This window comes from Vibrio sp. QJM3NY_21 (assembly GCF_057785975.1).
Window position 1 is genome coordinate 173,014 of record NZ_CM173513.1, and the last position, 57,671, is coordinate 230,684.

Here is a 57,671-nt window from a genome sequence, read left to right on the forward strand (position 1 = left end):
TGGCTTTTTAGCGAATCAACAAAGCCCTGTTTTCATCGATCGCCTACAAGAACTCGATTACGATTTAGGTATCTTTACTGCTGCACAGCTAAGAAAGCCTGAGTTTAACCAAACAGTATTCACCAATGTTGAAAATCTTCGTATTGGTTCGAAAGGTAACCGTCCTTCGGCACTTGATGCTAATTTGACGAAAGATTGGCTAAATTGGTATGAAAATCGTGATCATTCGAAGCCTGCATTTTCATTCCTGTTCTATGATGCACCGCATGGTTATGACTTCCCTAAAGGCTTCGAACCTCGTTATGAACCAATGTTACAAGTGGTTAACTACTTGAAGCTCAATAATGAGACCGATCCCCAACCATTCTTTAATCGTTATAAGACAAGTGTGCGCTACGTAGACTCTGTGGCAGAACAAGTGCTGAACAAGCTTAAAGAAACGGGCGACCTTGAGAATACGCTTGTAATTATCACAGGTGACCATGGCCAAGAAATGAATGATAACAAGATGAATTTCTGGGGGCACAATAGCAACTTTACCGATGCTCAAGTGAAAGTGCCTTTTGCGATATTTGGCCCGGGCATTAATAAACTAGACACGAAGTGGTCTTCACAAAGCCTGACTAGTCACCAAGATGTTGTGCCAACAGTTATGAAGCATTACCTCGGTGTAACCAATGACGTCAAAGATTACTCAGTAGGAGAGGATCTGCTGGGTGAGCACGTTGATAGAGATTGGATCATCTCATCGAATTATAGTGGGTATGCTGTGATCTCAGATGACAACATCTTAGAAGTCGGCGCTGGTGGTCAATATCAATTTATGGACAAAACAAATCGTCAAATTAAGGGAGAAAAGCCAAATTTCACTTACCTTCAAGAAGCTTTAGAACAAATTAGCAGGTTTAATAAATAAAATGAATGTTATAACTATAATTGTACCAATATATAATGTTGAGAGCTTCTTAGATGACTGTTTAATGTCAATTGTTAATCAAACTTATGATAATATTGAGGTGATACTGGTTGAAGATAAATCTCCTGATGGGAGCTTGTCTATTGCAAGGAAGTATAAAGAACAGTACGGTTTTAAATTAATTGAAAAAGAAGTTAATCAAGGGTTGTCAGAAGCAAGAAATAGTGCGCTTGATATAATGACTGGTGATTTTGTTTTATTTCTTGATAGTGATGATGCGTTACATCCTAGAACTTGTGAGTTTTTAATTTCTGTATATTGTAATGATAAGCCTAGTATTATTAGTTTTAGGAACTTTCGTTTTGAAAGTGAAGTAAATTTCAATGATATTGATGTCACTCAGTGCACACCAGTAAATGTAACCCCTCTTGAGGAATTAAGTAATGGTATTATGGCTTGTGCTAGGTTGTATAAATCTGAGTTGTTTGATGGATTAAGATTTCCTGTAGGTATGGTATCTGAAGATACAGCAACTGTTCCAAGGTTGTTATGCCGAGCTGAAGGGTTGTCGACTATTAACATTACATTTTATGCTTACAGAAGAGCATTAGCTAACTCTATAACATCAAATGGGGAGCTGTTAATGAAGGATTCCCCTAATGCTATTAGATTGTTGTTAGATAGTAAGGAAGTTCCTAAAGAAATAATTCAATACTTAACATTGAAAATGTTTATTACACTGACTCGTCGTTTTATTATATCGAAGTTTCTTTGGAAAGTAGAGTTAGATTCGTATCTTACTAAGAATGAAGATTTATTGATTTTATTGCGAGATATTCATGATATTCCAGTTCAGTTAACAAAAAAAGATAGAAAATATGCAATCTCTTTGATTTCTTATATTAAAGGTCATCAGATTAAAAGTTTATTTCCTTTTATTATGAGTTGGTCAGGAAAGATGCTAAAGAGCATGTTGAAGTTTTAGTTTTTTATTATTCTCGTGGTCATTGAGAGTGCTTGGTTTTCTATGGTTTCAGGCTTATTCATAAAACTGATGAAATTCACATTGACTCCTAAGTAAAAGAAGCATGTGAACAGGTACATGATTCCACTCGTGATAATCAAGAGTGTGAGCATTAAAGCGGTGTTACTTACTTCTTATGGTTTGAGTTAGACTATGATTTCTCAAGCCTGAAAATGGAGGTAGCTAAAGCAAATTTTCTTCCATTTAACCTATGTACTATGTCGAATATTTGACAGAGGATACCTATTCACATCCTCATCAAGTTGCTACCTATGTTGAAGAAGTATTTAGCCTTAGTTATACGGCACGCGTTCTAGATATTTACGAAATTCTAGAAGCAAACTGTGGCGAGAATGCGTCGATGGTGTTTATCAATGCCGTTCATCCAACATCGTCGGCCCAAGCCTCAATCCAATCGAATGATTAAGAAGGTAATGAAAGAGAAGTCGACATATAGTTTCTACTTCAAGACCAAACGCGCGATTGAGGCAGTAATCGACCGATTCCTCGACTAGACTCTCCCAAAGCTCACAGGATCGTTGACGTTTCGAATTGATGATAATTTTGAGATATTCGAACCTGCATCCTCAGATTGTTCGGGTATAATAAATGTTAGTTTTAAAGTTTAGTGTTAAAGAGGTTGTATGAACTCACTTTTATCTTTGATCGGTCGTACCGATGCTTTGTTTACTCACGACATTGGTCAGCATGAAGCTGAGCTGTCTCGTATTGTTTCGGATTCCCGTTTTCTTGTGCTTGGTGGTGCAGGCTCTATTGGTCAAGCGGTTACTAAAGAGATCTTTAAACGCAATCCAAAGAAATTGCATGTTGTTGATATCAGTGAGAATAACATGGTGGAGGTGGTTCGAGATATTCGTAGTTCTTTTGGTTACATCAATGGTGACTTTCAAACGTTTGCTCTCGATATCGGCTCGATTGAGTATGATGCGTTTATTAAGGCAGATGGCCAATACGATTACGTGTTGAACTTATCGGCACTTAAGCATGTCCGTAGTGAAAAAGATCCGTACACGCTAATGCGAATGATTGATGTGAATGTGTTTAATACTGACAAGACCATTCAACAGTCTGTCGATGCAGGTGTGAAGAAGTACTTCTGTGTCTCGACAGATAAAGCGGCAAATCCAGTCAATATGATGGGAGCATCAAAGCGTATTATGGAGATGTTCCTAATGCGTAAAAGTGAAGAGATGGCTATCTCGACAGCACGTTTTGCTAACGTGGCATTCTCTGATGGTTCTCTATTACATGGCTTTAACCAACGTCTATTGAAAAACCAACCTATCGTGGCGCCAAATGACATTAAACGCTACTTCGTCACGCCTCAAGAGTCTGGTGAGTTATGCTTAATGTCGTGCATTTTTGGTGGAAACAGAGACATCTTCTTCCCTAAACTTAGTGAAGCGCTTCACTTAATCTCATTTGCAGATATTGCTGTGAAGTACCTTGAGCAACGCGGTTACGAACCTCATCTTTGTGAAAGCGAAGATGAAGCCCGTGAGTTGGCGAAAACACTTCCATCACAAGGCAAGTGGCCTTGTTTGTTTACGTCTAGTGACACTACTGGTGAGAAAGACTTTGAAGAGTTTTTTACCGATAAAGAAACACTCGATATGGAGCGTTTTGCAAACCTAGGCATTATTAAAAACGACCCTTTGTATCAGCAAGAGTTACTGAATTTATTTGAAAGTACAATTGGTCAAATGAAATCAGATCGAGAGTGGAGTAAAGAGCAAATCGTCGAGCTATTCTTTACTATGATTCCTGACTTTGGACACAAAGAAACAGGCAAATATCTAGACAGTAAAATGTAGGAGAGATCATGAAACCTGCATCATTAGTTGAATTTGTTCGTGATACTTACCAAACCAATGAGTTTGTTCCTTTGCATGCGCCAACATTCAATGGCAACGAGAAAGCTTACGTCACAGAAACCATTGAGAGTACGTTTGTCTCAAGTGTTGGTAAATTTGTGGATCAGTTTGAATCGAAGATTGAAGCTTACACCGGAAGTGCTAAGGCGGTAGCTGCTGTCAATGGCACCGCGGCTTTACATGCAGCACTCTATATGGCGGGCGTACAACGTGGTGATTTGGTTGTTACACAAGCTTTGACCTTCGTTGCGACTTGCAATGCCCTGTACCACATGGGTGCAGAGCCAATTTTTGTTGATATATCTCCGGTAAGCTTAGGCTTGTGCCCTAAAGCTGTTGACCACTATCTAACACAACACGCTGAGTTGACTGAAAAAGGTTGTATCCATAGACAAACAAGACAACGCATCCGCGCTGTGGTTCCGATGCACACTTTCGGCCACCCTGTCGAACTCGATGAGTTAGTCGCCGTATGTTTAAAGTGGCAACTGGTCTTAGTGGAAGATGCAGCAGAAAGTTTGGGCTCTTTCTATAAAGGCCAACATACAGGTACATTCGGTGATTATGCTGCGATCAGCTTTAATGGCAATAAAGTTATTACAACCGGTGGCGGTGGTATGGTTCTGTGTAAAACTCAAGAGCAGGGTGCTCGTACTAAGCACGTGACCACGACAGCTAAGGTCCCACACCCTTTTGAGTTTTATCATGATGAGCCTGGCTTCAATTATCGAATGCCAAATTTGAATGCCGCATTGGGTTGTGCACAAATGGAAGTGCTCGAATCATACCTAGCTCAGAAGCGCCAATTGGCTGAACAGTACCAACATTTTTTCTCCGGTTCAGAATTTACATTCGTGACAGAGCCAGAATACGCGACATCGAATTATTGGCTGAATGCGATTATTTGCCCAGACACAGCATCACGAGCACAAATTTTGGAAGAAACCAACTCTGCGGGTGTCATGACGCGTCCTATTTGGCAGTTGATGCATCGTCTTCCTATGTTCGAGAACGCATTGCGTGGTGACTTGACGCAGTCTGAGTTTATTGAAGCGCATTTGATCAACATTCCGAGCACACCCATTCAACTGTCTAAAGGCGCTTAATGGAAAACAAGATTCAGAAAGTAGCGGTTTTTACTGGAACAAGAGCAGAGTATGGTCTGCTCTTTTGGCTTTTGAAAGATATTCAAAGTGATCCCGATTTAACACTGCAGCTTCTCGTTTCAGGGATGCACCTTTCGCCGGAGTTTGGGGAGACCTATCAGCAGATAGAAAAAGATGGATTTAAGATTGATGAAAAAATTGAAATCCTGCTTTCATCTGATTCTGCCGTAGGTACAGCTAAAAGTATGGGCCTTGGTGTCCTTGGGTTTTCGGACTCTTTAGCACGTCTACAGCCTGATGTATTGGTTATACTTGGCGATCGCTTTGAGGCATTAGCCGCTGCTCAAACGGCGATGATTTTGCGTATTCCTATTGTTCACTTGCATGGTGGTGAAATTACAGAAGGCGCATACGATGATGCGATTCGTCATGCAATTACCAAGCTGAGCTACCTGCATGGTACGTCGACAGACGAATATCGTCAGCGCGTGATTCAATTGGGTGAGGCACCTGAGCGAGTAAGAAATGTCGGTGCAATAGGCCTTGACCACCTTAAACGTGCTGACTTCATGTCATTGGGCGAGTTGGGGGAATCTCTCAACTTTTCTTTGACTAAGCCGTTTTTCTTGGTGACTTATCATCCGGTGACACTCGGCAATGAAGCGCCAGAAGCATCCTTTCAAGCTTTGCTAGATGCTTTAGATGCTTTTCAAGAGCATCAAGTTATTCTGACTTACCCAAATGCCGATGATGGTGGGCGTCGCATCATTCCGATGCTGGAAGCTAACGCTGCAAGCCAACCAGAACGCGTATTGGCAATCCCTTCGTTAGGGCAAGTGCGTTATCTAAGCGCAGTGAAGCATGCTTCGGCGGTTATTGGTAACTCTTCTAGCGGCATTATTGAAGTGCCAGCGTTTGATGTCCCGACTGTCGATATCGGTGTACGTCAGAAAGGCCGTTTGGCTGCTAAGAGTGTGTTGCATTGTGAAGCAAATCAAGTCGATATTGAGCGAGCGATGCTCTCAGCAGTGGCTCGTGACTATAAAGAGCCAACGGAAGCGATAGAGAACCCTTACGGGCAGGGAAACACCAGTGGCAAGGTCATTGAAATGATCAAAATATTGGATTTCAATCCATGTAAGACATTCCACGATTTGCCGAACTAACAAAGTTATAAATTTAGCTTTTAGTCACTTGAAAATTAAAGAGAGAGCGGTATGACTCTGATTATTGCCGAAGCAGGCGTAAACCATAATGGTGATGAAAAACTGGCATTTGAGCTGGTTGACGCAGCGCATCAGGCGGGGGCTGATATTGTAAAATTTCAGACGTTTAAAGCGAAAAACCTCGTAACTGAAGAAGCTAAGCAAGCAGACTATCAGGTCACTAATACACAAAAGCAAGAGTCGCAATTAGCTATGCTAAGTCGCTTAGAGCTCTCCTATGATGCCCACCATGAATTGGTAAAACACTGTGAGAAACTCGGCATAGAGTTTTTATCAACGGCTTTTGATTCAGAGAGCTTGGATTTCTTAGTCAACGACCTTGGTTTAACTCGTTTGAAGCTACCGTCTGGTGAGCTAACCAACGCACCTCTTGTGTTAGAGCATGCTCGCACAGGGTGTGATTTGATTGTTTCTACCGGTATGGCGACGTTGTCCGAGATCGAAACGGCGTTGGGAGTTATTGCATTCGGTTATACTGCGGATGATAGCGCGACACCTTCAGAACAAGCCTTCCAAGAGGCTTATGCTTCCGATGAGGGTCAGCAAGCTCTAAAGACTAAAGTGACCATTTTACACTGTACGACAGAATACCCAGCACCGATGGAAGAGATTAACCTGAAAGCGATGGATACTTTAGGGCGTGCTTTTGACTTACCAGCTGGATACTCAGATCACAGTCAAGGTATTACTATTCCCATTGCTGCCGTTGCTCGTGGGGCAGTGTTGATCGAAAAACATTTCACGTTGGACAACAACATGGAAGGACCAGATCACAAAGCTTCCCTTGAGCCTCAAGATCTAACTGCAATGGTGAGCGCTATTCGCCAAGTCGAGAAAGCACTTGGTAGTCGTGTTAAAACACCAACGGTATCAGAGGTGAAAAATAAAGCGGTGGCGAGGAAAAGTCTGGTCGCTGATCGTGATATTGACGAAGGTGAAGCATTTTCACCCGAAAACATGACGATTAAAAGACCGGGTAATGGTATGTCACCTTATTGCTATTGGGACATGCTCGAGCGCACTTCTTCCAAGGCATATCGAGCTGGAGAGCTGATTCTTGAGTAGCGTCGTTTCTAAGCTGCCAATTGTATTAATTGGTGGGGGCGGCCATGCTAGTGTGCTTGCTGATATCTTACTTCGCCAAGGGCGTGAGATAGTTGCGGTGATTTGTCCTGATGATGTCTCCCAGCGTAGGGTTTTCTCGGGGATTAAGCAGTTTCTCAAAGATAGTGACGTAGAACAGTTTTCTCCCAATGACGTTAGACTTGTGTTGGGTATTGGTGCGATGCCTAAATCTAACTTGCGGGAAAAGATCGCGAGCTACTTCATTGGATTAGGCTATCGATTTGAAAGTGTCATTGCTGAAACTGCATTTTTCTCTGAATATGCAACTATAGAACATGGTGTTCAAATTATGGAAGGAGCAGTTATACAGGCTGGTGCATCCATAGGGCGGCATAGCATCGTCAATACTAGCGCGATTGTAGAGCACGATTGCCAGATTGGTGCTCACAACCACATAGCTCCTAAAGCAACGTTGTGTGGCCAAGTCAAAACTGAATATGGTTGTTACGTAGGGGCGAATGCAACGGTGATACAAGGTGTTACATTAGGCACACTTTCTATTGTCGGAGCGGGTGCTATTTTAACGAAACCCCTACCACCACAAAGCATATGTTATCCTTTTAGAAGCATTATCGAACCATACTAGCTTGCTGTAAGTTGCCAAGCATTCAAAAAATTAAAATTAGGTGTGCTATGAGTCATTGTTGGAACAACGTGCTAATTAAACCAGACAACACAATTCGAGACGCGTTAGAAATCATTAATAACGAAGCGCTACGAGTTGTGTTAGTTGTCGATGAAGGACATGCACTGCTTGGTGTCGTTACAGACGGCGATATTCGACGTGGTTTACTCAATAACTTGCCGTTGACTGAATCTGTGTCAGAGGTGATGAACACTAATCCGACAACAGCACTCGAAGAGTCTTCTCGAGAAGAGTTAATTGAGTTGATGGAAAGTCGGGGGATATTGTCGATCCCATTACTCGATGCTAGTGACAAAGTTGTTGGGCTAGAAACTCTTCATGGAGCACTTCATCAACCGAAACACCAGAATCCTGTATTTATTATGGCTGGTGGGTTTGGCACTCGTCTTAAGCCGCTTACCGATACGTGCCCTAAACCTATGCTGCATATCGGCAATAAGCCAATCCTAGAAACCGTTATTCGAAGTTTTATTAAAGCAGGCTTTGTTAACTTCTACATTTCTACTCACTATATGCCTGAGCAAATTCAAGCGCATTTTGGCGATGGGAATGAAATGGGTGTGAATGTTACCTATGTTCACGAAGAGCAGCCTTTAGGTACAGGTGGTGCACTGGGATTATTACCTAAGGATTTACCAAAAGATCTGCCACTGATCATGATGAATGGCGATGTTTTGACTAAGGTCGACTTCCAACGTCTTCTTGATTTTCACGTTGATAACGGCGCTGACGCAACAATGTGTGTGAGAGAGTACGACTATCAAATCCCATATGGTGTGATTAATGGCGAAGGCAACAAAATCACCAGTATGGTAGAGAAGCCAGTTCAGCGCTTTTTTGTGAATGCAGGCATTTATGTAGTGTCACCTGACGTCATTGATTCGGTACCTAAAAATCATCGAGTGGATATGCCAACGTTGCTTGAAGAGCATATGAATGAGCGTGATAACGTTTTAATGTTTCCAATTCATGAATATTGGTTGGATATAGGTCGTATGGATGACTTTAATCGCGCGCAAGCAGATATTCATACACTAGGGCTGGACTAAGTTTTGAAAACTGTTGCTGTTATCGGGTTGGGTAATATTGCTACCCGACATAGAAGAAATTTAAAGCTATTGTTTCCACAGTGCAGACTACTGGCTATGTCGGCGAGTGGGAGAGTTCCAGCAGATCCTGTATCTGATTGTGACCAAGTCGTCTCTGATCTTGATGAGATCATTCGCTCAGATGTGGAACTTGTTATTGCTGCATCTCCTGCCCCTTTCCACGCTGAGCATACAATCCCGTTATTGAAGGCTGGTATTCCAACATTGATTGAAAAACCAGTGACAACACGTGTTGAAGATGTGCACAACTTACAGACTGTCGTTGATAAAACGCAAACTCCGGTTGCTGTCGGTTATTGCTTACGTTACTTGCCTTCAAGTCTGGAAGTAAAAGCACTATTAGACAAAGGGGCAATTGGAGAACTCTACAATGCGTATATTGAAATAGGACAGTACCTACCTGATTGGCGCCCAAGTAAAGATTATCGAAGCAGTGTATCTGCTAATGCAGAATTAGGCGGGGGGGCACTATTAGAGCTCAGCCATGAGTTAGACTATGCGCAGTGGCTTCTTGGCGATTTAACTTTACAACACGCTCACTTACGTTCTTCAGATGAACTGGGCTTAGAGGTGGAAGATTTGGTTGATGTTGTCACAACTACCCAGGGTGGTACTTTGGTCAATATTCATTTGGATTTTTTACAGTGCCAAGCTTATCGACGTTGCCGCTTTGTTGGCAGTAAAGGTACGGTTGAATGGGACCTGATTAAAAATGAGGTTAAGCAGACCAAAAATACTGGTGAAAGTACTGTTTATAGCGACCCGGCTTGGGATAAAAACAAAATGTACCTCAATATGTTGCAAGACTTCATCAATATGACTAAAGGCAATAAGCATAGTTGTATTGACCTTCAACAGGCTGGCAAAACGGTCGAGTTAATCGAAACAATTAAGCAGCATGCTCAAACTCAAACTAAAGGCTAGGCTATCCAATGAAAAACTATGCATTTATTTTTGTTCGTGGGGGCTCTAAAGGCTTACCTGGCAAGAACATTAAACCACTTGCTGGTAAACCCCTATTGCAATATTCGATTGAAACAGCGAAAGCCTGTGCATCGATTAGCGATGTTTTTGTTTCAACTGATGATAGCGAGATTGCCAAAGTCGCCGTGGGTTGTGGTGCAACATTGATTGAACGCCCACAAGAACTAGCAACAGACACGAGCCCAGAGTGGCTTTCATGGCGTCATGCTGTTGAGTGGGTACAAGCCAACTATGGCGACTTTGCTCACTTTATTAGTCTGCCAGCAACGAGTCCTTTGCGCAGTGTTGAAGACGTGGAATCGTCGATCCTACAACTTCAGAAAGATTCTGCGGATATTTGTATTTCCGTGACTCCCGCAAGCCGCAGCCCATTTTTTAACATGGTAAAGAAAGACGAACACGGCTTGGTTGAATTAGTGAATAAACCAAGTGGTGAAGTAACAAGACGACAAGATGCTCCAGAAGTATTTGATATAACTACCGTTGTTTATGCAACAACCCCTTGCTTTGTCTTGGATAATTACGGACTGTTCAGTGGCAAAGTGACGAGCATCGAAGTACCGAAGGAAAGGGCAATAGATATCGATGATATTTATGATTTTAAACTAGCAGAAGCTATTGTTATGGGTGAAGAGTGATGAATGAACTTCTAAAGAGTAAGACGATATTAATTGCTGGAGCTGGGGGCTTATTGGGATCTCGTTTAGTTCCTGCTGTGCTTGCTCAGGGGGCAAAAGTTATTGCTGCCGATATCAATGTTGATGCGACGAAAGAACGTTTAGAGAGTGTGGGAGTTGAACTGGATAACGAATTATTTTCGTTAGTTGAGCTGGATGTGACCAATGAGCACTCAGTTAAGGCTTTTTTCGAGGGGTGGAATACGCCGTTAGATGGGGCCGTAAACACGACTTACCCAAGAAACAAAACCTACGGTAAGCATTTCTTTGATGTGAGCTTTGACAGTTTCAATGACAATCTGTCTCTGCATTTAGGGAGTGCGTTTTTGTTTGTCCAGCAAGCTGCTGCTTACTTCAAGCGCACAGAACACCCGTTATCACTAGTGAATATTTCCTCGATATACGGTGTTGTTGCTCCGAAGTTTGATATTTATGACAACACTCCGATGACGATGCCAGTAGAGTATGCAGCAATTAAATCAGCGATTCAGCATTTGAGTAAGTACGCTGCAGCCTACGTTAATGACAGCCGTTTTCGTACAAACTGTGTTAGTCCAGGTGGGATCTTCGACCATCAACCAGACGCATTTTTAGAGGCCTACAAAAACAACACCCATGGTGCAGGCATGCTATATGTAGAAGAGGTTGTTGGTTCTGTGCTCTTCTTGCTCTCTGAGCAGTCTCGTTATGTAACAGGGCAGAATATCGTCGTGGATGACGGGTTTAGTCTTTGATTTAAAATAAAAATTGGCTTATTGGTAGTAGTATTGGTTATGAGGAGCTGTTACCCGGTAATACCTCCGAAAAGTAACCGCATGAAAAAGTAGTGCTTTTCTCTACCACCTAACAATTAAAGTTGCCTTTTTAGAGGGCGGATATTATGGTTGCCTTATCTAGGCCTTTAAATATGTAAAGTAGTTGTTTAAATAATTTGCAATACGCTTATCCCTCTCTCCTTTGACAACAGCTATTGGTGGGATAAGTTGGATATTCGCCTCAGGGTAGATTTTTGACAAGGTATAGAGGGCAGTAGAGGAGAGTCCAATTATAGTACTAGGCCGGACTTTTATTTTCATAAGTTCGATTTCAATTGGGAAATCTGGCATATGGTATTGCACTCCCTCTAGGCCTTTTACCTGCTCAGTGACGTGCTCTGCTTCTGTACGATGAGGGATGTATAGCAAGGGTTCTGATTGATTTGGTGTGATAGCAGCACGGATTAAATTCAAATACTCTGCGATTTTGATTCGTCCTGACTCATCAACACTACCTTGACCAATAAAGACATTTTTAGGTTTGCCCCCTCCTGAGCTCAGACTAATTTGCTCCCGCAATACCGATAATTTGTTCTCACGTAGCACCGTTATGCAGTTTTCGAAATGGAAAATGGAGAAAATCTCGGTGTTATCAAAATATCCCAAACGTCCTATCGGTTGGATGCCTTTTAAGCGAAGTTGGAAGTCTTGTAGCCAACGAGGTCGATAATATTTGGCCTTTGATTCAATATGATCGTAGTAATCAAAAAACGTCATAGTGCCATCATCGAAGAAAACATGTTTTTTGAATGGTAAGTTTCGGATAAGTAGTTTGCTGCGCCATGAAAAGTACTCACTATAGAATAGAGTATCTAGCTGACCTTGACTTAGGGTCATAATTTGCCTGATGATTTTCGGTGTAATGGTCGTGCGCTTATTACGAGGAAAACGAATCACTTTCAGCCAGTCATTTTCATTCAATAACGAAGCCATCTGACGCTGTCCTATTGAATTGTCTTGTTCAATCAACACCAATACGTTTTTGTTGGCTTGATAAGCGACACGAGCTTCATTGGCACAAATGTATTGAAAAGGGGAGGTAACTAAAAAAACGTTCATAAGGATCTCGTTGGTATATAAAGGGCAATTTTATTTTTTATTTTTTAATTTTTGACCAGATTTGGATTTTTTTCTTAAAAATTACCTTTTTTAAATTTAGGAAAAACTTGTTTTTCATAGGCTTTCTTTCTTCTAATTCATCTTCTAGCTGGAGTATTCCGCATAGATCATTATAGATTACTCTCCAGTCTATAGAGTATACACCTGCATCAATGGCATGTTCTTCGGCAGTGATTTTATCAATATCAGTTACCTTGATTTTATCGCTATATGAACGTTCAAAGGTGTGTAAGCGTCCATTTGAATGAATGATTCCAGGTTTGTCAGAAAACATCATTGGTACCATGCCACCAGTTCCTGAGTTCGCAACAAAAGCATCAGTAGTATTAGCATAAGAGACTTTATCTTTGTAATCCTTACCGATGAGACTAACGACTTTCAAATTTTTTTCATTCTTAAGTTGCTTTCGAATAGCAAAAAAAACAGAGTTATCACGAGCAATATCTTTCGGACTATCAGGAACCCCTCCCGCAAGTGAAGTCCAACCATCAATGAATAAAGTGATACTGCTGTAGTGCCTACTTAACCTTTTTGCGATCTTTACACAGCTTTGTGACTGTTCTATCCAAGATCTTTTCTGTGCTGTAATACCAAACCAGAGGGTTAGTTCTGTATCTACATGCTGGCTCACATGACTGCTTTGGAGGAACTTATGCATCTTGGTTGCGGTTGATGAGTCATAGTCTCCTCCTTTGATACAAGGGAATAAGTAACAACCTTGCTCTTTGACTTGCTTTAATTGTTTATTGTTTGGCAATTCTCGATAAAAGCAGTTCTTATCTGTGTAGCAATACTCATCAATATTCGATAGTTCGCTCAGAGCGAAATAATTTACATATTGGTCGTAAATATAGTGATAAGGTCTAACCTGAGAGAAAATCAGACCATCGATATTCTTACTGTTCTTATAGTAGTTGAAAGTTAATTGATTATCACAAAGTAACCTTTCTATCTCATTGATTTCACTGGCATTTAAAGGGTTGAAGACTTGATCTTCGCAAATGTAACCATTTACAAAGTCATAAATTTGTATCAAATACCATGGGTTTGCATTTTGCTCATCTGTGAAACAAATAATATTTGCTTTTCGATAGCGTTTACTTTGTCGACTAAAAGTAGCTATATTTTTAGTTGGATGCTTGATCGACAAGTCTTTCGAGGTAACTGCGTCGATAAGGAATTGTGTTGCTTGGGCTTTATCAAATGAAAAAAGCTCTTCTACATTATTCATGATTTAATACCTTACTTCATTTGAGAATCTTTGTTCATTTTATCGATTACAAAAGCAATATCTTCTGGAATATCAATAGCTAATGAACCTGATTCAACTTCGACCATATCAACGATGTAATCGGACTCTAAGAAGCGTAGTATCTCAATATCTTCGACTTGCTCATGGCGAGTTTTTACTTTCTTGCTGTAGAAAAACGCTAATTGTTCTTTTGAGAAGGCATAGATACACACCTGCTTGTAACCAAATTTATATTCACCCGTTTTAGTCTGAGGAATGCAAGCTCTACTCATGTAAAGTAGCTTACCTGATTGACTGAATGTGACCTTAGGGACAGTAAAAGAGCGGAACTCTCTTTCTGAAGTGATAGCACACATCGCGTTAGTCACATTACCGGTTTTTAAAAAAGCCTTAATCACCGTATTGATGTCGTTTGGGTTGATAAGTGGCTCATCACCTTGGACATTAACGATGAAGTCACAGTCAAGCTGCAAGTTGGCCTCTGCAAGTCTGTCTGTACCGGTTAAACATTCTGAGCTTGTCATCACTACTTGCCCCCCAAAGCTTTCAACGGCGCTTTGGATGCGAGCATCATCGGTTGCCACATACACTTTATCTTGGCCTGTGGCTAGACAGCAACGCTCCCATACGTGCTGTATCATTGGTTTCCCACAGATATCGACCAATGGCTTGCCTGGGAATCGGCTAGACTCGTAACGTGCAGGAATAACGACAGCGAAAGTTTTTTCATTGCTCATAATTAGAATCTCACAGTTGAAAAGTCATCGATAATCAAGTGTTGCTGCAAATGACACTGCTCAATCATCTTCTCTTTTACATTGGAATAAGGCGCGTAGAACACAAAGTCGATGTGATTCTGTTGAGCGGATGACATATCAGACTCAGCATCGCCAAACATGACTGCATTTGTGTTTTGTTCTTGCTCAAGAATACGTTGGATAAGCTCAGCCTTTGGTGTGGGAGAGCCAAAGATACCATCAAAGTGAACATCTAAACCTCGTTGGGCAAAGACACCTCTTAACTCACCTTGTTCAGAGCCGCTCGCAACGTATCGCTTACCCTTGCATTGGTCAAGAAATGCCATAAAACTAGGGGTTAGCTGTGCCATTAAATATAAGGTGCGACATTGTTTGGAGAAGTCTGCCAAAATCAGCTGCTCAAGTTTATTCCTTTGTTCCTTTTTAATATCGAGGATATTATCGAGAAAGTGCGCGACATGATGAAAGCGAGACTTACCAAAGTTATGACGGAAATAATCGATGCATTCAATAATAAGATCTTGAGCTGAAAAATGCGCCTCCAGCGCATTTTTCATAGCTTCGATTTTCAATTGGTTGGAATCTAAAATGACCCCATCACAATCAAAAATGTATATATTATAATCACTTAACTGGGGCATAGACAGAGCCTTTAGCAACCGGGTAGCTGGTTGGAGTCAAAGATGTGATTTCTAGGCTTTTCTCATGCGCATGATAAAGATTCAAGATATCTACCATCTCTTGCTGGCGAACGTCATCTTGAGCGTAACCATCAAAACCAACCACGGAAATGGCGTTGACTTGTGATTCCAGCAAAGCCCCCAGGATGTAAGCTGTAGTAATATCGTATGGCGTTGTTGTATGAGTGCCTTGCGTTGCAAATGTATCTTTTACAACCTCTAATCCATAATCAATTAAGTTTAAACCTTCAAGCTCTGACAACTCAGAAGATGTAAAGCGACATTTTGGAAGGATGATGGTTTTATCTAACCCTTTGTAGAGTTTTGACTCTGACAAGAACTTTGAATTGTGAGAAATAACATAGTAGTCAATTAATTCAGGTGCAATGTGTGCGGTAGTATTAATTGAAATAACCACAGATTGAGTGTTCTTAATATACATCTCAATTGCGGAAGCATATTTTTCTGTATTTGGAGCATTAGCAATAACAAGTACATCTTTCCCATCAAAGAGGCCTTGCATGTCTTGGCTTCCAGTAACTTCAGCTTTATTGTTAGAAAAGCTCAAAGCTGTATTCAGTACTGCCCCATTGTATGACGTTGTACCTTCTAGTTTGCTAAGGTAGTCAATCGCCCCAATGATTTCGTCGGTACCGTAGTGAGTATTGGAGAGTAGGTTTTGAATATAGGTTGGGTGTACATCATTCTGAGCACCTAAGAAATACAATAAGTTACTCCCCCAACCGTAGTCTTTTTGCATTGCTTCAAAATGACGAATAACCAATTCATAGATTGGTTTGGGTTTATACTTGGAATCACCTTTGTCTAGGTAAGCCAGTAAGCTTTCAGTTTGAGTGTTGCCTGCGCCTCGCCCCATACCAGTCACTGTCGTATCTAACCACGATACACCAGCTTCCATTGCTGAAAGTGTGTTATCTAAGCCTTTACCCATGTTGTTATGAGTATGGATACCCATAGGGCCAGCCCAATGAGTACGAAGCGCCGTTACAATGCGTTGTACTTCTTGGCCATCCATATTGCCTAGTGAGTCTGCAAAATAAAGAGCATCTAAACCTTCCCAACTCGCTGCTTGACGTGCTTTATCCGCAATAACGTCATCGGGTTTACCACCAGCTTGCATAAGGTTGTAACCTACGATGTACCCCAGTTTTTTCAAGTGAGTGACGATAGGCGCTGAAAGATCTACTTCATGAAAGTGTGCTGCAACACGAACGAGTTCAATTTTACTGTTAGCCGCAGGCACGAAGAGTTCATCAATCGCGTCTTCGATTGGTATGCCTGATTCAAGGATAGTTTTCGCATCGACCATAACACCGTAAGTTGGGCCTTCAGGTAAAGTCAGGGTATTGATGAAATCTTCAGTCGTGTAAGCGAATGCGCCTAAGAAGCCGATCTTTGCAAAGTTGCGTAAGCCTAACTCGACGTAGTCGATGTTTGCGCTTGCTACGCTGTTAAGGTATTGATCGACAACTTCTGGGTTGAAATCCCAGTTATTATAGTAGCCACCATCACGTAATGTGCAATCGAGGACTGAAATGGTATCAGTATTCATTTTTAAATGACCTTTTGATAATACTAAACTAAGTAGAAGATAGCAAAAATTGGTATCTATCGAAAATAGAGGTCTATTTAAGTTTAGACATTGAACTTAAATAATAACCTTAAGTGGGCTAAAACTTCGTATTTATTTCGGAAATTGTTTTATTTATGGCACCTACGTTTTGTTCGACAATTGTTTTTGCATTTACTGTTTGTGCTTTTCGAGAGTCTAAGTTGGTAAACATTGAAATTAACTGGTTGTTTAATTGGTTGTTGTCAACAGCACTTATAGCATTCGCTTTAAGCATTTTTTCAACAATTTGTTTAAAATTGTAATAGCTAGGGCCGGATATTACAGGGACACCTAAAGCTGCCGGTTCCAATACATTGTGCCCACCAACCTTGTCGCCAAGTAAACTGCCGCCCATAAAACAGACATCGGCAGCACCCATTAAAATCAGCATCTCACCCATGGTATCCCCTAGGTAGACTTGAGTCCTGTCTGTTATAGGGGCTTGTTTACTCATTTGCTTCGTTCTTCGTTCTGTCTCAAAACCGAATGTTTGACTGAGCTCGAATACGTCATCAAATCGCTCAGGATGGCGAGGAACAACAATCAGCAAGGCGTCAGGATTAGACTCTAATACTTGTTTATGTGCAGCAAACACTTGTTCATCTTCACCCTTATGAGTGCTGGCAGCTATCCATACAGGACGGTTTGCACCAAGCTCATCCCTTAGTGCTTTGCCCTTTTCTCTTACTTCGTCTGAAATTTGAATATCAAACTTAATTGAACCAGTGATAGCCAATTTGTTTTTATCTACACCTAAACATTCGAAGCGTGCAGCGTCAGATTCAGTTTGGCAAAGTATTTTGGTTAGGCAGGGATGCAGCAAATTAAATAGTGGTTGAACCTTGGCATAGTTGTTACATGACTTTTCTGATAGACGAGCATTAACGACGGTAATTGGAATCTCTGCTTTATTAACCACGTTAAGTGTATTTGGCCAAAGCTCGGTTTCGATAATCAGCATCTGTGTTGGGTTCACCGCTTTTAGAAAGCCCTTAACAGCAAAGCTAAAATCGATAGGCATGTAGCGGTGCTCAACCAACGCACCTAATTTTTCAATTTGCTCTGCACCGGTACTGGTTGTCGTTGTGACGACAATAGTTTGGTCTGGGTTTTGTTTTTTGATCTCTTTGATCAGAGGTACAGCAGCGATACTCTCGCCGACAGAGACGGCATGAATCCAGATAGGGCGTTGGTTCGATTTGATCCGGGGTGTTATCCCAAAATGTTCTTTCCAACGGCGCCCAAACTTCGGCTTATTTGGCTTACTTTTATATAAGCCAAATAATAATAGCGGGGCTACAAGCGCAAGAAGCAGCGTATAGAAAAGTCGGATTAACATGCACTTACCGAAATCGCTTCTAACTTGTGGATGCTCTCGATGACTTGCTTTGGTGATAGCTCTGTTAGACATTTTAAATGCTTAAATTCACACTCACGCTTGAAGCAAGGGCGACATTCGATGTCCGTATGGACAATATCTACTTTTTCAGCCAAGGGTGGAGTGTATTTTGGTGAAGTTGAACCGTAAACGGCAACAACATTACAACCAACAGCAGCAGCAACGTGCATTAAGCCAGAATCGTTGGCCACCACAGTTTGACAAGCGCCAAGCAAGTCTACTGCTTCAATGAGGCTGGTTTGACCGGCTAATACATGAATTTTTGATTGTAACTGTTCAGGAACAAGTGCCTTTATGTTGTTACACGTTTCGACATCTTTTTGAGAACCAAACAACCAAACTTGCTTGCCTGATTTGCTCATCGACGTTGCGACTTCTGCATAATGCGTTTCAGGCCATTTCTTAGCCGGGCCGAATTCTGCACCAGGGCAAAGGCCTGTGATGGCCGTATCCTGAGTCAGTTTAAACTTCGCTGTCGTTTTTAACTGCTCATCTTTGAGAATGGTTAGAGCGGGTCTCGGTAGCTGTTCTAATCCCCCCAAAGAACTAGAGTCAATCATCTCTGCTTTTGGATGAGCAAGCGCGACATAGCGCTCCACCATGTATTGGAACGATTTTTTGTTAGGGCGAAGGTCATTCAATAGACCATAACGCATTTCGCCTTTCCAGCCAGTACGCTTTGGAATGTTTGCAAACCAAGGAATCAATGCTGACTTGGCTGAGTTTGGACAGATAAAAGCTTGGTCATATTTCGTATCACGAAGCGTTTTACCAATGGCTCGGCGCCCAAGTAAATTGAACTCACCATGGCCAAGAGGCATCTCAATCGCTTGATTGACTTCGGGCATACGCTCAAGAATCGGTTTACACCAACCGGGTGCAATTACGTCAATCAGTGCATTTGGGTGTTGTTGTTTGAGTGTAATGTACAACGACTGTGACATTACCATGTCGCCCACCCAAGATGGACCTATTATCAGAATCTTCTTCATCGTGTATACGTCTTGAGCCACAGCTCTCTGTCTTCGTAAGGGTTATAGGTACTTTCTGGATCGGGTTGAGTCGTCAAGAAACGCAATACCCACATGTATTGCTCAGGACGTTTCCTTACCGCACCTTCAATAAACTGATTCATTCTTTGTGTATCTTGATGATCGCTTTGTGAAGGGTAATCTTCCCAAGCTGGGAGTACATCAATGCTGAATTGACCCGTTTGAGCGTCATAGTTTGAGAATACAGGAATGATTTTTGCTCTACTGACTTTAGAAAGCTTACCAAGCCCCGGCAACGTTGCTTTTGATACATTGAAAAAATCAACGAAGATACTGTGCTCTCGACCGTGATCTTGGTCAGGTAAGTAGTAACCTAAGTAACCATCTCTTACTGATTTGATAAAAGGTTTGATGCCATTGTCACGTTCGTATACCCGGCCACCGTATTGAACGCGTTGTTTATGCATTAACCAGTCCGTCACAGGGTTCTTCTGTCTCTTCGCCATCGCAGAAACGGGTAAACCTTGAGAGGCTAGATAGATAGCGGGAATATCAATCCCCCAGCTGTGAGGCACTAATAGGATCGCTTTGTGCCCTTGTTCCAGCGTTTCATGAATATTGTTAATACCACGAATGGTTGTGTTTTTGGTTAACCAGTTTTGACTGCGTAGTGAGAGAGAGGCAAAGTTAAGCAAAAATGAAACGGCAGTGGTTAGCGTTTTCTCAAGCAGTTGTTCTTTCTCTTCGTCACTTTTTTCTGGAAAACAGAGGCCGAAGTTAATCCAAGCATTATTAATGGTGCGACTTGGCTTTTTAATCGAATACTTTGCCAGCTTGCAGCTTAACCAGTACTTTGTTTTTTGTGGGAAAAACACCAAGGGTATCCCCACCAAAACACCAAGCCAAGTACCCCAATGTTTAGGAGCAAGAAAGTCCCACTTGAAGGTGGGATTGTAGGCCGCTGGATCGAAGTCGTTGCGCTTCTCAGTCATTGAAAGCTCTCAGTCATTGAAAAGTAAGAGAGTGATTATTGGTTCTGCAGAGTCATGTATTCCGCAACACCTTCTGCAACCGTTTTAAATACCACATCACAGCCAGCAGCGCGAAGCTTGGTTAAGTCTGCTTGTGTGAATTCTTGGTAAGCGCCTTTTAAATGCTCAGGGAAAGGAATCGTTTCGATTTCACCTTTACCGTGGTGTTTAATGACCGCTTTGGCTACTTCGTCAAAAGACTCAGCATTGCCGGTGCCTAGGTTAAAGATGCCAGAAACACCATTTTCTAAGAACCACAGGTTTACGGCGGCAACATCACCTACGTAAACAAAATCACGCTTAAAGGTTTCGCTACCTGCGAACAGTTTAGGGTTCTCACCGGCGTTCATTTGGTTGTTTAGGTGGAAAGCAACAGAGGCCATGCTGCCTTTGTGATCTTCACGAGGGCCATAAACATTGAAGTAACGGAAACCCGTAATTTGAGGTAACGTCTCGTTATGCGCTACAGCATCAGCGGTTAAGCGGCGAACATAGTTATCAAATTGTTGTTTAGAGTAACCGTAGACGTTCAATGCGCCTTCGTACTCTTTCTCTTCGATGAAAGTATTTGTCTCACCGTAAGTAGCGGCAGAAGAGGCGTATAGGAAGGGGATTTCACGCTCAACACAGTAATGAAGTAGCTCTTTTGAGTACTCATAGTTGTTGAGCATCATGTATTTACCATCCCACTCGGTCGTTGCCGAACAAGCACCTTCATGGAAAATAGCTTCAATAGGGCCGAAATCATCGCCAGCCATAACTTGAGTTAGGAAGTCGTCGCGATCCATGTAGTCGGTGATGTCTAGGTCGACAAGATTTTTAAACTTCTTACCATTTTTTAGGTTGTCGACAACTAGAATATCGTTGTGGCCTGCTTCGTTCAGCGCCTTAACAATATTGCTGCCAATCATACCAGCCCCGCCCGTTACGATAATCATACTTTTCCTACTCTTTTGAATATAAAACTACCGCGAGTATAGCAAGGAATGACAAAGGCGGGCTAGTGCAAACCCAGGTTACTCATTCATTAGTATATGAATTAACTTCATGAATTTAGCTATCCAATGCGACGTCTAAGATAAACATGGTGAGCGACTTATGAGCGGATGAATATTGAGCTTCGCAGACCAGATGTTATCAGCTCGATCTATCCGCTTAGTGGCGATATACTGAACCACTAAACGGATAGGGATACTAGTAACTAATGAAAACACGTGACAAGATTGTTTACGCTGCTCTAGAGCTTTTTAATGAGCACGGCGAGCGTAGTATTACGACCAATCATATTGCTGAGCATATCGAGATTAGCCCTGGTAACCTCTACTACCACTTCCGTAACAAACAAGAAATTGTACGTGATATCTTCACCCTCTATTCAACAGAGTTGCTTGAAAGGTTCACGCCGATTCAAGGCCAGCAAGAAAGCCTGACGCTACTAAAGACCTACTTAGATTCTATCTTCACACTGATGTGGAAGTACCGATTCTTCTATGCGAATCTACCTGAAATATTGTCACGTGATGAAAAACTCCATCTTGATTACATGGCTGTGCAAGAAAGATTGCAAACCAACCTTGTCGATATTATGAGAGCCTTTGTTGAGTTGAACTTGCTTAAAGCAACGGATGCGGAAATGAAGTCGATGGTGACGTCTCTTCACTTGATCGCATCGGGTTGGTTGGCGTATCAATCTGCGATGTCTCCAAAAGCTCAAATTACAGAGCAAGTCGTTCATCAAGGAATGCTACAGATGATCGCGACGGTTAAACCGATTGCGACAACTCAAGGCTTTGAGCAGCTGACACTGTTGGAAGATGGTGTGAAAGCTTTGAACAGCTAACGCCAGATGCGGGTAATCGAGATTCGAAGAGCGGTGGTTACTCATTAATACGATTACTGCACTCGCTTTTTAAAGCTCTTGGTTAACATGTTATTCGTATCGATTTCTTCATCACGCATTGTAAATAGCGACGTCATTCCCTACAGCGAGGTACGAGCGTGATAGGGAATCTTTGTGTTGTGGTGAATTAAACATGACAAATAATATATGATACTGAGATTCCAGATATTTCGTCCCTCAATTCTGGAATGACGAGGTTTTGTACGTGACTAGTTCAAGGCCTCTTAACTCTTTTGGGTTGCTCAAGATTAATTAGTACCTTTTCCTCGTACCTACTTTAACCCTTCTGTATCTGGAGCATTCGCACCCGCATCTGCTTTTAAGCTCTTCGCATCTCGGCTACCCGAATCTCGAATCTGCTTTTAAGCTCTTCGCATCTCGATTACCCGAGTCTCGCATCTGATTTCAAGCTCTTCGCATTTCGGCTACTCGAATCTCGCATCTGCTTTTAAGCTCTTCGCATCTCGGCTACTCGAATCTCGCATCTGCTTTTCAGCTCTTCGCATCTCGGCTACTCGAATCTCGTATCTGCTTTTCAGCTCTTCGCATCTCGGTTACTCGAATCTCGCATCTGCTTTCAAGCTTTTCGCATCTCGGTTACTCGAATCTCGCATCTGCTTTTAAGCTCTTCGCATCTCGGTTACTCGCATCCCGTATCTGCTCTTTATCGAACTAACCAACTCTTTGGATTCTGAGCTTGGCTGTTTCTACGAATCTCAAAGTACAGTGATGGGCGCGTTTGGCCGCCAGTGTCACCAGCAAGTGCAATCGCTTCACCGGCTTTAACTTTGTCACCTTCTTTCTTTAAAAGTGCTTGGTTAAAGCCGTAGAGCGTCATATCGCCTTTACCGTGGTCAAGAAGAACCACTAAGCCATAACCTCGTAAGTACTCGGCAAATACTACCGTGCCTGAATAAACAGACTTAACTTGCTGACCATACTTAGCGTTGATCACCATGCCTTTCCAGTTAATTTGTCCCGTTTGGCGTGAACCGTAGTTATGCAGAACTTTGTCTTTGATTGGCCAAGGCAGTTTGCCTTTACGTTTGGCTAACCCATCCATAGGGATTGCATTACGTCTCTCGCGAGCCGCTTTCTCTGCTTTCGCTATTTCAGCTTTTAGGCGAGTTTCATTGCGCTGAAGTTCCGCCAAGTAACTCTTATCACCCGAAATGTTCTTTTTAATACTGCCAACGGTTTTCTTACGCTGAGTTTGAGTTTTGGCTAACGTATCGCGCTTGGTGGTTTGCTGTTTTAATAGTGATGCTATCTGTTCTTGCTCAAGTTGACGCTGTTTATGGCTTTCTTCTAATTCAAGTTGCGTCTGTTCAATCGTTTTGATTGTTGCGGAGCGCGCTTTGGCAAGGTGTTGGTAATAGTGACTGATGCGATCTTCTTCCACACCAGTGTTGAGGATGTGAGAAGACGCTTTCGCTCGACTTGTCATGTAGTAAGTTTGAATCAGTTGTTCTAACTTGTCGGTATGGATTTTTTTCTGAGCCGTAAGCGCTTTAATCTTGGTGTCTAAGTTAGCAAGATTTGCATTAGCGGTATTGAGTTGCTTTTTACTGTCTAGAATCGCCTTTTCAAGCGACACAATGGACAGCTCTTGTTTCTTGAGGTTTGCCTGTAGGTTATCGAGTTTTTTCTGCTGTGAGGAAAGGTTTTTTTGTTGGCGAGATATTTCGCTCGATACGCCTTTCAGTTCCCCCTGAGAGGCGGCAAATGACGATGTAGATAACAGAGCAGCGCAAAGGCTGGTAGATATCAGAAGAGTCCGGCTAATGGCTCGAATTTGTTTCATCATTATCGTCATTTAGTTGTATTCATCTGCTCTTAATTTTTCGAATTTCGCTGAATCGAATCCCGAATCTGCTTTTAAGCTCTTCGTATCTCGGCTACTCGAATCCCGCATCTGCTTTTAAGCTCTTCGTATCTCGGTTACTTGAATCCCGCATTTGCTTTTAAGCTCTTCGTATCTCGGTTACTTGAATCCCGCATTTGCTTTTAAGCTCTTCGCATCCCGGTTACTCGAATCCCGCATCTGCTTTTAAGCTCTTCGTATCTCGGTTACTCGAACCCCGCATTTGCTTTTAAGTTCTTCGTATCTCGGTTACTCGAATCCCGAATCTGCTTTTAAGCTCTTCGTATCTCGGCTACTCGAATCCCGAATCTGCTTTTAAGCTCTTCGTATCTCGGTTACTCGAACCCCGAATCTGCTTTTAAGCTCTTCGTATCTCGGTTACTCGAACCCCGAATCTGCTTTTAAGCTCTTCGCATCTCGGTTACTCGCATCCCGAATCTGCTCTTAAATCCCATCACCATGGATGAAGTTCTGAGAGCGACCGTTAAACCCCTGATCCATATCCAAAGACGGCTTGTCAGTTTTCGGCTTTCCAACAATTTTTGCAGGAACGCCAGCGACTGTCGTATGAGGTGGAACTGCCTGAAGAACCACAGAGCAAGAACCAATCTTCGCGCCTTCACCCACTTCAATGTTACCGAGTATTTTAGCACCGGCACCGATCATTACACCTTCTCGGATTTTAGGGTGACGATCGCCACCTTCTTTACCCGTACCACCAAGGGTCACGTCTTGAAGGATAGATACATCATTTTCAACGACAGCGGTTTCACCAATCACAATGCCTGTCGCGTGGTCGAGCATGATAGCTTTGCCGATACGAGCGGCTGGGTGAATATCCACTTGGCAAGCAACCGAAATTTGGTTCTGTAGGTAAGTGGCAAGTGCGATACGGCCTTGTTTCCATAACCAGTTCGCCACTCGGTAACCTTGAAGTGCGTGGTAGCCTTTCAGATAAAGCAGAGGCATCGAGTACATCTCGACCGCAGGATCTCGATTTACCGTCGCGCAAATATCACAAGCAGCCGCATCAATAATAGATTGGTCCTGCTTAAATGCTTGTTCAACCACTTCACGCACTGCCATTGCTGGCATTGAAGCCGTCTTTAGCTTGTTTGCTAGGATATAGCTAAGGGCTGCGCCTAAACTTTCATGGTTGATGATCGTGGCATGATAAAAACTCGCAAGCATAGGCTCTTGCTCCGACTGCTGTCGAGCTTCCTTCACAATGCATTGCCAAACTTTTTGTTGTTCACAGTGTTTCATTTTACCATCCATTATTTTAAACCAGATACGTGTAGCGAGATGAGAGATGCGAAGAGCGACAAGAACAGATTAGAGTAGCGAGATGCGAGTAACGAAAAGCAGCCTTCTTTAAGCGCTCAACCTGCTTTTACTCTTTTCGCATCTCGTTTACTCGAATCTCGTATCTGCTCTTATTATCTTTCTGATTTTTTATCTCGAGCAAGTAAGTCTTGCGCCGCCAGGTGTGCATCTTTCCCTTGATACAACACTTGATAAATTTGTTCAACAATTGGCATCTCAACGCCCATGCGTTCTGATAATAACCAAACTTCTTTGGTGTTGCGATAACCTTCAACGACTTGGCCAATTTCTTCTTGTGCGGTATCCACATCTTTGCCTGCGCCAAGTGCCAAACCAAAGCGACGGTTACGTGATTGGTTATCAGTACAGGTTAGTACTAAGTCACCCAACCCAGCCATGCCCATGAAGGTTTCTGGTTGCGCGCCAAGAGCTGCACCTAATCGGCTCATCTCAGCTAAACCGCGAGTGATAAGCGCGGTACGTGCATTGGCACCAAAGCCAATACCATCCGACATGCCTGCGCCAATTGCGATAACATTTTTAACCGCGCCACCCAGTTGCATGCCGATGAAATCAGAGTTTGCGTATACGCGGAATGTTTTGCCGCAATGAATCTTCTCTTGCAGCTCTTCTAAGAAAACTTCATCAGGTGAAGCGACAGAGATAGCCGTTGGCATACCCATCGCTAACTCTTTGGCAAAAGTAGGGCCTGATAGAACAGCCAGTGAGTAACCATCACCAAGTACATCGTGAGCGACATCTTTAAGTAGGCGGCCTGTTTCTGGCTCTAAGCCTTTGGTTGCCCAACAGATGCGAGAGTTCTCTGTTAAGTGAGGCTTAAGGCTATTTAAAACGATACCAAACACGTGGCTTGGAACGACAACCAAAAGGTCTCGGCTTGAAGTCACGGCTTTTTCTATATCTGACTCAATAATTAAGCTGTCTGGGAAAGCGATATTGGGTAGAAACTCATTGTTCGCACGCTCAGATTCAAGGCGAGCCATATGAACAGGGTCATGTCCCCAAAGAACAACATTGGCACCGTTACGCGCTAGAGAGATCGCTAAAGAGGTTCCGTAAGAACCGGCGCCTATCACTGTCATCGCAATGTCTTTACCGTAAGCGCTGTCTTTACCGTAAGCGGCTTTCGCGTGAGTCGGGCGAGTTGTTTCTGTCATGCTTCCACCTAAAAATAATGAGGGAAATCGAAGAGTTCGGGAGAAACTCTTTACTAAGAAGAGAAAGAGCTCTACTAAGAAAAAATATCTCTATCAAAGTACAGTGTAAATAAAAAATGCACATCGCAGAAGCTGCGATGTGCATTTAAAAGCTAACTATTTAACGAAAACTAGCTATCTAATAAAAGCCCAGCTTCTTAAAAATAAGCGATTTGAGCATTAGTCAGAGTAGTTCTATTTCGAAACTTAAGCTCTACTTGAAAACCTAAGCTCTATTTGAAAACCTAAGCTTGCTCGCCTTCAGTTTGTTCAGCTTGTTGAGCTTGGTTTTGTAGGTAGTTCATGAACAAAGCATCAAAGTTTACTGGCGCTAGGTTCAGTTGTGGGAACGTACCTTTAACCACTAGGCTAGAAATCGTTTCACGAGCGTATGGGAACAGGATGTTCGGGCAGAATGCACCTAGGCAATGTGCCAGTTGGCCAGCTTCCATTTCGCTTGCAGAGAAGATACCACCTTGTTGAACTTCACAAAGGAATGCAGTGTCTTCTGCGTTCTTAACCGTAACAGTTAGACGTAGGATGACTTCGTAAACGCCTTCGCCAAGTTCACGGCTTTGAGTGTCTAGGTCCAGTTTTACATCTGGGTTCCACTCTTTTTGAAACATGTCTGGAGAGTTTGGCGCTTCGAAAGAGACGTCTTTTAGGAAGATACGTTGGATTGCGAAGTTTTGTTGTGCGTCTTGTTGTGCTGCTTCAGCCATTTTCTTGTCCTTAAAAATTTTAAATTAGACTCTGTTCATTATATTTATCGAACAAAGCCTGAAAGTTAGTATATCGGTCAGCCGCTTCTTGCCTTTAAGCTATTTCTTGCCTTTAACCTATTTCTTACCTTTAACCAAAGGAAGATTAGCTTCGCTCCAAGCCACTAAGCCACTTTTCAGTACGCTTACGTTTTCGAAACCGGCTTTAACCAGTAGGTTAGCGCTTTCTTGAGCAGTTTGACCTGTCTTGCATACTACGATGATTGGGTCTGCTTTGTGGCTTTCAAGGCTACCAAAGCTATTTGCTTTGATATCTGACGGCAAAATGTGAACTGCGTCCGTAATATGGCCCTTTTTGAACTCATCCTTAGTACGAATATCAACCACAATACCATTTTCACGGTTAATCATGTGTGTGGTTTGCGCTGCCGTGATCTCTTTGTAGGCTGCGTTTGATGTCTTGATAACGTTCGCAATGATGGCAACAACCAAACCGATCCATACGATGGCTAAAATCATATTCTCTTGAACAAATGGCACTAACTCTTGCATATCTTGAACTCTTATTCGTTATTGGGCGAAAAACTATAGGTCAGGAGTATAGCGATAAAGGATAGGAGAATACAGAGGAAGCATAGGGTTGTGATGACAGGTGAGATGTAAAATGGTTTCTGTCTACAATTTATGCATTTACTTGAACACATTTATTCACTAATATTGTCAATTGGTTGTTTAAGCTGAACAATCAGTTGAGGTTATTCTTAACCTCAGCATATAAACGTTTATATTAATGGGAATCATTATGAAAAAAATGGCTTTAGCAGCAGCACTAGCTGTTAGCTTCTCTGGCGGTGTTTTTGCAGCAGCAGAAGGCGCAGCAGCAGGCGCTGGCGCATCAACAGCAGCAGCGGGTACAGCAACAACAGTAGCAGTAACAACTGCAGCAGTCGCAGTAGGCGCAGCAGTTGCTGTTGCTTCTAACGACGGCGGCGCTACAACTACAACTACAACTAACTAATTTATAGTTGTAGTCTGTATAAAACCATTTTATGTGAAAGCATAAAATGGTTTTTTTATATTAAAGTGTCCTGAATATCCTCGCTAGGAAGCAAAATAATCATGTTCAAACCGCTTATCGTATTTTTAGGGCTACTACTTTCTGGTTGCTCACAACAGTTCCAAGATCTTAACGCCACATTTAATGAAGCTCTCTTTGGTGATGCTGACGTCAGTACCACGGCCGAATATATTCAAGATCTGCCTTACGCTAGTATCTATGCCGAAATTAATGACCAAGGTAAGATTTTTATGGTGTTGGCTTTTGTTGGTCAAAATCCTGTAACCGGGGCTGAACAACTCAAATGGATGTCATCAGACAAAGCCATGATCATCACCGAAAATGGACGCATCGTTCAAACCTTACTCCTGCCTTATGAAAATCTATCTGGTTTAACCGTTAAATCGGCCAATGCATTAGTACCGAGTTTTGATTTGTCGGCAGCGGCCAAGGCTCAAGAGTGGCAAGCCACTTACGATTGGCAACCAGATTATCGATTTGGCTACAGTGCAAACATCGTTCGAACATACATTAGTGAAGAAACCGTACAAACCCCGATTGCGAACATTGAAGCGCGTAAGTTTGTCGAGCAGATCCGTTACCCAGCCTTAGGACAAGATATTGAGAACCAGTATTGGGTAAACAAAAAAGGACAGGTCGTCAAAACGGTTCAATACCTTGGCCCAGAGATGACCCGTTTAGAGCTGACCTTGCTAAAACCTTATCAAACGAATAAGTCAAAGCCCAATCAAATTAAAGAATAAAGTGGTGAGTGAATAAAATGAATTATTTAAAAAAACTAGGGTACACAGCAGTACTTACGGTTTGTAGCGTTCTAGTGCCACCACTTGCCACGGCTCAAAGCCAAGTTCCAGTGCTTACGGTTGAGTTACCGATGCAAGGTATCACGCTGCAATATTCGCAACCTACGCGCTTAGAGCAAGTATTAACGGACGCCAATGCGAATGGCGCGTTAGGGTACTTCCCGCTGTCTGCTCAGCTATTTGATCGTAATGCTCAACCGCAGGTAGACAACGTAAAACAACAGGTGTTGGATAAGCTCAAGCATTTAGCCTTACAAGAGCCACAAGCAGAATCTGTGCTTAAGCAGCTCGCATCTTTTGATTATCAAGCACGTTACTTTGTTGAGTTAGACCAAAATGCAGTGATGTCTCAGGCAGACAAGAATCCCTTATTGGTTTCAAAAAAGCTAACTGTTGCATCAAAAAAGCCAGCTATGGCATCAACACAGCTAGCTATGGCATCGAAACAGTCAGCTTCGCAAGGGGTTAGTGCTAAATCAACGGAACAACAGCACTTTGAGTTATATCTAACCGCTCGCCCAACCTCTGTGACTGTAGTCGGCGCGGTAAAGCAAGCTCACACGCTGCCTTTGGTTGAACACGCTCAGCTAGATAACTATTTAACGCGGTTGCCAAAAGACCAGTTGCTAGATATTGCTGATAACAGCACGGCATCTGTCATCCAACCCGATGGGCAAGTGAATGAAATCAGTTATGCCTACTGGAACAGTAACCCCGCTTATTTTGCTCCCGGTGCTATTATTTTTATCGCCTTTGATTCGCTCCCTTCTGAGTTTTCCACTTTGAATCAAGACATTGTCGAACTTCTACGTCATAAGGTTAATCTGTAATGTCGGCTACTCAATCATTTCCATTAACTCTGCTCGCAAGTTCGATTACGGGTGCCTTACTGGCTGTCAGCAGCTTTGCTGTTAGTGCACAAGACCTTTCTGCCACCACGCAAGAGCAGCAGCCTTCTCAAGTCGAGGTTTCGGGCTTTAGTACGCCAACGCTAAAACACTCTCAATCGGACTTTGGGGGGGTGGGTTTAATGCAAATGCCTACCGCGCGTATGGCTCCAGAGGGTGAATTCAACCTAAGTGCATCGTTCAATAACGAATATTATTTTTATAACGTTAGCCTGCAATTGATGCCTTGGTTAGAAACCACCATTCGCTATACCCAAGTTCAGGATCTGCTTTATAGCGGTGGCGGGAATCAAGATTGCTCGCAAAACTCATTCAGTGGTTGTACTAAGTACACTGACAAAGGCATCGATTTTAAAGTTCGTTTAATGGAAGAAGGCTACTATTTACCGGAGCTTTCTGTCGGAGTGCGTGACTTTGGAGGTACAGGATTATTTGATGGTGAATTTGTTGCGGCGAGCAAGCGATTTGGCCCACTTGATGTCACGTTAGGCATGGGTTGGGGCTACATGGGCACCAGTGGTAATATTACCAATCCGTTCTGTAAAGCCAGTGATAAATTCTGTGAGCGTGAGTCAGATACGAAAGGTAACGGAGGGATGGTCGACTTTGAGCGTTGGTTCAAAGGCGATGCGGCAATTTATGGTGGTTTAGAATATCAAACACCTTATAAGCCATTAACGCTGAAGCTTGAATACGACAGCAATGATTATTCACAAGATTTCCCAGTAATGCGTGGTGGTGTCGACATGACACAACATACGCCATGGAACGTGGGTGCTGTGTACCGTTTTACTGATTGGGCGACGGCAAAAGTCAGTTATGAGCGTGGTGACACCTTAACCATGGGCTTTGACTTAACCACCAACTTTAATCAAATAGCCTCCGTTTGGCGAGATACCGAAGCGGCAACTTTGCGACCAAGCGAAGCAAGCAGCATGGATGAGGTTGAACTGGCCAAGTTGACCCAAGAGCTTGAGACCGTTGCGGGTTATGAGCAAGCGCAGATCTTGGTCGACGACAATACGCTGATTGTGAAAGGCGAGCAGGTCAAATACCGCAATCGAGAAGTTGCGCTGGAACGTGGAGCAACGGTGATTGCCAACCATGTCCCTGACTATATTGACACCTATAAGATCGTTGAAACCAGCAACGCAGGTGAGTTAAATCAAACCGCTATCGATGCCAATCAATTTAAGCAAGTCGCTACATACCAGTATTTGGACTCGGATATTCAAGACGCTGCACAGCCAAGTGATGTTGAATCGAAATCGGCGATCGCTTATCACGACGGCAGAGAACGTTTCGATGTGTCTGTCGCGCCTAACTTGGCGCAATCTTTTGGCTCAGCGGAAGATTTTTACCTATATGCTCTAGGCTTATACACCAATGCGTCTTTCTGGGCGACCAACAACATTGAGCTGTCTGGCTCTTTGTATATAAACTTGATCGACAATTACGACAAGTTTAATTATGAAATTCCACAAGATGGCACAGCGCAAACACCACGAGTGCGAACGCTTTTCCGTTCTTACGTTGACGAGCCTGTTCGTTTAGATCGCTTGCAGCTGACATGGTTTGAAGACTATGGCAGCGGTATCTACACTCAAGCCTATGGTGGTTACCTAGAGAGCATGTTTGCGGGTGTGGGTGGTGAAGTACTTTACCGCCCATACAACAGCAACTGGGCAATTGGTGCCGATGCCACTGCCATCAGTCAGCGTGACCCAGAAAGTTGGTTTGGTACGTTTGATGAAGAGCTGCAATACCATGAAAAAGATCAGGCTTACTACAAGGTGATTGATAAAGGCACCACCGGATTTGTTACCGGCTACTACATGCCGCAGTGGGATTTCTTAAGTGATACTTTGTTTAAAGTTGGTGTGGGTAAATTCTTAGCGGGAGATATTGGTACTCGTATCGATTTCTCTAAGCAGTTCAAGAGCGGTGTTATCGCCGGCGCGTTTGTTAGCTTAACCGACATGACCACCGAAGAATACGGTGAAGGCAGTTACACCAAAGGCTTTTACGTATCGATCCCATTCGATCTAATCACGGTTAAACCGAGCTCAAGCCGTTCACAATTCACATGGCAACCGCTAACTCGTGATGGTGGACAAGTGCTGAATAAGCAATACAACTTGTTCGACCAAACCGACGCTCGCTCACCTTGGTTCCAAAGACCAAGTAGCGTGAAGTAGAGCGGAAAGAGCAGTATCGAGATGCGGGTAATCGAGTAGCGAAGAGCGAGAAAAGATAGATACGGGTAACGGGATGCGAGATACGAAGAGCAAGGAAAGAGCGGTATCGAATAATCGAGATTTGAACCTGCTCTTATCTCTTCGTTTACTCGTATCTCGATACTGCTCTTAAGCTCTTCGTCACTCGTTTACTCGCTACCCGCATCTGCTCTTCAGAATCCCGTATCTGCTCTTTAACCATTCAACTAGGTTGATAATAAGCATAAATTGTGGATAATGTTCACGAATTAAACTAACCGTGTGCAGTGGTATTTTTTGCGACGTTTAGTTGCTCAGTTAGTTAGATAGCCCTATTCAATTTTTAGCGTCTTTTTGGGCCAGCTAAGTGAGTAAATCAAATAAGTTACGCAGTGTGATGTCGCGGATTATCAAAGGGCGGTAGCATTCCCCTCACTCATTGAAATGGGAGTCATATCTTGCTACTTCCCCCAAACTTCCTCTTGTGTAACTGATGAAATCAAAATACCTCTATTCTTTGGATGCCCTTTTAGGCGCCAGACACATTCCGTTTCTATGAATTGGTAAACATGAAGATTAATAAAAATAGCCTCCTTTTAGCGTTCCTTCCTGCATTATTGGCAGGCTGTACCACTCCGGGGACTCACCTTTCTACCGACAATAAGAATGTGATTCAGCCTACTGAGGAACAGCAAAAATCTGACATCTCTGATGTGGTTAATCTTTATCCGCTGACGGCTCAATCAGTATCGAGTTATCAAACTAACGTTTTGTCGGCTTCACAAGCCAACCCGGAACTTGATATTGATATCGCAAAATATGAATACCAAGTGGGTATCGGTGATATCTTAAACATTACCATTTGGGACCACCCTGAATTGACGATTCCTGCGGGTTCGTACCGAAGTGCAGAAGAAGCCGGTAACTGGGTTCGTTCAAATGGCACTATATTTTACCCATACATTGGTAGTGTTAATGTTTTAGATAAAACAGTGGATGAGATTCGTACTGAAATTACGAAGCGCCTTTCTCAATATATTGAAAGCCCCCAAGTTGATGTGAATGTAGCAGGGTTTCGTTCTCAAAAAACCTATATTACCGGTGAAGTCGAAGCTCCAGGGCAGCAGGCGATTACTAATATTCCCCTAACTTTACTCGATGCAGTAAATCGTTCTGGCGGTTTGTCTGAAGATGCCGACTGGCGCAATGTTTCATTAACACGTAATGGTGTACAAGAGTATGTCTCTTTATATGCGCTAATGCAGAAGGGAGATTTGACTCAAAATCGATTACTACAAAAGGGTGATATTGTTCATGTGCCTCGTAATGACGCTCAAAAAATCTTTGTTATGGGTGAAGTAAACGACCCTAAACTATTGAAGATTGACCGTGCGGGTATGAGTTTGACAGAGGCACTTAGTAATGTTGGTGGTATTAATCAACTGGCAGCCGATGCGACTGGTGTGTTTGTTATTCGTACTTCTGATGACAAGTCGGAACGCATGGCGGATATTTACCAGTTGAACATGGAAGATGTCTCAGCATTGGTCATTGGAACCGAATTTGATTTGAAATCTTATGATATTGTTTATGTTACAGCTGCTCCGATTACTCGCTGGAACCGAGTAATAAGCCAGCTGCTCCCAACCATTACAGGTTTTAACGAATTATCTGAATCTGTGTTGCGTGTTCGTGATTGGTAAATAGCCCATATTGATAATCAGGTTACATGTTGTGTAACCTGATTTTTTTATACTTATAAATACATTACAGTTTGCAGGTAAACTAAGTTTATAAGCTCGTTTAGTTTATAGCTACGTTTAGCTTAATAAGCCCATTACAGTTAGAAGTCAGTTATGTTTAATAAAATTTTAGTCGTATGCGTGGGCAACATTTGTCGCTCCCCGACTGGAGAGCGAGTTTTACAAAACTTGCTTCCCAACAAAGAAGTGGCCTCTGCTGGTATTGCTGCCGAGAAAAGTCGTTTAATTGGTAAGCCTGCAGACGACACGGCGATTTTAATCGCTGCAGAAAACGGGGTCGATGTTGAAAATCATCAGTCTCAACAAGTGACGCCACAGCTTTGTGCCCAGTATGATTTGATCTTGGTGATGGAGAAGGGCCATATGGAGGCGCTCACTCAAATCTCGCCGGAAGCGCGTGGTAAAACCATGCTGTTTGGTCGGTGGATTGGTCAAAAAGACATTCCTGACCCGCACCGCCAAAGCCGCGAAGCGTTTGAATACGCTTACAAGTTGATTGACGAAGCCGCACAAGCGTGGGCAAAAAAGCTCTAGAGAAGACAGTTAGGCGTTAGCTAGAGTTCGTTAAGCTTTAGGATGCCCAGTTAAGCTTTCGAGATAGCTAGTTAAGCTTTAGAGATACCCAGTTAAGCTATACACACAGCCATTAATCGAATCATATAAAAGAGAAGCCAATAAGCCGTACTTAACTTCTCTTCAAAATACTAGTTTAGGAAGTCGTAATCTGATGACAACACAACCATCTCAGCAATCACACACAGATAACTCTGATGAGATAGACATAGGGAAACTGCTTGGTATCTTATTAGATGCTAAATGGTTAATCATGCTGACCACATTCGTTTTTGCTGTGTTTGGTATTGCGTTTGCCCTACTTTCAACGCCGATATACAAAGCCGATGCCCTGATTCAAATTGAAGAGAAGAGCTCTGGCGGCATTTCTTCCATGGTTGGTGACATGGGAGACATGTTCTCTCAGGAGTCTTCTGCCACAACAGAAGTGGAGATCATCAAATCTCGTATGATTTTGGGCGAAACAGTCGATAAGTTTAACCTCACAACTGTGACTTCACCCAACTATGCACCCATCGTGGGTAAAGGTTTTGCACGCTTAACTGGCGACATCAACCACATCGCAGTAAGCCGTTTTACTTTGCCAAGCTACGCGAACGGTTACGCACACACCATTCAGATTATTGATGCTGAGCAGGGCACTTACCAATTGGTTCGTGACGATGAGCGCGTTATCTTGCAAGGAAAAATAGGTGAGCTTGCCACTGCAGATGACTACAGCATGTTTGTGGCAGGTTTTGAATCGCATAACGATTTTGAATTTTCAATAGGTCAGCGTAGCCGACTAGAAGCAATCGAATGGTTGAAAGCTTCTTTGTCTCTGTCTGAGCAAGGTAAGCAGACCGGTATTTTGAAGCTAAGCTTTGAAGGCGAAAACAAACAACAGATTTCTGAAATACTTAACCACATTAGCCAGATCTACTTCTTACAAAACGTGAAGCGTAATTCAGCAGAAGCAGAGAAGAGCCTAGAGTTCCTAGAGAGCCACCTTCCGGGCATTAAATCTGAGCTAACTGGCTATGAAGACGTACTAAATAATTACCGCCAAAAGAACGAATCGATCGACTTAGGCTTAGAAGCACAATCAACCTTGAAAGTAATGGTAGAGCTTGAAGCGCAATTGAATGAGCTAACGTTTAAAGAGAGTGAAATCAGCCAACGCTTCACTAAAGATCACCCTGCATACAAAGCCTTGCTTGATAAGCGTAAAACGCTATTGGGTGAGAAAGAGCGCCTAAACAAACAAGTACAAAAGCTACCGAAAACACAACGTGAAGTACTGCGTATGACACGTGACGTTGAAGTAAACCAACAAATCTACATCCAGCTTTTAAACAAGGTTCAAGAACTGAGCATTATTAAAGCCGGTACGGTTGGTAACGTTCGTATCTTAGATGACGCTCAGGCTTATGCTGGTGCCGTTAAACCGAAGAAGCCGTTGATTGTTGTATTAGCGACGCTACTGGGTGGTATGTTGAGTGTGGCGTTTGTATTAGTGAAAGCAGCATTCCACCGTGGTGTTGAAAGCCCAGACCAAATTGAACAAATTGGCCTGCCGGTTTATGCAGCGGTACCAAAATCTGATTTGCAGATAGAGCTGACTAACCGCTTTAAATCGAAGAAACAGAAGACTAAAGGGACCCAAGCACTGCTTGCTGAATCTAACCCTGCGGATCTTTCGGTTGAAGCACTGCGTGGCCTGCGTACCAGCTTGCACTTTGCGATGCTGGAAGCGAAAAATAACATCCTGATGATTTCAGGCCCGGCACCGGGCATTGGTAAATCATTCATCTCGACCAACTTTGCCGCAGTAGCTGCTAAAACAGGTCAAAAAGTGCTGTTGATTGATGCCGATATGCGTAAAGGTTACCTACAGCAAAGTTTCGGTGTGAACTGGGACAACGGCCTTTCTGATGTATTAAGTAGCAAGGCAGAATTCGCTCAGTCAGTGAAGTCGACCCCAGTTGAAAACCTAGAAATCATTACCCGCGGCCAAGTACCACCAAACCCATCTGAGCTGCTGATGCACCCGCGCTTTGCAGAGTTAATGGAATGGGCATCTAAAGAGTATGACTTGGTGATTGTCGATACCCCACCAATACTGGCGGTAACCGACCCAAGCATTGTTGGCGCCTTTGCTGGCACCACATTAATGGTTGCTCGTTACGGCCAAAACACCGTAAAAGAGATCGACGTTGCTCGTAACCGTTTCGCACAATCGGGTATAGAAGTGAAAGGCGTTATCTTCAACGCCATCGAGAAGAAAGCATCAAGCTCGTACGGTTACGGTTACTACAACTACACGTATTCGAGCGACAAGAAGTAAAGAAAGCAGATACGGGATTCGAGTGGCGAGATACGAAAAGCGCCACTCGAATCAGCTCTTCATCTCTTCGTTACTCGTTTACCCGATACCCGCATCTGTTCTTTTAGCTCTTCGAATACCGTTTACCCGTCACTCGCATCTGCTTTTTAAGCTCTTCGCATCCCGTTTACCCGTCACTCGCATCTGCTCTTTTAGCTCTTCGCATCCCGTTTACCCGTTACCCGCATCTGCTTTTTAAGCTCTTCGAATCCCGTTTACCCGTTACTCGCATCTGCTCTTAAGCTCTTAAAGCCATAACCGGACAAGCCTTATTTACACCCCAATCTTTATGCCCCTTCACATTCTCATCTGAAATCAAGAATTGCTCTTGCAACGCAGCCATCAAACCAAACAGTGCCTTACGCTGCGCAAGCGTGAAGTTATCTTCTGGTTGCAGAGCAGCATTACAGCCACCGACCATACAAACCCCAATATTGCCCTTGTTGTGTCCTTTCACATGCGCGCCGGTTTGTGACAGTGGCCTGCCAAGTTCGACATCCCCATTGCGACGAATAACAAAGTGATACCCGACATCGCGCCAGCCTTTCTTTTTATGCCATCGGCGAATCTCGGCTACGTCTACATCTTGCTTTGGCGTTGTGGCGCTGCAATGCACCGTAATAAAAGAGAATACCGGGCAATGAGGCAAACGAAGTAAAACCGAAACGAGACTGAAGGAATAGGGCGCGAGTGAAAAACAAGGCTCTAACGAAAGGCTTCGTTCTTCCGTGCTAGCCCGCTCTTCCGAGTCAGCCAGTTTTTGTGAATCAGCAGACGCTTCTAACGGCTGGTGTGGAACTCGATCAGTTGCTGGTGGAGTGTTTGACAAAATAAATCCTCTTGTTATTGTAAATAGGCGATTAAAGACGTTGATAACGATTCTTTTAAATTAGGGTGCAATGCGATGTGTTGTCGCAAACTGGTGGCTACGGTTTTTGCATAGCCAGAGTGGTGACTGACATAGTGCAAAATACATCACGCAATAACCCAGTGGTTGGCTACGCCGTGCTCGGCTGATCATCCAACAAATATCCTCATAGCTGGGATTTTCAAAGTGAGTATCTTCAAAGAGCAGATTTTCACAACGAGAACCTTCAAGATCAGGCTCTTCGAAGCGCTGGTCTTCGAAATGCTTATCTTCATAGCCCTTGTCCTCATCAGCCTTGTAAACCCCAGCCTCACTGATCTCGAAGCCATATTGGTCCTCACACAACAGTGGGTGACGCGACTGGTTGAGGGAATAAGGTCGGCATTCGATGCTCGCCATTTCGGGTTGGTACGCTGAAATAAAAAGAGAAACTATCGCCTTCATTAAGCACCTTATTGCTGCATGGGGAGGGCAATGTACTTCAACATTCTTGATTGGGGTTGGCGGTAATAGCGCGAAAATGGAGGAACACAAAAAAGTGAGAGGTGCTTCGAAAAGCTACTGCTCAATAAGATTAACGTTGCATATTCATCCGAGGCAATTAACCAAACATCTTTTCTTACAACTTATCTCATAGGCCTTTCGCCCCCAAAGCGCCAAAAAGTGTTGTTAATGCCCTTTATATCAATGGATTTCTGTATGAATGCCCAATTACAAGGAGCGTTAACCATGTGTGTTTCTCTTATTCTTTCTTTTATCCCATTAAAAACCGGCTCGCCCATCAGCAAGTTGGTGTTATTAAAATTAGCCGATAACGCAGATGCGCGTGGCGTGTGTTTGCCTTCCCTAAATTACTTGGCGCAATATTGCGAAGTGTCGGTAAGAACCGTGAAACGACACGTTAACGAGCTCGAAAAACAAGACTTTGTGAAGTGAATAAAGCGGTTTGATGATTCAGGACGACAGCGCAGCAATATATATCAGCTACGCCTACCCAGCGACAGCCACATTCAGCAGATCGAACTAGACCAAGTAGATAGGGATTTAGACCTAAATGATCAAACCGATCATTCAGACACTCCCCTGGGTGACACAAGATCCAACACGGAGAGTGATCATCCTGCACACATAATCTTTCATAAAGAACATAAAACAGAGTTGAGCTTGAAAAGCGACATCTTGGATGACACTGATGTGTTTGATCCTCCAAGCGGTTCTGATGAGCATGAGACCTCCACCTCCACCTCCACCTCCAAACCCCAAAACAAAACCAAAAATGAAGCCGTGATTCACCTGCTCACCAAAGAGGGCAGCGCGCCGATTTATCATGAGTTCACCACCATATTAGAACGCACCTACCCAAAGTTAGATGTGCTGCAAGAACTGCATGCAATGCAAGCGTGGCTGTACATCAACCCGGATAAGCGGAAGCCCTTCGAGCACATTGGCCACTTTGTGAATGGCTGGCTAAGAAGAAGTGCCCAAGCCCAAGCCAAAGCGAAGCAGAGCTCATCGCCAGTCTTTAAGCAAACAAGAACGGCTAAGCAAGCTAAAGCGGTTAAGCAAACACAAGCGGTGAAACCCTCAAAGAAAGCTCAATCTATAAAATCCGTAGGATCAATAAAAGTAGATGTGCCCACAGCTGCTTCAAACCAAGCAAAGCCAATCAAAAGCAATCAAGCCCCTAGTTCAATCCAAATCGCCCGGCACGGGTTCTAAGCAGGGACCATTCGATCATTCACAGACTAAGCGCTTGTTCACACAGCTAAAAGCTAAGGCAAACCAAACGCTAATACAGACAAAAAACGTCAAGAGACAAAAGTAGAATTAGGAGAGGGAAAATGGACGATACCAGCCTAAACAAACTGACAACGGAAGAAAAAGTAACCATTTTAGAGAAAGAGATAGCGCGAGTTGAAGGGCGCATTGGCGAGTTCTTGAAACTACTCGTTAACCACTACCCACAAGGGCTAACACACACCGAAATTAAAGAAATTTTGGTGGTAAACAACAACCCAAGCTTCGTCTCGCTGTACCGAAACGGCAACATTTTCATTGATATAGAAAAGCGCTATTGCGACGTAGCACAAGAAAACCGCTACTTCATAGGTACTCAGTACCTGCAAGACGTACAATGTTTTCGCTGGGTAAATGCGTGGTGAGATGTTTGACTAGACAGGGTTAATTTCAAACTGGTTAATATGCACTTACTTTGCTAGAATGCGCAGCATATTTAAAATCGTATGAAAACCGCATAAAGCGTACAAATTGTAATTATTGCCTTTAGGAGCCAAACCTAAGGGCGGTAGCGTACCCAAATTCAAATGGGCAGCAAGTAAAAACGCTACAAACCACAGAAAGGCTGCTTTAAAGGCCTATTGGGGCGATTTTAAAAAGGTAGAAAAATCTAGGTTTTATAAAGGGCTGTCTAAAATAGACTGTCTCAAAGTGAATAAAAAATGTCTCAGTGTGTTTAATATAACTGAGGTGTTTTTGTGAGTAAATGACTCGCAGAATTAAGAATTAAGAATTAAGAATTAAGCATTTAATATTTTAGGAATAAATATGACGTCCATGTTTGAAAATACCAAAGTAGCGATAATTGGCTTGGGTTATGTTGGCTTGCCGCTCGCTGTAGAATTCGGTAAAAAAGTGCCAACGTTAGGCTTTGATATCAACCAATCTCGCGTTGATGAGCTTAAAAGTGGTTCAGATTTTACGCTTGAATGCTCGGCAGAAGAGCTTAAAGAAGCGGAGCTTCTTACGTACACGGCAGACCTTAATGCACTCAAAGAAGCCAATGTTTATATTGTTACGGTACCGACGCCAATTGACGAGCATAAACAACCAGACTTGACTCCATTGATTAAAGCATCAGAAGCTTTGGGTTCGATTGTCAGTAAAGGCGACGTTCTGATTTATGAATCTACTGTGTACCCGGGAGCAACAGAAGAAACCTGTATCCCAGTGGTGGAGTCCGTGTCAGGGCTAACGTTTAATAAAGATTTTTTTGCTGGCTACTCTCCAGAGCGTATTAACCCGGGTGACAAAGAACATCGAGTGACGAATATCTTAAAGGTTACAAGTGGCTCGAACCATGAGGTTGCCGAATTTGTTGATCAACTTTACAAAACTATCATTACAGCAGGCACTCATAAAGCTTCAAGCATCAAAGTAGCAGAAGCGGCAAAGGTAATAGAGAACACTCAACGTGATGTAAACATTGCCTTGATTAATGAACTTTCAATTATCTTCAATAAGCTAGATATCGACACCTTAGAAGTATTAGAAGCTGCTGGCACTAAATGGAACTTTTTACCGTTCCGTCCAGGTTTAGTCGGTGGTCATTGTATTGGTGTTGATCCATATTACCTAACACACAAAGCACAGACTGTTGGTTATCATCCTGAGATGATCCTAGCTGGTCGTCGTCTAAACGATGGCATGGGCAAGTATGTTGTCTCTGAATTGGTAAAGAAGATGCTCAAACAACGCATCCATGTTGAAGGAGCAAACGTATTAGTGATGGGGCTTACTTTTAAAGAAAATTGCCCAGATCTGCGTAATACGAAAGTGGTTGATATTATCGCTGAACTAAAAGAATACAACATCAATGTCGATGTTGTTGATCCTTGGTGTTCAAATGAAGAAGCACAACATGAGTACGGCTTATCGTTAACTCAGCCAAAACCTAACCATTACGATGCCATAATCATGGCCGTAGGCCACAATGAATTTAAGGAAATGGGTGCATCAGAAATTCACGCACTAGGTAAAGAGTCTCACGTACTCTACGACTTAAAATACGTACTGGATAAATCAGACGTAGATATGCGTTTATAGGTTGGTATACGGGAGGGTGGATGTTAGTTAATTAACAGAATGTTTATCCCTCCTTACCTCCTTATCTCCTTAAGCACTGAATCGTTAGCAAAGAGACATCATGACTAAATTCGAACAAATCAAAAGCGAACTTGTTGCTACTCCCAAAACCTGGTTAGTAACCGGAGTAGCCGGCTTTATTGGTTCCAACCTTCTAGAAACGTTATTAAAACTAAACCAAAAAGTGGTCGGCTTAGATAACTTTGCAACCGGCCATCAACGTAACCTAGATGAAGTAGAAGGTTTAGTTGAGGTTAACCAGTGGGATAATTTTACCTTCATAGAGGGTGACATTCGCAATTATGAAACCTGTCAGGATGCCGTTAAAGGGGTGGATTATGTATTGCACCAAGCTGCGTTGGGCAGCGTGCCCCGTTCTATTGCTGATCCTATTACTACTAATGCAGCGAATATCACGGGTTTTCTTAATATGCTGACTGCTGCCAAAGAAGAGCAAGTAAAAAGCTTTACCTATGCGGCGAGTAGCTCGACTTATGGCGACCACCCAGCGCTGCCTAAGGTTGAAGAGAATATCGGTAACCCCCTATCTCCTTACGCAGTAACCAAGTATGTAAATGAACTTTATGCGAATGTGTTTGCTCGTACTTATGGTTTTAAAACTATAGGGTTGCGCTACTTTAACGTATTTGGTCCTCGTCAAGATCCAAACGGTGCTTACGCAGCGGTGATTCCAAAGTGGACAGCATCAATGATTGAAGGCGAGGAGGTATTTATCAATGGTGATGGCGAAACCAGTCGTGATTTTTGTTTCATCGATAATACGGTTCAAATGAATATTCTGGCAGCTACTGCGGAAGATTCTGCCAAGGATGAGGTGTATAACGTGGCACTGGGTGACAGAACCACCCTAAACGAGCTTTATGCTTCAATTCAAAATGCGCTTAATGGGTTAGGTTTTAGCTTAGATACAGCTCCAACCTATCGCGATTTCCGTGCGGGTGATGTTAGGCACTCGCAAGCAAATATTGCAAAAGCGCATGACAAGCTCGGCTATGTTCCAGCGTTTCGTATCCAAGATGGTATCAATAAGGCGATGCCTTGGTACAAACAATTTATAGGCTAACAGAATGAAAATACTGGTTACTGGCGGTGCTGGCTTTATAGGCTCAGCAGTAGTTCGCCATATTATAAATAATACTACTGATTCAGTTATTAACGTCGATAGCTTGACCTATGCCGGTAACTTAGAATCTCTTATAGAAGTGGATTCGAATGACCGTTATGCATTCGAACAGGTAGATATTTGTAATCGTTCAGAACTAGATCGAGTATTCAACGAGCACAAACCTAGCGCTGTAATGCACCTTGCTGCAGAGTCGCATGTCGACCGTTCAATTACAGGCCCAGCAGCGTTCATCGAAACTAACGTTGTCGGTACTTATACATTATTAGAAGCGGCGAGAGCTTACTGGAATGACCTAGATACAGAGGTTAAGCAGGCTTTTCGTTTTCATCATGTATCAACAGACGAAGTCTATGGTGATTTGCCGCATCCAGATGAAGTTGAAGAAGGTTCAAAGCTACCATTATTCACAGAAGAAACGTCGTACGAACCGTCAAGTCCATACTCAGCCTCAAAGGCAAGTTCCGATCACTTAGTGCGTGCATGGCTTCGTACTTACGGATTACCAACTATGGTAACCAATTGCTCAAATAACTACGGGCCATATCACTTTCCGGAAAAGCTAATTCCATTAGTGATTTTAAATGCATTAGAAGGAAAAGAATTGCCAATTTATGGTAAAGGTGACCAAATCCGTGATTGGTTGTATGTAGAAGATCACGCTCGCGCCCTGTACAAGGTAGTGACCGAAGGTAAAGTAGGCGAAACCTATAACATTGGTGGCCACAACGAGAAGCAAAACCTCGAAGTTGTGAATACAATTTGCGACATCCTCGATACGTTAGTACCGAAAGATTCTGCGTATGCAGAACAAATCACTTATGTTCAAGATCGGCCTGGCCACGACCGACGTTACGCTATTGATTCAAGCAAAATGCAGCGTGAACTTGCCTGGGTACCAGAAGAAACCTTCGAAACAGGCCTTAAAAAGACCGTTCAATGGTATTTAGACAATTCAACTTGGTGCCAAAATGTACAAGACGGTTCATACCAACGCGAACGTTTAGGCGTTGATATATCTCAAGAAGGTGAAAGCTAATGAAAGGGATTGTTCTAGCGGGTGGTTCAGGGACACGTTTATACCCTTTGACTCGCGGGGTATCGAAACAGCTATTGCCTATCTATGATAAGCCGATGGTGTTTTACCCAATATCTACATTAATGCTGGCGGGTATTAAAGATATTCTAATCATTACAACATCTGAAGATAATGCCGGTTTTATGCGTTTATTGGGTGATGGTTCTGATTTTGGTATTAATCTAGAGTATGCAATTCAACCAAGCCCTGATGGTTTAGCACAGGCATTTATCATCGGTGAAGAGTTCATTCGTGATGACAGCGTCTGTTTAGTTCTTGGTGATAATATCTTCTACGGTCAGTCTTTTTCTAAAACGCTGCAAAGCGCAGCGTCAAGAGAATCTGGTGCCACGGTATTCGGTTACCAAGTCAAAGATCCAGAGCGTTTTGGTGTGGTTGAGTTTGATGAAGAGATGAAAGCCGTCTCTATTGAAGAGAAGCCTCAAACACCAAAGTCCAACTATGCAGTAACGGGGCTGTATTTCTACGATAATCGTGTGGTGGAAATGGCCAAGCAAGTGAAGCCATCACACCGTGGCGAGTTAGAAATTACAACCCTCAATGAAATGTACTTAAATGACGGCTCGCTAAACGTAGAGTTACTCGGTCGTGGTTTTGCATGGTTAGATACTGGAACGCATGAAAGCCTGCATGAAGCCTCGTCTTTCGTGCAAACGATTGAACATGTTCAAGGCTTAAAAGTCGCGTGTCTAGAAGAGATCGCATGGCGCAACGGTTGGTTGAGTGACGAGCAAGTGTCTACTCTAGCTAAACCGATGATGAAGAATGATTATGGGCAATACCTCACCCGTTTAGTTAATGACAAACAAGGTATAAAGTAATGCGTGTATTAATCACCGGTTGTCACGGTCAAGTTGGTTCAAGTCTTACTCAAAAGCTCAGTGAACGTAAAAATACAGTGGTGCTAGCTCTTGATAAAGAGCAACTCGATATAACAAATAGCGATGCTGTTTTTGCAGCAGTTGAGGTATTTCAACCAACGGTGATTATTAATGCTGCAGCGCATACTGCTGTTGATAAAGCAGAAGAACAAATTAAATTATCGTATGCAATAAATAGAGATGGCCCAAAATACCTTGCTGAAGCGGCTCAAAAAATGAATGCTGCGATACTACACATCTCAACAGACTACGTTTTTGAAGGCAAAAAAGCCGGTGAGTATGTGGAAACGGATGCGACAAACCCGCAAGGCGTTTACGGTGCCAGTAAACTTGCTGGTGAAACGGAAGTGGCAAAAGCATGTGGAAAGCACGTTATTATTCGCACCGCATGGGTATTTGGAGAAAATGGCAATAACTTCGTGAAAACCATGCTGCGTTTAGGTGAAAACCGAGACGCCTTGAGTATTGTTGGTGATCAGTTTGGTGGGCCTACCTATGCGGGTGATATTGCAGATGCATTGATTCAAATTGCGCAGCGCATCACTCAGGGAGATACGGTGGATTACGGTGTTTATCACTACTCGGGTTTGCCTCATGTGAGTTGGCTTGACTTTGCTGATGCTATTTTTGATGTTGCGGTTGAGCAAGGAGTACTAGCAAAGAAACCGAGTTTAACAAGCATCACCACCGACCAATACCCAACCCCTGCTAAGCGGCCAAGTAACTCTCGATTGAGCAACGAGAAAATCATCCAAAATTTCACTGTTAAAGCGAGTGATTGGAAGGCGGCATTAAACAATATTCAAGCGTATACAGGATCATAAAATGAAAGTCATCGACACTAACATTCCTGATGTGAAAATTATCGAACCTACTGTGTTTGGTGATGAGCGTGGATTTTTTATGGAAACTTGGAATCAAAAGCAGTTTGAAGAACTGGTAACCGGCAAGCCAACTCTGTTTGTTCAAGATAATCACTCAAAATCGAAGAAAGGCATTTTACGTGGGCTGCATTTTCAAACTAAAAACACGCAAGGAAAATTGGTTCGTGTGGTTTCTGGCGAAGTGTTTGATGTAGCCGTTGATATTCGTAAAGGTTCGCCAACTTACGGACAATGGGTGGGCGAATATTTGTCGGCAGAAAATAAACGTCAATTGTGGGTGCCTGAAGGTTTTGCTCATGGCTTTTATGTAACAAGCGATGAAGCGGAATTTGTTTATAAATGCACTAACTATTATGACCCATCGTCTGAAGTATCTATCAAGTGGGATGATAAAGATATTGGAATTCAATGGCCAATTAATGAGCCACCCCAACTTTCATGTAAAGATACTAATGCGATATTTTTAAATAAGATTGTTAAAATCAATGATGCCTGATGATAATATAAGTAAGCTAGGGATTAAAAGTTTATTAAAGCTTTTTTCAGGAACATTTTTAGTAAATGTTTCTTACACTATTTTGGGGTTTATTAATACGATCCTATTGGTGAAGGTTCTTGGTTCATCCCATTATGGTACCTATATATTCTGCCTTAGTATAGTGTCACTTTTAAGTATTCCTATCCAGTTTGGTGTACCTACCATGGTTATGAGAGAGTTTGCTGCCTATCAAATGATAAAACGGTGGGACTTAATAAAAGGCCTTGAAATTAGCTCGCATGTTTTTGTTTTAATTATGTCATTTCTTATTGGTGGTATGGCTATAATTTTTATAACGATGAACGCGGAACAGTATTATGAAGACAAATATAACTCACTTTTAATAAGTGTTGCACTTGTTCCTATCTTGTCTTTTGGTGCATTAAGGGACTCAATGCTGAAGGGTTTCAGGTATGTTGTATTAGGTTTGCTTTCCGAGTGTATTATACGACCGCTATTTCTACTGATATGCTTAGTCGCTGTGATTGGTTTTGGTATTGAAATAAATAATTCTAACATTCTAATTAAAGTTTATATTATTTGTTCTATTATATCGTTTATTATTGGAATATATATATATAGCCTCAAAAGACCCATTATATTAAATAGTGAAGTTCCGACATATAAAAATAAAGAGTGGATACTGGTTGCTCTTCCTCTCGGATTTACAACTGGTATTCAAGCATTAGGGCTTCAATTAAGCACTGTTAGTTTGGATTACTTTGGTGAAAGTTCCGATATTGCATTTTATCGTGTTGCAGTTTTGATATCTGGTTTTGTAGTTGTCATACTGCAAGTTATAAACTCAGTTGTCGCTCCTCACTTTTCCAGGCTATATGCCAGCGGTGATCTTAAAAGTATAGAAACTCTAATTGCAAAAACAATGAAAATTGTTTTTGCAGCAACAATACCAATTGTGATTGGTATTATCGTTTTCGGAGAGTGGATTCTACAGTTTTTTTATGGAATCGAGTTCGCAGCATCATTTTATCCCCTAGTTATTTTAACTCTCAGTCAAGGTGTAAATGCTTTGTTTGGCATGGTCGGTCTGCTATTAAATATGACAGGATTTCAAAAAAGTGTAACTAAGCTTGTTTTTTTTACCTTTATAATAAATGTCTTCCTTCATTTTTTATTAGTTCCTAAATATGGAGCTACCGGAGCTGCAATTTCCTCCTTTATTTCGATGTTTTTTCTTAATTTTCTATGTTGGCTGTTAGTAAAATTCAATCTAAAAATTAAATATTTTATATAATAAGAGATTTTTCATGTCAATTAAAGTAATAAATAATCAGTCAGATACAACTTATATATTCTTTGGTGGTGTTGCTGGTGGGATGGGCTTACCCCAATTTGAATTTTTGAATTTTTCTGAGAGTTTAAATGGAAATAAAATATTTATTACAGATGAGAAACAGTCTTGGTATTCCATGGGCGTGAATAGCGATACCCATTCAATAAAGGAAACAGCATCATATATAAAATTAGAACTGGAAAAATTAAAAAGCTCTAAAATAATTTGTTGCGGAAACTCAATGGGTGGTTATGCGGCTTTAATTATTGGCCTGTTAATAAATGCAGATAGAATAATTGCGTTTTCTCCTCAAACGACGGTTAGAATGTTATGGATTATTTTAAATGGCGATTATAGGTGGTTCCTTAAAATGGTTAAAGCTAACGTTAACACGTTTTTTTTTCCAGTTGATGTCAAAGATTTATATATTAATGGAGTGGATTCAAAGGTTGAAGTTTTTGTGGGGAACGCTGATAAGTACGATGTCAAACATGCGAATAGGTTAAAGGGAATTAATAATGTTTTTATAAAATACTTGCCAGATTCCGATCATAATTTGATTAAGGAATTAAGAAGAAGTGGGGATTTATTGAAAATATTTAACGGCGAGGAGTTTTATGAACATTATAACTAAAATAAAAAAAATTATAGGTAGGAAAACTTTTTTTGATAACGCTAACGTGGGACATGGGTTTAAATCGTCAATTAACAGAGTATATAATAGTGGTTCAAGGGATTCTATTACTATAGGAAGTAATTGTACATGTGGAGCCGATGTATATTGTACATCAAGTGCAAATATAAAAATTGGTGAAGATACTTGGATCGGACTAAGAACTACTTTGAGGGCATCAGATTTTATACACATTGGTAGTAACTGTGCAATATCTACTGATGTTTTAATTCAAGATAATAATAGCCATCCAATATCAAAGCATCAAAGGCGATTGCATATTAAGAAAGGTAATGAAAATGGTGGGATTGATCTGTGGGAAGACAAAAACGTTGAGAGAAAAGGAGTTAAAATAGGTAATGATGTTTGGATTGGTACAAGAGTTATTATTTTAAAAGGGGTTGAAATAGGTGATGGTGCAATAATTGCGGCAGGATCTGTCGTAACTAAAAATGTACCTGAGAATTCAATTGTTGCCGGTAATCCAGCTGTTTATGTCAAAAGCATAGAAAGAGAAAATGAAAATGAACAAGAAAGTTAACCTATTTATAGTTGGTGCTCCAAAATCAGGTACTACCTCCCTTTATTCTTATTTGTGCCAGCACCCTGATGTGATTGGTGGAATAAAAAAAGAACCTCATTTTTTTTGCAAAGATTTTGTCGGCTTTCGGTGGTTCAATAACGAAAAGGAATATGAAGAAAACTATATTAGTAAGGAAGAGAAAAAATATGCAATAGATGCATCAGTAATGTATTTTTTTTCAAAGGATGCTCCCCAAGAAATTTATAAGTATAACCCTGATGCTAAAATCATAATTATTCTCCGTGATGAAGAAGAATTTTATCTCTCATTTCATAATCAAAATTTATATAATCGAGATGAAAATATATCTAGCCCCAACAAAGCATGGTATTTGCAATCTGACAGGAGTAAAGGATTAAAAATACCCACGACTTGTAGAGAGCATGAATTCTTACAATATAAAAAGCTGATAGATTATAAACACTACTTGCGTAGATACTATGAAGTATTCCCAGATAAACAAATAATAGTAATACCTTTTAAACCATGGGTAAAGGATTTGAAAGGATATCAAATGAAAATTTTTGATTGGTTAAGCCTTTCAAAAGAATATAAAACTGAATTCATTAAGGAAAACTCAAAAAGAAAGCATCGATTTAAAATTTTATCTTATTTGACCAATCAACCGAATAAGAAAGTCTTATTAGTTAGCAAGTTGGTAAAAAAAGCTCTAAATATAGAAGGAGTTAGCCTAGCAAGTAAGATTAGAAATCTAAATACAACAGACGCGAAATATGAAGTTCTAGATTATTCAATTAAAAAGGAAATTGAAGTTATTTCAAAATCTAATGAAAGCTATTTGAAAAGCAGATTTTTTAATATAGAGTGAATCTGCTTCTTCGGGGGGGATATATGATCTAGATCAGAGGTTTAAGCTGAAATAGAGGTGTAATGTACTCCCCAAAATTACCATGTATAATATTGAAAAGTAAAAGTTTTCCTTGAAGTTGGTTGTTTTTGAACCAGTTAGTTGATTGAATTCAGTAAGTTTGGAAGTTCACCATGTTAAGAAAAAGTTTTTTTAAGGTTTATAGTAATTCATTCTACATAAATAAGAGGATTAAATCGATACTTAGAAATGATAAGTTAATTATTTTAAATTTACATCGAGTTGCTCCATATGATGGCAGCGCATATGCGCCACTGGAACCAAAGTATTTTGAGTCCTTGATTATATTCCTTAAAAAAAATTTTGAAATTGTTACTTTTGGCCAGGTTGAATTTAAAACAAGTTTGCCTAAGGTTATATTGAGTTTTGATGACGGATATAAGGATTTTATTGATTATGCTGTGCCAATTATGGAGAAGCATGGTGTTAGGTGTAATCAGAATGTAATACCTAGGTGTATTACTTTAAATACAGTCCCAGTGAATGTTAAATTACAAGATTTTATTGGTTTAGCACCTATTGAGTTAATTAAAAAGCTAAAGAATTCCTTGGAATTAGATGTGGATTTGAATCAACCAAGGAAGAGTATTGGTTATCAAGCATCAAGAGAAATTAAGTACCTAACTGCTGATTCCTTTTTTGAATCAGAATCTAAAATAGGTGAATTTTTAGAGCATTATGGTGAGTTTTTGGTGGCTGATGTTATGAATATAAAAGAAGTTAAGCAAGTATCAGAAACTCACGAGTTAGGAGTACACTCTTATGCTCATTTATCAATGGGTCACCAAAGCCGAGAGCACTTTATTGAAGATACAATCAGGTGTATGGAGTTTTTAAAAGAAAATCTATTGGAATCGTCGATTTATGCTTTTCCGAATGGAGACTTTAGTAAATACCAGATAGAATATTTACAAGATAGTGGGTTCAAAAATATTTTATTGGTAGGTGATGATTTTTCAAAGATAAGCGGGAATGTCCATAATCGATTCACTTTTGATGCAAGTAGCAACGATGAAGTGATATTTAAAGCTCTAGGTAGATTGAAATGAAAATAGCATTGGTCATAGGGGATTCGCCTAATCACTTATATTTGGCTTCACAGGTTTCTGAAAAGTACCCTGTGAGTTCTATAGTTTTGATTAGAAAACGTAGTGTAGCTAAACAAAAAAACACTAGTATTATAACTAGGGTTGTGAATAAAATTTCTGGTTATCCACTTGATAAGGTGTGGACAGAAATGATGCTAGATTATGAAAGAAAAATAGACCGTGCTTATCGAGACGGATTTCTACAAGCAGATTCAGTGAATGATGATATTGTTTTAAAGCACTTAGAAGAAGATAAACCTGATTTAATTATAGTTTCTGGAACTGATCTGCTAAAAGAAAGATTGATTGTTGCGCTTACAGCCAATGGAAAAATAATGAATTTGCATACAGGCCTATCTCCTTATGTTAAAGGCGGACCTAATTGTACAAATTGGTGTCTAGCCGAAGGCAAATTGGATCTCATTGGAAACACTATAATGTGGTTGGATGCTGGTATTGATACTGGAAATGTTATTGCGAGTGCTAAAACGCCGTTGTTAGGCAATGAATCGCTTAAAGAACTTCATTCTAAAGTGATGGAGCATGCTCATGACCTTTATCTAGAGCAAATTGGTAAGTTTGTTTCAGGAGCTAAGCTTGCGAATGTGCCCCAAAAATCGATTGCACACGGCACATTATACTTGACAAAGCAGTGGGGTGCTATTAAGAGGTTGATGGCTTTTATAAATTTCAATATTAAATATAATGCTAGTAATTTAAAGAGCAATGAAACGATTATTACAATAAGTCAGCGTTCGAATGAAGAAAATTAGTTTAGTTTTACCCAATTTGACGGGTGGCGGAGCCGAGCGTGTTAACATAGATATTGCAACTGAATTTTTGAAACAATATTCCGTCGATATTGTTGTTTGCAATGCTTTTGGCTCGTTTGCTGAGGAGACAAAAAACAATTTCAATGTTGTAGATTTACGAAGCAATAGCAACGTTAATATTATAAAATCTTTAGTAAAGTACATAAATGATGAGCAACCTGATTATTTAATCGCGTCCATGTGGGGGCTCACAGCGCTTGTACCGTTAGCTAAGCTTTTGGCTAAACATAAACCGAAGCTTTTACTAATTGAGCATAGTTCTTTGGTAAACCAATTTAGGCATTCCCAGTTAAAGATTAGACTTTGGCTAAAGGCTAGTACCTTCATAGCTTATAGGATGGCAGATGTCGTTGCAGGCGTCTCTTTAGGGGTTGCAAAAGACATGCAGAAGTTGGCAAACTTAAAAAACACACCTGAGGTGCTCTATAATCCAATCCCAATTGTGAAGTCACAAGCAACGAAGAATCATAATACAGTCAATAAAATAGTTACAGCAGGGAGGCTTATCGAAGCTAAAGATCATGTAACATTGATAAAAGCTTTTGCACAACTGGACAAAGCATCGCATAGTCTCACAATTCTCGGTGATGGGCCATTATTAGCCCCCCTAAAGCAATTGGCAAAAGACCTTGACGTTTATGATAATATCACCTTTCCTGGGTTTGTAGAAAACCCTAGGGACTACCTTAGCCTTTCAGACCTTTTCGTTTTATCTTCTAATAGAGAAGGCTTCGGAAACGTAATTGTTGAAGCACTTGGTTGCGGTACTCCAGTCGTATCTACTGATTGTAAGCATGGACCGCGTGAAATACTAAATGATGGCGAATATGGTAGCCTCGTTCCTGTCGGTGATGCAGAGGCTCTTTCTGCCGCAATTGAAGAGTCGTTATCTAAAACGCACGATAAACAAAAGCTTATTAACCGTGCTAGAGATTTTGCGCCAGAAGTTTCAGCTAAACGTTACTTAGAAGTATTAGGCCTAGAAAAATAATGAAAAAGAATGTGTTATATGTTGCTTATACCGGACTACTTGAACCACTAGGACAATCTCAGGTTCTTGCATACCTCACGCGGCTTTCTAGTCATTATAATTTTATTTTGGTTACCTTTGAAAAAGAAGTTGATTTAAAAGATAGTGCTGAAGTTAAACGGCTAGAGTCGTTAACGAGGCAATATAATATTACCTGGTTGCCTAAGAAGTACCACAAAAAACCAAGACTATTAGCAACAGTATTTGACATGATTACAATGTTAAATCTTACTTTTAAGTTAGTTATAAAGCACAAAATAAAGCTTATGCACTGCCGAAGTTATATTCCTTCTATCGCTGCAAATATTGTCAGCCGAATAACTAAGACACCGTTTATCTTTGACATGAGGGCGTTATGGCCAGAAGAAATGGTTGATGCTGGGAGATTAAGTAGGAATTCGGTAGTTTATAAAGTTTTAAAGTATTTGGAGTGTAAGCTATTAACTAACTCTGCAGTGAATATCAGTTTAACTAACATAGCAGTTCCTTACCTTGTAAATACTATTCCTAATTTATCAAGAAACAAATTCTCTGTAATTCCTACTTGTGTCGATCTTACTCGTTTTGATTCATTGGTTAAAGCTGATAACCCTCTTTCGAACACTAAACTAGGTACTATGGGCACTGTTATTAGCGGTTGGTATCACCTAGACTGGCTGTTTAATACACTAAAAATTTCGAAAGAGCTATTTTCGGAATCTGATTTTAAAATTGTGACTCGCGATGACCATCATGAGTTAAATCAACTTGCGAACCGCTATAATTTATCAAGCTTTTCTGTTGAGCAGTGCTCTGCAGATGAGGTGAAAACAGCAATTGATGAGTTGATGTTTGGTATCCTATATTTTACTGCCGGGGTGAGTAAAATAGGTTCAGCGCCAACGCGTATGGCTGAGTTCTTAGCATGTGGGAAACCTATCCTTGGAAATCGTGGAGTAGGTGATATGGCCGATTTAATTGAGAAATACAATGTTGGTGTTGTGATTGAAGATGGCAGCGATGAAGAAATCAAACGTGGTTTAATATTGATGCATGATTTTTTGCTAGACCCCGATTACCCAGAACGTTGTCGAAAAGCGGCAGTAGAGCTTTTTTCTGCCGATGTTGGGGCAGAAAAATACCATCAAGTGTATGAGCGATGCATAAAATGAAGAAGATTTTATTGTTATCTAAATACACTCGGAAGGGCGCGAGTACTAGGCTTCGAACCATGCAGTATTTTAATGCCCTTGAACAAGCTGGATTTACAATTCGACAACAAGCGTTGTTTAATGATGATTATTTGACTCGATTGTATAATAAAGAACCGATTTCTAAATTATTACTTTTCAAATGCTTTTTGCTTCGAATTTTTACGTTGTTTCGCCTCAAAGCGTATGATGTGATTTGGATAGAGTATGAGTTGATACCATACTTTCCTGCTTGGCTTGAGCGAGTCATTAAGTTATTAGGTGTAAACTACGTTGTCGATTACGATGATGCTATATTCCATAATTACGACCTGTCGTCCAATAAAACTGTTCGTCGCTTACTTGGTCATAAAATCGATAAGGTCATGGAAAATGCTACAGCGGTTGTTGCAGGCAATGGCTATCTTGCTAGTCGGGCACATACTGCTGGGGCTAATAGGATTGTAACAATACCGACAGTTATCGACTTAAACCGCTATCCAGCAATACCTCTGAATAAAGATGATAGTCTAGTTATTGGCTGGATAGGCTCACCTTCCACTCAAAAATATGTCGTTCAATTTTCTGACGTGTTTATCGAGCTATCAAAACAGCACGATTTTACGCTCAGGCTTGTAGGTGCGAGTGAAGATATTGTTGAGCAGCTTAATGGTATTAAAGTTGAAGCGCTTTCATGGCAGGAAGAAAACGAAGTCGATTATATACGCAGTTTTGATGTTGGCATTATGCCACTTGAAGATGGACCCTGGGAGAAGGGAAAATGTGGCTATAAATTGATTCAATATATGGCTTGTAGTGTTCCTGTTGTTGCTTCTCCAGTAGGTGTCAATTCCACTATTGTTGAGGACAGTGAATGCGGTTTATTGGCGAGTAACCATAGTGAATTTATTGCATCTCTAAATCGTTTATTAATAGATCATGAACTACGCGCTGTTATGGGAAAGGCTGGTCGTAAGGCTGTTGAAAATCGATATTCTGTACAAGCGCAATCAAGCGTGATTATTACCCTTTTTGATTCTATTTCAGGTAACAATAAATAATTATGTGTGGTTTTACTGGATTCATCTCTTTTAGCTCTCAAAGTAATGACTTTCTTTATCATACGATAAAGAACATGAACGCACAGCTGGTTCACCGTGGACCAGACAGCGACGGTTTTTGGTGTTCTGAGAAAGACGGATTAGCCTTCGGTCATAGGCGACTAGCTATTCAAGATTTGTCCCCTGCGGGTCATCAGCCAATGGCTTCAAATAGTGGCCGCTACATGATGGTGTTTAATGGTGAGGTATATAACCATTTAGAATTGCGAGAGCAGTTTCCTGATGAAATTTGGCGAGGACACTCTGATACTGAAACGATTTTAGCTTGTATTGATGCTTGGGGGTTTGGAAAAACTTTAAAGCAACTGACTGGCATGTTCTCTATTGCCCTATGGGATGTGGAGCAATCAAAGTTGTTTTTAGCAAGAGATAGGCTAGGTGAGAAGCCGCTATTTTACACTAATCAAAATGGCAGTCTGATTTTTGCTTCAGAGTTAAAGGCACTTAAACAACATCCAGCTTTTCAGCCCGAAATAGACCGCGATGTATTGTGTCTATATATGCGTCATAATTGCGTTCCTGCGCCTTACTGTATCTACAAACAGACTTTTAAGTTGATGCCCGGTACATTTTTAACGATTGATTCTAAGCTCTCAATTGTTGAGTCACAATACTGGTCTGCTGAAGATGTGGTAAACAAAGGTTTAGAAAATCGTTTTGCTGGAACAGCACAACAAGCTGTAGATAAGTTGGATGAAGTGTTGACGATGGCAGTTAATCGACAAGTGATTTCAGATGTTCCATTAGGGGCGTTTTTATCTGGTGGTGTCGATTCTACAAGCATTGTGGCTTTGATGCAGGCAAATACTAATAAGCCTGTAAAAACATTTACTATGGGTTTTGATAATAAAGCTTACAACGAGGCTGAACATGCTAAGGTTGTAGCTAAACACTTAGGTACAGAACATACAGAAATGTATGTAAGCCCACAAGACGCCCTTGATTGTATTCCTAATCTTCACAACGTTTATGATGAGCCTTTTGCTGATTCTTCGCAAATACCGACCTTTTTAGTCTCCAAATTAGCGAAGCAACATGTAACCGTTGCGCTGTCAGGTGATGGTGGTGATGAGCTATTTTCAGGTTATAACCGCCATCAGCTTGCCCATACAATGTGGCCAAAAGTTAGTATACTGCCATTTGCAATTCGAACGTTGTTATCCACTGGAATAAGTAGTTTTTCTCCGCAGCAACTCGATGGGTTGAACACTCTTTTACCTAAAGCAAAAAAAATGCGTCAATTGGGCGATAAGCTGCATAAAGCAGCCGCGGTACTAGAAGCTCAAAGCTCTAAGGATTTATACTTGAGGTTGGTTTCTCAATGGAAGGCGCCTGAAGAATTAGTATTGCTAGGTAAGGAACCAAAGTCAGTTATTACGAAAAATAACTTGTCTGAAAGCTTGACCGTACCAGAGATGATGATGGCTCTGGATATGATGACTTATATGAGTGATGATATTTTAACTAAAGTTGATAGGGCTGCAATGGCTGTGTCATTAGAAACTCGAGTACCAATGTTAGATCACTCAGTTGTAGAGTTTGCTTGGTCGTTGCCCTTTGATATGAAACTTAGACATGGTGTGACAAAGTGGCCTTTACGAGAGGTACTATATAAATATGTGCCTAAAGAGCTAATTGAGCGTCCAAAGATGGGCTTTGCACTTCCTCTCGATACATGGCTAAGAACATCATTAAGAGAATGGGCAGAGGGATTAATAGCCCCGGTAAAATTGCAACGTGAAGGCTATTTAAATGAGCCTATGGTCACAAAGCTTTGGCAAGAACATTTAACCGAGAAATGTAACCATACAGCACAGTTATGGTGCGTACTGATGTTCCAGCAATGGCTTGAGGCTGAGGGTTTATAAATGCTAGCGTACTGGACATTATTTTTTTTAGTCGCTGCTTTTGCTTTTGCTGAGCCAAGACGTACGGAAGGTTATAACTATTCTGGAAAACGTTTACCGGTTGTCTGGGTGATTGTACCTGTTGTCATTACTTTTTTAGTCGGCTTTCGGGTGGAAGTTGGAGGGGACTGGTATGCTTATCTTGGTTATTTGGAAAGAATCAATGGTTTAACTTTACAAGAGGTACTTCGACTTGGAGACCCTGGTTATCAGTTGCTTAACTATATCGCCAGTGCTGTAGGTGGTGGGATATATACTGTTAATCTACTCTGTGGTTTCTTTTTTAGCCTTGGTTTAATGGTGTTTTGTAAAAATTTGCCAAGACCAATGCTTGCGGTAGTCGCGGCTATTCCTTACATGACTATTGTGTTGGCAATGGGCTATTCACGCCAAGCAACAGCATTGGGCTTTGGAATGATCGCTCTTAACGCATTAATACACAAATCTATTTTTCGGTTTTCTGTTTGGATTATTGTTGCAACGTTATTTCATAAATCGGCAGTTTTGCTGATTCCTGTAGCTGCACTGATCTCTTCAAAAAGTCGAATGTTAAGTGTTTTATGGATCGCCATTGCTGCTGTAGGGGCTTATGTTACCTTGTTACAAGATAGTGTTGATGCACTTTATACCAATTATGTAGAAGCCGCATATCAGTCCCAAGGTGCA

At 41.6% G+C, this 57,671-nt stretch carries 53 protein-coding genes and 2 pseudogenes (2 of these 55 only partly in view); 39 read left to right on the top strand and 16 right to left on the bottom strand.

Features of this window, described 5'->3' with window-relative positions; translation table 11 throughout:
- The 12 genes from AC3CID_RS00785 to AC3CID_RS00840 form a co-directional block, all read left to right on the top strand.
- Positions 1-916, top strand: the 3' portion of a protein-coding gene (locus AC3CID_RS00785) for a DUF3413 domain-containing protein (RefSeq protein ID WP_488526791.1). The gene continues 920 nt to the left of window position 1, outside the view; the window shows 916 of its 1,836 coding nt (coding positions 921-1,836); its start codon lies off the left edge, out of view; the stop codon is at positions 914-916.
- A 64-nt stretch (positions 917-980) separates the two neighbouring features.
- Positions 981-1,901 (top strand): glycosyltransferase family 2 protein, encoded by a 921-nt coding sequence (locus AC3CID_RS00790; protein WP_488526792.1) that lies wholly within the window; start codon positions 981-983, stop codon positions 1,899-1,901.
- A 268-nt stretch (positions 1,902-2,169) separates the two neighbouring features.
- Positions 2,170-2,367: a hypothetical protein gene (locus AC3CID_RS00795; RefSeq protein ID WP_488526793.1), complete on the top strand. Its 198-nt coding sequence runs from the start codon at positions 2,170-2,172 to the stop codon at positions 2,365-2,367.
- A gap of 217 nt (positions 2,368-2,584) precedes the next feature.
- Positions 2,585-3,775 carry a UDP-N-acetylglucosamine 4,6-dehydratase gene (locus AC3CID_RS00800; protein WP_488526794.1) on the top strand — a complete coding sequence of 397 codons (1,191 nt, stop codon included), beginning with the start codon at positions 2,585-2,587 and terminating at the stop codon, positions 3,773-3,775.
- Between the two features lie 8 nt (positions 3,776-3,783).
- Complete coding sequence (locus tag AC3CID_RS00805) at positions 3,784-4,941, top strand: LegC family aminotransferase (protein WP_017086716.1); 1,158 nt, start codon at positions 3,784-3,786, stop codon at positions 4,939-4,941.
- Positions 4,941-6,107 (top strand): UDP-N-acetylglucosamine 2-epimerase, encoded by a 1,167-nt coding sequence (gene neuC, locus AC3CID_RS00810; RefSeq protein ID WP_488526795.1) that lies wholly within the window; start codon positions 4,941-4,943, stop codon positions 6,105-6,107. Before AC3CID_RS00805 ends, neuC begins: the two co-directional genes overlap by 1 nt.
- 51 nt (positions 6,108-6,158) lie before the next feature.
- A complete protein-coding gene (gene neuB / locus AC3CID_RS00815) occupies positions 6,159-7,232 on the top strand; it encodes an N-acetylneuraminate synthase (protein ID WP_488526796.1) in 1,074 nt (357 codons plus the stop codon).
- Positions 7,225-7,878, top strand: coding sequence for an acetyltransferase (locus AC3CID_RS00820; protein WP_488526797.1), 654 nt, complete (start codon positions 7,225-7,227; stop codon positions 7,876-7,878). The genes neuB and AC3CID_RS00820 overlap by 8 nt, the downstream gene beginning before the upstream one ends.
- A gap of 47 nt (positions 7,879-7,925) precedes the next feature.
- Positions 7,926-8,987, top strand: coding sequence for a nucleotidyltransferase family protein (locus AC3CID_RS00825; protein WP_488526798.1), 1,062 nt, complete (start codon positions 7,926-7,928; stop codon positions 8,985-8,987).
- A gap of 3 nt (positions 8,988-8,990) precedes the next feature.
- Positions 8,991-9,971, top strand: a complete 981-nt coding sequence (locus AC3CID_RS00830; protein WP_488526799.1) for a Gfo/Idh/MocA family protein — start codon at positions 8,991-8,993, stop codon at positions 9,969-9,971.
- Positions 9,972-9,979: 8 nt separating this feature from the next.
- The gene (locus AC3CID_RS00835) at positions 9,980-10,669 is read left to right on the top strand and encodes an acylneuraminate cytidylyltransferase family protein (protein ID WP_488526800.1); all 690 of its coding nucleotides are present in this window, start codon (positions 9,980-9,982) and stop codon (positions 10,667-10,669) included.
- On the top strand, positions 10,669-11,442 hold the full coding sequence (locus AC3CID_RS00840; protein ID WP_488526801.1) for an oxidoreductase: 774 nt from the start codon (positions 10,669-10,671) through the stop codon (positions 11,440-11,442). Before AC3CID_RS00835 ends, AC3CID_RS00840 begins: the two co-directional genes overlap by 1 nt.
- A 159-nt stretch (positions 11,443-11,601) precedes the next feature.
- Here the strand turns inward: AC3CID_RS00840 and AC3CID_RS00845 are convergent, their stop codons facing one another.
- The 9 genes from AC3CID_RS00845 to rfaD all read right to left on the bottom strand — a co-directional run bounded on the left by AC3CID_RS00845 (position 11,602) and on the right by rfaD (position 21,325).
- Positions 11,602-12,582 carry a polysialyltransferase family glycosyltransferase gene (locus AC3CID_RS00845; RefSeq protein WP_488526802.1) on the bottom strand — a complete coding sequence of 327 codons (981 nt, stop codon included), beginning with the start codon at positions 12,580-12,582 and terminating at the stop codon, positions 11,602-11,604.
- Positions 12,583-12,619: 37 nt separating this feature from the next.
- The gene (locus AC3CID_RS00850; protein WP_488526803.1) at positions 12,620-13,873 is read right to left on the bottom strand and encodes a hypothetical protein; all 1,254 of its coding nucleotides are present in this window, start codon (positions 13,871-13,873) and stop codon (positions 12,620-12,622) included.
- Positions 13,874-13,884: 11 nt separating this feature from the next.
- Positions 13,885-14,631, bottom strand: a complete 747-nt coding sequence (locus AC3CID_RS00855) for a 3-deoxy-manno-octulosonate cytidylyltransferase (RefSeq protein WP_488526804.1) — start codon at positions 14,629-14,631, stop codon at positions 13,885-13,887.
- Between the two features lie 2 nt (positions 14,632-14,633).
- Positions 14,634-15,293: an HAD family hydrolase gene (locus tag AC3CID_RS00860; RefSeq protein WP_488526805.1), complete on the bottom strand. Its 660-nt coding sequence runs from the start codon at positions 15,291-15,293 to the stop codon at positions 14,634-14,636.
- Positions 15,277-16,905 carry an aldolase catalytic domain-containing protein gene (locus AC3CID_RS00865; protein ID WP_488526806.1) on the bottom strand — a complete coding sequence of 543 codons (1,629 nt, stop codon included), beginning with the start codon at positions 16,903-16,905 and terminating at the stop codon, positions 15,277-15,279. The genes AC3CID_RS00860 and AC3CID_RS00865 overlap by 17 nt, the downstream gene beginning before the upstream one ends.
- Positions 16,906-17,023: 118 nt before the next feature.
- The gene (gene waaA, locus AC3CID_RS00870) at positions 17,024-18,304 is read right to left on the bottom strand and encodes a lipid IV(A) 3-deoxy-D-manno-octulosonic acid transferase (RefSeq protein WP_488526807.1); all 1,281 of its coding nucleotides are present in this window, start codon (positions 18,302-18,304) and stop codon (positions 17,024-17,026) included.
- Positions 18,298-19,356 carry a lipopolysaccharide heptosyltransferase II gene (gene waaF / locus AC3CID_RS00875; protein WP_146455649.1) on the bottom strand — a complete coding sequence of 353 codons (1,059 nt, stop codon included), beginning with the start codon at positions 19,354-19,356 and terminating at the stop codon, positions 18,298-18,300. The genes waaA and waaF overlap by 7 nt, the downstream gene beginning before the upstream one ends.
- Positions 19,353-20,348 (bottom strand): lauroyl-Kdo(2)-lipid IV(A) myristoyltransferase, encoded by a 996-nt coding sequence (gene lpxM, locus AC3CID_RS00880; RefSeq protein ID WP_146455647.1) that lies wholly within the window; start codon positions 20,346-20,348, stop codon positions 19,353-19,355. The genes waaF and lpxM overlap by 4 nt, the downstream gene beginning before the upstream one ends.
- A gap of 35 nt (positions 20,349-20,383) precedes the next feature.
- Positions 20,384-21,325: an ADP-glyceromanno-heptose 6-epimerase gene (gene rfaD, locus AC3CID_RS00885; protein ID WP_372244884.1), complete on the bottom strand. Its 942-nt coding sequence runs from the start codon at positions 21,323-21,325 to the stop codon at positions 20,384-20,386.
- A gap of 266 nt (positions 21,326-21,591) precedes the next feature.
- Between rfaD and AC3CID_RS00890 the strand changes: the two genes are divergently transcribed.
- Positions 21,592-22,227: a TetR/AcrR family transcriptional regulator gene (locus AC3CID_RS00890; protein ID WP_146455643.1), complete on the top strand. Its 636-nt coding sequence runs from the start codon at positions 21,592-21,594 to the stop codon at positions 22,225-22,227.
- 724 nt (positions 22,228-22,951) lie between these two features.
- Here AC3CID_RS00890 and AC3CID_RS00895 read toward each other — a convergent pair.
- The 5 genes from AC3CID_RS00895 to AC3CID_RS00915 all read right to left on the bottom strand — a co-directional run bounded on the left by AC3CID_RS00895 (position 22,952) and on the right by AC3CID_RS00915 (position 27,968).
- On the bottom strand, positions 22,952-24,103 hold the full coding sequence (locus AC3CID_RS00895) for a murein hydrolase activator EnvC family protein (protein WP_488526808.1): 1,152 nt from the start codon (positions 24,101-24,103) through the stop codon (positions 22,952-22,954).
- A 492-nt stretch (positions 24,104-24,595) separates the two neighbouring features.
- On the bottom strand, positions 24,596-25,417 hold the full coding sequence (gene cysE, locus AC3CID_RS00900; protein WP_009847961.1) for a serine O-acetyltransferase: 822 nt from the start codon (positions 25,415-25,417) through the stop codon (positions 24,596-24,598).
- A gap of 173 nt (positions 25,418-25,590) precedes the next feature.
- The gene (gene gpsA / locus AC3CID_RS00905; protein ID WP_054547947.1) at positions 25,591-26,655 is read right to left on the bottom strand and encodes an NAD(P)H-dependent glycerol-3-phosphate dehydrogenase; all 1,065 of its coding nucleotides are present in this window, start codon (positions 26,653-26,655) and stop codon (positions 25,591-25,593) included.
- A 284-nt stretch (positions 26,656-26,939) separates the two neighbouring features.
- On the bottom strand, positions 26,940-27,416 hold the full coding sequence (gene secB / locus AC3CID_RS00910; RefSeq protein WP_004733234.1) for a protein-export chaperone SecB: 477 nt from the start codon (positions 27,414-27,416) through the stop codon (positions 26,940-26,942).
- Between the two features lie 117 nt (positions 27,417-27,533).
- Positions 27,534-27,968: a rhodanese-like domain-containing protein gene (locus AC3CID_RS00915; protein ID WP_012603060.1), complete on the bottom strand. Its 435-nt coding sequence runs from the start codon at positions 27,966-27,968 to the stop codon at positions 27,534-27,536.
- A gap of 250 nt (positions 27,969-28,218) precedes the next feature.
- Between AC3CID_RS00915 and yjbE the strand changes: the two genes are divergently transcribed.
- The 7 genes from yjbE (at position 28,219) to AC3CID_RS00950 (ending at position 37,083) form a co-directional block, all read left to right on the top strand.
- The gene (gene yjbE / locus AC3CID_RS00920; protein WP_102297165.1) at positions 28,219-28,434 is read left to right on the top strand and encodes an exopolysaccharide production protein YjbE; all 216 of its coding nucleotides are present in this window, start codon (positions 28,219-28,221) and stop codon (positions 28,432-28,434) included.
- A 101-nt stretch (positions 28,435-28,535) separates the two neighbouring features.
- Positions 28,536-29,237 (top strand): YjbF family lipoprotein, encoded by a 702-nt coding sequence (locus tag AC3CID_RS00925; protein WP_488526809.1) that lies wholly within the window; start codon positions 28,536-28,538, stop codon positions 29,235-29,237.
- Positions 29,238-29,254: 17 nt separating this feature from the next.
- On the top strand, positions 29,255-30,127 hold the full coding sequence (locus AC3CID_RS00930; protein ID WP_488526810.1) for a capsule biosynthesis GfcC family protein: 873 nt from the start codon (positions 29,255-29,257) through the stop codon (positions 30,125-30,127).
- Complete coding sequence (locus tag AC3CID_RS00935; RefSeq protein WP_488526811.1) at positions 30,127-32,403, top strand: YjbH domain-containing protein; 2,277 nt, start codon at positions 30,127-30,129, stop codon at positions 32,401-32,403. The genes AC3CID_RS00930 and AC3CID_RS00935 overlap by 1 nt, the downstream gene beginning before the upstream one ends.
- Positions 32,404-32,990: 587 nt before the next feature.
- The gene (locus AC3CID_RS00940; protein ID WP_488526812.1) at positions 32,991-34,124 is read left to right on the top strand and encodes a polysaccharide export protein; all 1,134 of its coding nucleotides are present in this window, start codon (positions 32,991-32,993) and stop codon (positions 34,122-34,124) included.
- Between the two features lie 153 nt (positions 34,125-34,277).
- Entirely contained in the window at positions 34,278-34,718 is a 441-nt protein-coding gene (locus AC3CID_RS00945; protein WP_488526813.1) for an arsenate reductase/protein-tyrosine-phosphatase family protein, read from the top strand.
- A gap of 193 nt (positions 34,719-34,911) precedes the next feature.
- Positions 34,912-37,083, top strand: coding sequence for a polysaccharide biosynthesis tyrosine autokinase (locus tag AC3CID_RS00950; RefSeq protein WP_488526814.1), 2,172 nt, complete (start codon positions 34,912-34,914; stop codon positions 37,081-37,083).
- Between the two features lie 277 nt (positions 37,084-37,360).
- Here the strand turns inward: AC3CID_RS00950 and AC3CID_RS00955 are convergent, their stop codons facing one another.
- Entirely contained in the window at positions 37,361-37,951 is a 591-nt protein-coding gene (locus AC3CID_RS00955; RefSeq protein ID WP_488526815.1) for an N-acetylmuramoyl-L-alanine amidase, read from the bottom strand.
- Positions 37,952-38,011: 60 nt separating this feature from the next.
- A complete protein-coding gene (locus AC3CID_RS00960; protein ID WP_488526816.1) occupies positions 38,012-38,434 on the bottom strand; it encodes a hypothetical protein in 423 nt (140 codons plus the stop codon).
- A 285-nt stretch (positions 38,435-38,719) separates the two neighbouring features.
- Between AC3CID_RS00960 and AC3CID_RS00965 the strand changes: the two are divergent.
- The 19 genes and pseudogenes from AC3CID_RS00965 to AC3CID_RS01055 all read left to right on the top strand — a co-directional run.
- Positions 38,720-39,709: pseudogene (locus AC3CID_RS00965) on the top strand (helix-turn-helix domain-containing protein).
- Positions 39,710-39,831: 122 nt separating this feature from the next.
- Positions 39,832-40,152, top strand: a complete 321-nt coding sequence (locus tag AC3CID_RS00970; RefSeq protein ID WP_488526817.1) for a hypothetical protein — start codon at positions 39,832-39,834, stop codon at positions 40,150-40,152.
- Positions 40,153-40,555: 403 nt separating this feature from the next.
- The gene (tviB, locus tag AC3CID_RS00975) at positions 40,556-41,833 is read left to right on the top strand and encodes a Vi polysaccharide biosynthesis UDP-N-acetylglucosamine C-6 dehydrogenase TviB (protein ID WP_488526818.1); all 1,278 of its coding nucleotides are present in this window, start codon (positions 40,556-40,558) and stop codon (positions 41,831-41,833) included.
- 100 nt (positions 41,834-41,933) lie between these two features.
- Positions 41,934-42,956 (top strand): SDR family oxidoreductase, encoded by a 1,023-nt coding sequence (locus AC3CID_RS00980; protein ID WP_488526819.1) that lies wholly within the window; start codon positions 41,934-41,936, stop codon positions 42,954-42,956.
- 4 nt (positions 42,957-42,960) lie between these two features.
- Positions 42,961-44,055, top strand: a complete 1,095-nt coding sequence (rfbB, locus tag AC3CID_RS00985) for a dTDP-glucose 4,6-dehydratase (protein WP_488526820.1) — start codon at positions 42,961-42,963, stop codon at positions 44,053-44,055.
- Positions 44,055-44,936, top strand: coding sequence for a glucose-1-phosphate thymidylyltransferase RfbA (rfbA, locus tag AC3CID_RS00990; RefSeq protein WP_488526821.1), 882 nt, complete (start codon positions 44,055-44,057; stop codon positions 44,934-44,936). The genes rfbB and rfbA overlap by 1 nt, the downstream gene beginning before the upstream one ends.
- Positions 44,936-45,820 (top strand): dTDP-4-dehydrorhamnose reductase, encoded by an 885-nt coding sequence (gene rfbD, locus AC3CID_RS00995; RefSeq protein WP_488526822.1) that lies wholly within the window; start codon positions 44,936-44,938, stop codon positions 45,818-45,820. Before rfbA ends, rfbD begins: the two co-directional genes overlap by 1 nt.
- A gap of 1 nt (position 45,821) precedes the next feature.
- Positions 45,822-46,376, top strand: coding sequence for a dTDP-4-dehydrorhamnose 3,5-epimerase (gene rfbC / locus AC3CID_RS01000; protein ID WP_488526823.1), 555 nt, complete (start codon positions 45,822-45,824; stop codon positions 46,374-46,376).
- On the top strand, positions 46,366-47,673 hold the full coding sequence (locus tag AC3CID_RS01005) for an oligosaccharide flippase family protein (protein WP_488526824.1): 1,308 nt from the start codon (positions 46,366-46,368) through the stop codon (positions 47,671-47,673). Before rfbC ends, AC3CID_RS01005 begins: the two co-directional genes overlap by 11 nt.
- Before the next feature lie 13 nt (positions 47,674-47,686).
- Positions 47,687-48,346 carry a hypothetical protein gene (locus tag AC3CID_RS01010; protein ID WP_488526825.1) on the top strand — a complete coding sequence of 220 codons (660 nt, stop codon included), beginning with the start codon at positions 47,687-47,689 and terminating at the stop codon, positions 48,344-48,346.
- A gap of 388 nt (positions 48,347-48,734) precedes the next feature.
- Positions 48,735-48,887, top strand: a pseudogene (locus tag AC3CID_RS01015) (DapH/DapD/GlmU-related protein); the annotation flags it as partial.
- Positions 48,888-48,909: 22 nt separating this feature from the next.
- Positions 48,910-49,797: a sulfotransferase family protein gene (locus AC3CID_RS01020; protein WP_488526826.1), complete on the top strand. Its 888-nt coding sequence runs from the start codon at positions 48,910-48,912 to the stop codon at positions 49,795-49,797.
- Positions 49,798-49,970: 173 nt separating this feature from the next.
- On the top strand, positions 49,971-50,906 hold the full coding sequence (locus tag AC3CID_RS01025; RefSeq protein WP_488526827.1) for a polysaccharide deacetylase family protein: 936 nt from the start codon (positions 49,971-49,973) through the stop codon (positions 50,904-50,906).
- Positions 50,903-51,718: a formyltransferase family protein gene (locus AC3CID_RS01030; protein WP_488526828.1), complete on the top strand. Its 816-nt coding sequence runs from the start codon at positions 50,903-50,905 to the stop codon at positions 51,716-51,718. Before AC3CID_RS01025 ends, AC3CID_RS01030 begins: the two co-directional genes overlap by 4 nt.
- The gene (locus tag AC3CID_RS01035; RefSeq protein WP_488526829.1) at positions 51,705-52,769 is read left to right on the top strand and encodes a glycosyltransferase; all 1,065 of its coding nucleotides are present in this window, start codon (positions 51,705-51,707) and stop codon (positions 52,767-52,769) included. The genes AC3CID_RS01030 and AC3CID_RS01035 overlap by 14 nt, the downstream gene beginning before the upstream one ends.
- The gene (locus tag AC3CID_RS01040) at positions 52,769-53,959 is read left to right on the top strand and encodes a glycosyltransferase family protein (protein WP_488526830.1); all 1,191 of its coding nucleotides are present in this window, start codon (positions 52,769-52,771) and stop codon (positions 53,957-53,959) included. The genes AC3CID_RS01035 and AC3CID_RS01040 overlap by 1 nt, the downstream gene beginning before the upstream one ends.
- Before the next feature lie 59 nt (positions 53,960-54,018).
- A complete protein-coding gene (locus AC3CID_RS01045; protein ID WP_488526831.1) occupies positions 54,019-55,038 on the top strand; it encodes a glycosyltransferase family 4 protein in 1,020 nt (339 codons plus the stop codon).
- Positions 55,039-55,040: 2 nt separating this feature from the next.
- Complete coding sequence (asnB, locus tag AC3CID_RS01050) at positions 55,041-56,966, top strand: asparagine synthase (glutamine-hydrolyzing) (RefSeq protein WP_488526832.1); 1,926 nt, start codon at positions 55,041-55,043, stop codon at positions 56,964-56,966.
- A protein-coding gene (locus AC3CID_RS01055; RefSeq protein WP_488526833.1) for an EpsG family protein crosses the window boundary here: on the top strand, positions 56,967-57,671 show its 5' portion. Its footprint extends 369 nt past the window's final position; only the first 705 of its 1,074 coding nucleotides appear in the window; its start codon is at positions 56,967-56,969; the stop codon falls past the right edge of the window. It begins immediately after the preceding gene.

Excerpts from the sequence above, each read along its gene's own strand:
- waaF (WP_146455649.1), bottom strand. The coding sequence starts at position 19,356 with ATGAAGAAGATTCTGATAATAGGTCCATCTTGGGTGGGCGACATGGTA.
- AC3CID_RS00980 (WP_488526819.1), top strand. The coding sequence starts at position 41,934 with ATGACTAAATTCGAACAAATCAAAAGCGAACTTGTTGCTACTCCCAAA.
- rfbD (WP_488526822.1), top strand. The coding sequence starts at position 44,936 with ATGCGTGTATTAATCACCGGTTGTCACGGTCAAGTTGGTTCAAGTCTT.
- AC3CID_RS00895 (WP_488526808.1), bottom strand. The coding sequence starts at position 24,103 with ATGACGATAATGATGAAACAAATTCGAGCCATTAGCCGGACTCTTCTG.
- waaA (WP_488526807.1), bottom strand. The coding sequence starts at position 18,304 with ATGTTAATCCGACTTTTCTATACGCTGCTTCTTGCGCTTGTAGCCCCG.
- AC3CID_RS00845 (WP_488526802.1), bottom strand. The coding sequence starts at position 12,582 with ATGAACGTTTTTTTAGTTACCTCCCCTTTTCAATACATTTGTGCCAAT.
- AC3CID_RS00805 (WP_017086716.1), top strand. The coding sequence starts at position 3,784 with ATGAAACCTGCATCATTAGTTGAATTTGTTCGTGATACTTACCAAACC.
- AC3CID_RS00935 (WP_488526811.1), top strand. The coding sequence starts at position 30,127 with ATGTCGGCTACTCAATCATTTCCATTAACTCTGCTCGCAAGTTCGATT.
- AC3CID_RS00970 (WP_488526817.1), top strand. The coding sequence starts at position 39,832 with ATGGACGATACCAGCCTAAACAAACTGACAACGGAAGAAAAAGTAACC.
- AC3CID_RS00860 (WP_488526805.1), bottom strand. The coding sequence starts at position 15,293 with ATGCCCCAGTTAAGTGATTATAATATATACATTTTTGATTGTGATGGG.
- AC3CID_RS01025 (WP_488526827.1), top strand. The coding sequence starts at position 49,971 with ATGTTAAGAAAAAGTTTTTTTAAGGTTTATAGTAATTCATTCTACATA.
- neuB (WP_488526796.1), top strand. The coding sequence starts at position 6,159 with ATGACTCTGATTATTGCCGAAGCAGGCGTAAACCATAATGGTGATGAA.
- asnB (WP_488526832.1), top strand. The coding sequence starts at position 55,041 with ATGTGTGGTTTTACTGGATTCATCTCTTTTAGCTCTCAAAGTAATGAC.
- AC3CID_RS00950 (WP_488526814.1), top strand. The coding sequence starts at position 34,912 with ATGACAACACAACCATCTCAGCAATCACACACAGATAACTCTGATGAG.
- AC3CID_RS00865 (WP_488526806.1), bottom strand. The coding sequence starts at position 16,905 with ATGAATACTGATACCATTTCAGTCCTCGATTGCACATTACGTGATGGT.
- yjbE (WP_102297165.1), top strand. The coding sequence starts at position 28,219 with ATGAAAAAAATGGCTTTAGCAGCAGCACTAGCTGTTAGCTTCTCTGGC.
- rfbB (WP_488526820.1), top strand. The coding sequence starts at position 42,961 with ATGAAAATACTGGTTACTGGCGGTGCTGGCTTTATAGGCTCAGCAGTA.
- AC3CID_RS01010 (WP_488526825.1), top strand. The coding sequence starts at position 47,687 with ATGTCAATTAAAGTAATAAATAATCAGTCAGATACAACTTATATATTC.
- AC3CID_RS00925 (WP_488526809.1), top strand. The coding sequence starts at position 28,536 with ATGTTCAAACCGCTTATCGTATTTTTAGGGCTACTACTTTCTGGTTGC.
- AC3CID_RS00840 (WP_488526801.1), top strand. The coding sequence starts at position 10,669 with ATGAATGAACTTCTAAAGAGTAAGACGATATTAATTGCTGGAGCTGGG.
- gpsA (WP_054547947.1), bottom strand. The coding sequence starts at position 26,655 with ATGACAGAAACAACTCGCCCGACTCACGCGAAAGCCGCTTACGGTAAA.
- AC3CID_RS01005 (WP_488526824.1), top strand. The coding sequence starts at position 46,366 with ATGATGCCTGATGATAATATAAGTAAGCTAGGGATTAAAAGTTTATTA.
- cysE (WP_009847961.1), bottom strand. The coding sequence starts at position 25,417 with ATGAAACACTGTGAACAACAAAAAGTTTGGCAATGCATTGTGAAGGAA.
- rfbA (WP_488526821.1), top strand. The coding sequence starts at position 44,055 with ATGAAAGGGATTGTTCTAGCGGGTGGTTCAGGGACACGTTTATACCCT.
- tviB (WP_488526818.1), top strand. The coding sequence starts at position 40,556 with ATGACGTCCATGTTTGAAAATACCAAAGTAGCGATAATTGGCTTGGGT.
- AC3CID_RS01045 (WP_488526831.1), top strand. The coding sequence starts at position 54,019 with ATGCAGTATTTTAATGCCCTTGAACAAGCTGGATTTACAATTCGACAA.
- rfaD (WP_372244884.1), bottom strand. The coding sequence starts at position 21,325 with ATGATTATCGTAACGGGCGGGGCTGGTATGATTGGCAGCAATATTGTT.
- AC3CID_RS01035 (WP_488526829.1), top strand. The coding sequence starts at position 51,705 with ATGAAGAAAATTAGTTTAGTTTTACCCAATTTGACGGGTGGCGGAGCC.
- AC3CID_RS00960 (WP_488526816.1), bottom strand. The coding sequence starts at position 38,434 with ATGAAGGCGATAGTTTCTCTTTTTATTTCAGCGTACCAACCCGAAATG.
- AC3CID_RS01030 (WP_488526828.1), top strand. The coding sequence starts at position 50,903 with ATGAAAATAGCATTGGTCATAGGGGATTCGCCTAATCACTTATATTTG.
- AC3CID_RS00850 (WP_488526803.1), bottom strand. The coding sequence starts at position 13,873 with ATGAATAATGTAGAAGAGCTTTTTTCATTTGATAAAGCCCAAGCAACA.
- AC3CID_RS00940 (WP_488526812.1), top strand. The coding sequence starts at position 32,991 with ATGAAGATTAATAAAAATAGCCTCCTTTTAGCGTTCCTTCCTGCATTA.
- AC3CID_RS00855 (WP_488526804.1), bottom strand. The coding sequence starts at position 14,631 with ATGAGCAATGAAAAAACTTTCGCTGTCGTTATTCCTGCACGTTACGAG.
- AC3CID_RS00825 (WP_488526798.1), top strand. The coding sequence starts at position 7,926 with ATGAGTCATTGTTGGAACAACGTGCTAATTAAACCAGACAACACAATT.
- AC3CID_RS00835 (WP_488526800.1), top strand. The coding sequence starts at position 9,980 with ATGAAAAACTATGCATTTATTTTTGTTCGTGGGGGCTCTAAAGGCTTA.
- AC3CID_RS01040 (WP_488526830.1), top strand. The coding sequence starts at position 52,769 with ATGAAAAAGAATGTGTTATATGTTGCTTATACCGGACTACTTGAACCA.
- AC3CID_RS00800 (WP_488526794.1), top strand. The coding sequence starts at position 2,585 with ATGAACTCACTTTTATCTTTGATCGGTCGTACCGATGCTTTGTTTACT.
- lpxM (WP_146455647.1), bottom strand. The coding sequence starts at position 20,348 with ATGACTGAGAAGCGCAACGACTTCGATCCAGCGGCCTACAATCCCACC.
- neuC (WP_488526795.1), top strand. The coding sequence starts at position 4,941 with ATGGAAAACAAGATTCAGAAAGTAGCGGTTTTTACTGGAACAAGAGCA.
- AC3CID_RS01020 (WP_488526826.1), top strand. The coding sequence starts at position 48,910 with ATGAACAAGAAAGTTAACCTATTTATAGTTGGTGCTCCAAAATCAGGT.
- rfbC (WP_488526823.1), top strand. The coding sequence starts at position 45,822 with ATGAAAGTCATCGACACTAACATTCCTGATGTGAAAATTATCGAACCT.
- AC3CID_RS00890 (WP_146455643.1), top strand. The coding sequence starts at position 21,592 with ATGAAAACACGTGACAAGATTGTTTACGCTGCTCTAGAGCTTTTTAAT.
- AC3CID_RS00945 (WP_488526813.1), top strand. The coding sequence starts at position 34,278 with ATGTTTAATAAAATTTTAGTCGTATGCGTGGGCAACATTTGTCGCTCC.
- secB (WP_004733234.1), bottom strand. The coding sequence starts at position 27,416 with ATGGCTGAAGCAGCACAACAAGACGCACAACAAAACTTCGCAATCCAA.
- AC3CID_RS00915 (WP_012603060.1), bottom strand. The coding sequence starts at position 27,968 with ATGCAAGAGTTAGTGCCATTTGTTCAAGAGAATATGATTTTAGCCATC.
- AC3CID_RS00930 (WP_488526810.1), top strand. The coding sequence starts at position 29,255 with ATGAATTATTTAAAAAAACTAGGGTACACAGCAGTACTTACGGTTTGT.
- AC3CID_RS00790 (WP_488526792.1), top strand. The coding sequence starts at position 981 with ATGTCAATTGTTAATCAAACTTATGATAATATTGAGGTGATACTGGTT.